49 protein-coding genes (2 of these 49 only partly in view) are annotated in these 56,016 nt (G+C 71.3%); 21 read left to right on the top strand and 28 right to left on the bottom strand.

What is annotated here, in order from left to right:
• From ACFQ6X_RS25175 to ACFQ6X_RS25155, 5 genes are all read left to right on the top strand, one after another.
• Window positions 1-949, top strand: the 3' portion of a protein-coding gene (locus ACFQ6X_RS25175) for a gluconate:H+ symporter (protein ID WP_383184621.1). Its footprint begins 476 nt before the window's first position; only the last 949 of its 1,425 coding nucleotides appear in the window; the start codon falls outside the window, past its left edge; it ends in the stop codon at window positions 947-949.
• A 113-nt stretch (window positions 950-1,062) separates the two neighbouring features.
• Complete coding sequence (locus ACFQ6X_RS25170; protein ID WP_383184620.1) at window positions 1,063-1,986, top strand: NAD(P)-dependent oxidoreductase; 924 nt, start codon at window positions 1,063-1,065, stop codon at window positions 1,984-1,986.
• A gap of 91 nt (window positions 1,987-2,077) precedes the next feature.
• Window positions 2,078-2,758 (top strand): GntR family transcriptional regulator, encoded by a 681-nt coding sequence (locus ACFQ6X_RS25165; protein WP_383184619.1) that lies wholly within the window; start codon window positions 2,078-2,080, stop codon window positions 2,756-2,758.
• A gap of 270 nt (window positions 2,759-3,028) precedes the next feature.
• Entirely contained in the window at window positions 3,029-5,347 is a 2,319-nt protein-coding gene (locus ACFQ6X_RS25160; RefSeq protein WP_383184618.1) for a glycoside hydrolase family 3 N-terminal domain-containing protein, read from the top strand.
• Between the two features lie 46 nt (window positions 5,348-5,393).
• A complete protein-coding gene (locus ACFQ6X_RS25155) occupies window positions 5,394-6,677 on the top strand; it encodes an MFS transporter (protein WP_383184617.1) in 1,284 nt (427 codons plus the stop codon).
• A gap of 76 nt (window positions 6,678-6,753) precedes the next feature.
• Here the strand turns inward: ACFQ6X_RS25155 and pssA are convergent, their stop codons facing one another.
• The 8 genes from pssA to ACFQ6X_RS25115 form a co-directional block, all read right to left on the bottom strand.
• Complete coding sequence (gene pssA / locus ACFQ6X_RS25150; RefSeq protein ID WP_383184616.1) at window positions 6,754-7,608, bottom strand: CDP-diacylglycerol--serine O-phosphatidyltransferase; 855 nt, start codon at window positions 7,606-7,608, stop codon at window positions 6,754-6,756.
• Window positions 7,595-8,242, bottom strand: coding sequence for a phosphatidylserine decarboxylase (locus ACFQ6X_RS25145; RefSeq protein WP_383184615.1), 648 nt, complete (start codon window positions 8,240-8,242; stop codon window positions 7,595-7,597). The genes pssA and ACFQ6X_RS25145 overlap by 14 nt, the downstream gene beginning before the upstream one ends.
• A 181-nt stretch (window positions 8,243-8,423) precedes the next feature.
• Window positions 8,424-9,629, bottom strand: coding sequence for an acyl-CoA dehydrogenase family protein (locus ACFQ6X_RS25140; RefSeq protein ID WP_329205845.1), 1,206 nt, complete (start codon window positions 9,627-9,629; stop codon window positions 8,424-8,426).
• Window positions 9,630-9,631: 2 nt separating this feature from the next.
• Window positions 9,632-10,159, bottom strand: coding sequence for a MaoC family dehydratase (locus tag ACFQ6X_RS25135; protein WP_329205844.1), 528 nt, complete (start codon window positions 10,157-10,159; stop codon window positions 9,632-9,634).
• Window positions 10,160-10,161: 2 nt separating this feature from the next.
• Window positions 10,162-11,127: a CoA ester lyase gene (locus ACFQ6X_RS25130; RefSeq protein ID WP_351171463.1), complete on the bottom strand. Its 966-nt coding sequence runs from the start codon at window positions 11,125-11,127 to the stop codon at window positions 10,162-10,164.
• On the bottom strand, window positions 11,124-13,136 hold the full coding sequence (locus ACFQ6X_RS25125; protein WP_383184614.1) for a protein meaA: 2,013 nt from the start codon (window positions 13,134-13,136) through the stop codon (window positions 11,124-11,126). The genes ACFQ6X_RS25130 and ACFQ6X_RS25125 overlap by 4 nt, the downstream gene beginning before the upstream one ends.
• Window positions 13,137-13,145: 9 nt before the next feature.
• Entirely contained in the window at window positions 13,146-14,483 is a 1,338-nt protein-coding gene (gene ccrA / locus ACFQ6X_RS25120; protein WP_383184613.1) for a crotonyl-CoA carboxylase/reductase, read from the bottom strand.
• A 365-nt stretch (window positions 14,484-14,848) separates the two neighbouring features.
• Window positions 14,849-15,640, bottom strand: coding sequence for a GNAT family N-acetyltransferase (locus ACFQ6X_RS25115; protein ID WP_383184612.1), 792 nt, complete (start codon window positions 15,638-15,640; stop codon window positions 14,849-14,851).
• Window positions 15,641-15,768: 128 nt separating this feature from the next.
• On the opposite strand from ACFQ6X_RS25115, the gene ACFQ6X_RS25110 reads away from it, so the two are divergent.
• Entirely contained in the window at window positions 15,769-16,518 is a 750-nt protein-coding gene (locus tag ACFQ6X_RS25110) for a restriction endonuclease (RefSeq protein ID WP_383184611.1), read from the top strand.
• 8 nt (window positions 16,519-16,526) lie between these two features.
• Here ACFQ6X_RS25110 and ACFQ6X_RS25105 read toward each other — a convergent pair whose 3' ends face one another.
• Entirely contained in the window at window positions 16,527-17,342 is an 816-nt protein-coding gene (locus ACFQ6X_RS25105; protein WP_329205835.1) for a TetR family transcriptional regulator, read from the bottom strand.
• 91 nt (window positions 17,343-17,433) lie between these two features.
• Window positions 17,434-19,215 carry a 3-hydroxyacyl-CoA dehydrogenase family protein gene (locus tag ACFQ6X_RS25100; RefSeq protein ID WP_383184610.1) on the bottom strand — a complete coding sequence of 594 codons (1,782 nt, stop codon included), beginning with the start codon at window positions 19,213-19,215 and terminating at the stop codon, window positions 17,434-17,436.
• Window positions 19,216-19,569: 354 nt separating this feature from the next.
• Between ACFQ6X_RS25100 and ACFQ6X_RS25095 the strand changes: the two genes are divergently transcribed.
• Window positions 19,570-20,142 carry an adenylosuccinate lyase gene (locus ACFQ6X_RS25095; RefSeq protein ID WP_383184609.1) on the top strand — a complete coding sequence of 191 codons (573 nt, stop codon included), beginning with the start codon at window positions 19,570-19,572 and terminating at the stop codon, window positions 20,140-20,142.
• Here the strand turns inward: ACFQ6X_RS25095 and ACFQ6X_RS25090 are convergent.
• From ACFQ6X_RS25090 to ACFQ6X_RS25080, 3 genes are all read right to left on the bottom strand, one after another.
• The gene (locus ACFQ6X_RS25090; protein WP_383184608.1) at window positions 20,120-20,683 is read right to left on the bottom strand and encodes a GNAT family N-acetyltransferase; all 564 of its coding nucleotides are present in this window, start codon (window positions 20,681-20,683) and stop codon (window positions 20,120-20,122) included. The genes ACFQ6X_RS25095 and ACFQ6X_RS25090 overlap by 23 nt on opposite strands.
• An 88-nt stretch (window positions 20,684-20,771) precedes the next feature.
• Complete coding sequence (locus tag ACFQ6X_RS25085; protein WP_383184607.1) at window positions 20,772-22,355, bottom strand: alpha/beta hydrolase; 1,584 nt, start codon at window positions 22,353-22,355, stop codon at window positions 20,772-20,774.
• A gap of 128 nt (window positions 22,356-22,483) precedes the next feature.
• Window positions 22,484-23,530, bottom strand: a complete 1,047-nt coding sequence (locus ACFQ6X_RS25080) for an Rv2578c family radical SAM protein (protein WP_383184606.1) — start codon at window positions 23,528-23,530, stop codon at window positions 22,484-22,486.
• A 148-nt stretch (window positions 23,531-23,678) separates the two neighbouring features.
• Here ACFQ6X_RS25080 and ACFQ6X_RS25075 point away from each other — a divergent pair, with 148 nt between their 5' ends.
• From ACFQ6X_RS25075 to ACFQ6X_RS25065, 3 genes are all read left to right on the top strand, one after another.
• Window positions 23,679-24,122, top strand: coding sequence for an SRPBCC family protein (locus tag ACFQ6X_RS25075; RefSeq protein ID WP_351171496.1), 444 nt, complete (start codon window positions 23,679-23,681; stop codon window positions 24,120-24,122).
• A gap of 200 nt (window positions 24,123-24,322) precedes the next feature.
• Window positions 24,323-26,740, top strand: a complete 2,418-nt coding sequence (locus ACFQ6X_RS25070) for an MFS transporter (RefSeq protein WP_383184605.1) — start codon at window positions 24,323-24,325, stop codon at window positions 26,738-26,740.
• A gap of 28 nt (window positions 26,741-26,768) precedes the next feature.
• The gene (locus tag ACFQ6X_RS25065) at window positions 26,769-27,500 is read left to right on the top strand and encodes a methyltransferase domain-containing protein (RefSeq protein ID WP_383184604.1); all 732 of its coding nucleotides are present in this window, start codon (window positions 26,769-26,771) and stop codon (window positions 27,498-27,500) included.
• A gap of 33 nt (window positions 27,501-27,533) precedes the next feature.
• Here the strand turns inward: ACFQ6X_RS25065 and ACFQ6X_RS25060 are convergent, their stop codons facing one another.
• The 3 genes from ACFQ6X_RS25060 to ACFQ6X_RS25050 are packed head-to-tail and all read right to left on the bottom strand — an operon-like array spanning window position 27,534 to window position 31,176.
• The gene (locus tag ACFQ6X_RS25060) at window positions 27,534-28,631 is read right to left on the bottom strand and encodes an acyltransferase (RefSeq protein WP_383184603.1); all 1,098 of its coding nucleotides are present in this window, start codon (window positions 28,629-28,631) and stop codon (window positions 27,534-27,536) included.
• Window positions 28,631-30,871: a bifunctional polysaccharide deacetylase/glycosyltransferase family 2 protein gene (locus tag ACFQ6X_RS25055; RefSeq protein ID WP_383184602.1), complete on the bottom strand. Its 2,241-nt coding sequence runs from the start codon at window positions 30,869-30,871 to the stop codon at window positions 28,631-28,633. Before ACFQ6X_RS25055 ends, ACFQ6X_RS25060 begins: the two co-directional genes overlap by 1 nt.
• Window positions 30,871-31,176, bottom strand: coding sequence for a hypothetical protein (locus ACFQ6X_RS25050; protein ID WP_383184601.1), 306 nt, complete (start codon window positions 31,174-31,176; stop codon window positions 30,871-30,873). The genes ACFQ6X_RS25055 and ACFQ6X_RS25050 overlap by 1 nt, the downstream gene beginning before the upstream one ends.
• 394 nt (window positions 31,177-31,570) lie before the next feature.
• Here ACFQ6X_RS25050 and ACFQ6X_RS25045 point away from each other — a divergent pair, with 394 nt between their 5' ends.
• Window positions 31,571-32,575: a chitinase gene (locus ACFQ6X_RS25045; RefSeq protein ID WP_383184600.1), complete on the top strand. Its 1,005-nt coding sequence runs from the start codon at window positions 31,571-31,573 to the stop codon at window positions 32,573-32,575.
• Window positions 32,576-32,597: 22 nt separating this feature from the next.
• Here the strand turns inward: ACFQ6X_RS25045 and ACFQ6X_RS25040 are convergent, their stop codons facing one another.
• Window positions 32,598-33,488, bottom strand: coding sequence for a LysR family transcriptional regulator (locus ACFQ6X_RS25040; protein WP_329205813.1), 891 nt, complete (start codon window positions 33,486-33,488; stop codon window positions 32,598-32,600).
• Window positions 33,489-33,617: 129 nt separating this feature from the next.
• Between ACFQ6X_RS25040 and ACFQ6X_RS25035 the strand changes: the two genes are divergently transcribed.
• Entirely contained in the window at window positions 33,618-34,619 is a 1,002-nt protein-coding gene (locus ACFQ6X_RS25035; RefSeq protein ID WP_383184599.1) for an aldo/keto reductase, read from the top strand.
• 43 nt (window positions 34,620-34,662) lie between these two features.
• Here the strand turns inward: ACFQ6X_RS25035 and ACFQ6X_RS25030 are convergent, their stop codons facing one another.
• Window positions 34,663-35,745: a magnesium and cobalt transport protein CorA gene (locus tag ACFQ6X_RS25030; protein ID WP_383184598.1), complete on the bottom strand. Its 1,083-nt coding sequence runs from the start codon at window positions 35,743-35,745 to the stop codon at window positions 34,663-34,665.
• Between the two features lie 272 nt (window positions 35,746-36,017).
• Between ACFQ6X_RS25030 and ACFQ6X_RS25025 the strand changes: the two genes are divergently transcribed.
• The 7 genes from ACFQ6X_RS25025 (at window position 36,018) to ACFQ6X_RS24995 (ending at window position 44,063) form a co-directional block, all read left to right on the top strand.
• On the top strand, window positions 36,018-36,851 hold the full coding sequence (locus tag ACFQ6X_RS25025) for a M55 family metallopeptidase (RefSeq protein WP_383184597.1): 834 nt from the start codon (window positions 36,018-36,020) through the stop codon (window positions 36,849-36,851).
• Window positions 36,844-38,187, top strand: a complete 1,344-nt coding sequence (locus ACFQ6X_RS25020; protein ID WP_383184596.1) for a M20/M25/M40 family metallo-hydrolase — start codon at window positions 36,844-36,846, stop codon at window positions 38,185-38,187. The genes ACFQ6X_RS25025 and ACFQ6X_RS25020 overlap by 8 nt, the downstream gene beginning before the upstream one ends.
• Before the next feature lie 19 nt (window positions 38,188-38,206).
• Window positions 38,207-40,216: a S9 family peptidase gene (locus tag ACFQ6X_RS25015; RefSeq protein WP_383184595.1), complete on the top strand. Its 2,010-nt coding sequence runs from the start codon at window positions 38,207-38,209 to the stop codon at window positions 40,214-40,216.
• Complete coding sequence (locus ACFQ6X_RS25010; protein WP_383184594.1) at window positions 40,213-41,157, top strand: LD-carboxypeptidase; 945 nt, start codon at window positions 40,213-40,215, stop codon at window positions 41,155-41,157. The genes ACFQ6X_RS25015 and ACFQ6X_RS25010 overlap by 4 nt, the downstream gene beginning before the upstream one ends.
• 128 nt (window positions 41,158-41,285) lie before the next feature.
• A complete protein-coding gene (locus ACFQ6X_RS25005) occupies window positions 41,286-43,073 on the top strand; it encodes a CocE/NonD family hydrolase (protein ID WP_383184593.1) in 1,788 nt (595 codons plus the stop codon).
• A gap of 114 nt (window positions 43,074-43,187) precedes the next feature.
• A complete protein-coding gene (locus ACFQ6X_RS25000; protein WP_383184592.1) occupies window positions 43,188-43,427 on the top strand; it encodes a DUF1049 domain-containing protein in 240 nt (79 codons plus the stop codon).
• Window positions 43,428-43,517: 90 nt separating this feature from the next.
• On the top strand, window positions 43,518-44,063 hold the full coding sequence (locus ACFQ6X_RS24995; RefSeq protein ID WP_383184591.1) for a GNAT family N-acetyltransferase: 546 nt from the start codon (window positions 43,518-43,520) through the stop codon (window positions 44,061-44,063).
• Window positions 44,064-44,071: 8 nt separating this feature from the next.
• Here ACFQ6X_RS24995 and ACFQ6X_RS24990 read toward each other — a convergent pair whose 3' ends face one another.
• Window positions 44,072-45,016 carry a MerR family transcriptional regulator gene (locus ACFQ6X_RS24990; protein ID WP_383184590.1) on the bottom strand — a complete coding sequence of 315 codons (945 nt, stop codon included), beginning with the start codon at window positions 45,014-45,016 and terminating at the stop codon, window positions 44,072-44,074.
• Window positions 45,017-45,110: 94 nt separating this feature from the next.
• Between ACFQ6X_RS24990 and ACFQ6X_RS24985 the strand changes: the two genes are divergently transcribed.
• Window positions 45,111-46,631 (top strand): alpha/beta fold hydrolase, encoded by a 1,521-nt coding sequence (locus ACFQ6X_RS24985; RefSeq protein ID WP_383184589.1) that lies wholly within the window; start codon window positions 45,111-45,113, stop codon window positions 46,629-46,631.
• 41 nt (window positions 46,632-46,672) lie between these two features.
• Here ACFQ6X_RS24985 and ACFQ6X_RS24980 read toward each other — a convergent pair whose 3' ends face one another.
• The 4 genes from ACFQ6X_RS24980 to ACFQ6X_RS24965 all read right to left on the bottom strand — a co-directional run bounded on the left by ACFQ6X_RS24980 (window position 46,673) and on the right by ACFQ6X_RS24965 (window position 50,345).
• Window positions 46,673-47,851, bottom strand: a complete 1,179-nt coding sequence (locus ACFQ6X_RS24980; protein WP_383184588.1) for a cytochrome P450 — start codon at window positions 47,849-47,851, stop codon at window positions 46,673-46,675.
• Between the two features lie 123 nt (window positions 47,852-47,974).
• A complete protein-coding gene (locus ACFQ6X_RS24975) occupies window positions 47,975-48,379 on the bottom strand; it encodes a RidA family protein (protein ID WP_383184587.1) in 405 nt (134 codons plus the stop codon).
• On the bottom strand, window positions 48,376-49,503 hold the full coding sequence (locus ACFQ6X_RS24970) for a mandelate racemase/muconate lactonizing enzyme family protein (protein WP_383184586.1): 1,128 nt from the start codon (window positions 49,501-49,503) through the stop codon (window positions 48,376-48,378). Before ACFQ6X_RS24970 ends, ACFQ6X_RS24975 begins: the two co-directional genes overlap by 4 nt.
• 32 nt (window positions 49,504-49,535) lie before the next feature.
• The gene (locus ACFQ6X_RS24965; protein WP_383184585.1) at window positions 49,536-50,345 is read right to left on the bottom strand and encodes a creatininase family protein; all 810 of its coding nucleotides are present in this window, start codon (window positions 50,343-50,345) and stop codon (window positions 49,536-49,538) included.
• Between the two features lie 41 nt (window positions 50,346-50,386).
• On the opposite strand from ACFQ6X_RS24965, the gene ACFQ6X_RS24960 reads away from it, so the two are divergent.
• The gene (locus ACFQ6X_RS24960; protein ID WP_383184584.1) at window positions 50,387-51,343 is read left to right on the top strand and encodes an ROK family protein; all 957 of its coding nucleotides are present in this window, start codon (window positions 50,387-50,389) and stop codon (window positions 51,341-51,343) included.
• Window positions 51,344-51,351: 8 nt separating this feature from the next.
• On the opposite strand, the gene ACFQ6X_RS24955 is transcribed toward ACFQ6X_RS24960, so the two are convergent.
• The 5 genes in view from ACFQ6X_RS24955 to ACFQ6X_RS24935 are tightly spaced (each overlapping or abutting the next) and all read right to left on the bottom strand, a layout consistent with a single transcriptional unit that may run on beyond the window.
• Window positions 51,352-52,170, bottom strand: coding sequence for an ATP-binding cassette domain-containing protein (locus ACFQ6X_RS24955; RefSeq protein WP_383184583.1), 819 nt, complete (start codon window positions 52,168-52,170; stop codon window positions 51,352-51,354).
• Entirely contained in the window at window positions 52,167-52,994 is an 828-nt protein-coding gene (locus ACFQ6X_RS24950; RefSeq protein WP_383184582.1) for an ATP-binding cassette domain-containing protein, read from the bottom strand. The genes ACFQ6X_RS24955 and ACFQ6X_RS24950 overlap by 4 nt, the downstream gene beginning before the upstream one ends.
• On the bottom strand, window positions 52,991-53,896 hold the full coding sequence (locus ACFQ6X_RS24945) for an ABC transporter permease (RefSeq protein ID WP_383184581.1): 906 nt from the start codon (window positions 53,894-53,896) through the stop codon (window positions 52,991-52,993). Before ACFQ6X_RS24945 ends, ACFQ6X_RS24950 begins: the two co-directional genes overlap by 4 nt.
• Window positions 53,893-54,891, bottom strand: coding sequence for an ABC transporter permease (locus ACFQ6X_RS24940; RefSeq protein ID WP_383184580.1), 999 nt, complete (start codon window positions 54,889-54,891; stop codon window positions 53,893-53,895). Before ACFQ6X_RS24940 ends, ACFQ6X_RS24945 begins: the two co-directional genes overlap by 4 nt.
• On the bottom strand, window positions 54,891-56,016 hold the 3' portion of the coding sequence (locus ACFQ6X_RS24935) for an ABC transporter substrate-binding protein (protein ID WP_383184579.1). 449 nt of this gene lie beyond the right edge of the window; only the last 1,126 of its 1,575 coding nucleotides appear in the window; the start codon falls outside the window, past its right edge; it ends in the stop codon at window positions 54,891-54,893. The genes ACFQ6X_RS24940 and ACFQ6X_RS24935 overlap by 1 nt, the downstream gene beginning before the upstream one ends.

Raw genomic sequence — 56,016 nt, 5'->3', positions numbered from 1 at the left:
GCTGGTCCTGCTCGCCGTGCCCGCCCTCGCGGGCCTCGGCACCATGCACGCCTTCGTGCCGCCTCACCCCGGGCCGCTCGTCGCCGTCAGCGCGCTCAGCGCCGACGTCGGCACCACGCTCGGCCTCGGCCTGCTCGCGGCCATCCCCACCGTGATCATCGCGGGCCCGCTGTACGGGCGGTTCATCGCGCGCCATGTGCACACCGAGGCTCCGGCGGAGCTGGTCGCCTCCCTCGTCAAGGAGGCCGACGAGGCGCGGGACGCGGGTCCGGCCCGTCGCCTGCCGGGCTTCGCCACATCCGTCGGCGCGGTTGCCCTGCCCGTCGTGCTGATGCTCGCCAAGTCGGTCGTCGACATCGCGTTCCCCGGCGACGCCTGGTACAACCACCTGCTGGACTTCCTCGGCACACCGCTCATCGCGATGTTCGTCGCCGTCCTCGTCGCCATGGTCGTCTTCGGCTTCCGGCTCGGCCGCACCCGGGCGGAGGTCCGCACCGTCGTGAGCGCCGGACTCCCGGCCGTCGCCGGCATCCTGCTCATCGTCGGCGCGGGCGGCGGCTTCAAGCAGATCATCGTGGACACCGGCGTGGCCGACGCCATCGGCAAGTTCGCCGCCGCGGCGGACATGCCGCTGCTCGTCCTCGGCTGGCTGCTCGCCGTGCTGATCCGGCTGGCCACCGGCTCGGCCACCGTTGCCACCACGGCGGCGGCAGGCATCATGGCTCCGATGGTGGTGGGCACCCCACCGGTGGAGGCCTCCCTGATCGCCCTCGCGGTGGGGGCGGGATCGCTCTTCTTCTCGCACGTCAACGACGCCGGCTTCTGGCTGGCGAAGGAGTACTTCGGGATGAGCGTCTCCCAGAACATCAAGACCTGGTCGGCCCTGTCGACGATCGTCGCCGTGACGGGCCTGGCCATGTCCCTGCTCATGTACGCGGTCTTCGTCTGACGGCGGACCGCGACGCCCGCGTACGGCGACGCCCGCGTCCCAGTACCCGGCCCCGACAAGAGAATCCGTCCACACGGCCCCTCACGGCCGTACCCGCAAGGAAGAAGCATCCGATGTCCGCTGAGACCTCCACCCCCACCACTGCCGTCCTCGGCCTCGGCGCCATGGGCCTGCCCATGGCCAACCGCCTCGCCGGCGCCTTCCCGGTCCAGGCCTTCGACGTCTTCGAGGAGCGGCGCGCCCTCGCCGCGCAGGGCGGAGCCACGCCCGCCGCCACTCCGGCCGACGCCGCGCGGGGCGCCGATGTCGTGGTCATCGCCGTTCGGGACCAGGAGCAGCTGGAGTCCTGTCTGTTCGGTGGCGGGATCGTCGAGCACGGCGCCGCCGAGTCGCTGCGCAGCGGTGCGGTCGTCGTGGTCACCTCGACCGTCGGCGTCGACGCCGTGCAGGACGTCGCGGCGCGCCTCGCCGAGCAGGGAGTGGGCCTGGTCGACGCTCCCGTCAGCGGTGGCGCCGTACGCGCCGGGACGGGTGACCTGCTCATCATGGTCGGCGCGGACGACGAGGCCCTGGAGGCAGCCCGGGCCGTCCTCTCCCGGCTCGGCTCCACGCTGCACATCGTCGGACCGCGCATCGGCGACGGCCAGATCATGAAGACGGTCAATCAGCTCCTGTGCGGCATCCACACCGCCGCCGCCGCCGAGTCCCTCGCGCTCGCCCGTGCCCTCGGGATCGACCTGGACCGAGCCGTCGACGTCCTCGGCCAGGGTGCGGCCGCGTCCTTCATGCTGGCCGACCGCGGCCCGCGCATGGCCCAGCAGTACGAGGTGAAGGAGGACGGCACCGGCGGGCCGGAGCTGCGCTCCCGTCTGGACATCATCCGCAAGGACATGAACATCGTGGTGTCCCTCGCCAAGAAGGCCGGTGTCGCCACGTCCGTGGCCGCCGCGGCGGACCAGCTCTACCAGCTCGCCATCAGCCAGGGCCTGGCCGCCGAGGACGACTCGGCGCTGGTCACCCTGCTGTCCCCGCGCTGAACGGCCCCGTCAGGGGCAGCCGCAGCCGTTCCGACTAGGCTGAGGACGCGGTCAGCCGGCAGCATCCGGCATGTCACAGGGAGAGTCAAGGATGGGACCAGCCGACAGGCAGGTACGTCAGCCCGGTCTCGGCAGGACCGTCCTCATGGACGAGGCGTACGACGCGTTGCTCGCCCTGATTCTCGACGAGGGCCTGGAACCGGGCACGCCCCTGCGCATCGACACCATCGCCAAGGACTGGGGCGTCTCACCGACGCCGCTGCGCGAGGCCCTCGCCAAGCTGGAGAACACCGGACTGGTCGTGCGTGTCCCGCACCGCGGCTACACGGTCGCCCCGCTTCTGGACGACGGCGGGTTCCGCGAACTGATGGGTGCCCGGCTGCTGATCGAGCCGTACAGCGCCCGCCAGGCCTGTGAGCGGGACGCGGCGGGGACGGCGCGCGCGCTGGCCGCGAGCCACCAGCTGATGGAGGCGGCGGCCGTGCAGCGCGTGGCGGACGACTTCCGCGCCTACCTGCAGGCGGACTCGGCCTTCCACGCCACGATCGCCCGCGCCGCGGGCAATCGCTTCCTCAGTGCCGCGATCGACCCGCTGGGCGCACACATCCAGCGCTTCCGCCGCTTCACCGGCGGCCGGGTGAGCGACACGGAGGAGGCGCTCGCCGAACACGCCGCGGTCCTGGGCGCGTTCGAGGCGGCGGATGCGGAAGCCTGCGAGGCCGCGATGCGCGCGCACCTGGAAGGTGTGGCGCACCGGGCGTTCGGCCACTGACGCCCGCCTTCCGGGCGGTTGTTCCTCCCCGGCGTTCCTGAGGCACCGAAGCGGCTGCACGCTGCCCCGAGCAGGGCTGCAGCCGCTGTTCGGCATGCCCGGAATTATTCATTCCGGATGAGTGAAAATGATATACGCAACCTCTTGACCTGGATCTTTTCTCCTGTGCATGCTGCACGCACCTTTTTGTCAATGGTGTGAACTTATCCGGCCTGCCTCCCCGACCCCCGACGCGGTGCAGGGCATCCACGGGCCGGGAGCAGGAGACCCATGAACCACTGGAACGACCGATCGCTGGGCGCCGACGAGCGCATCGAGGCCCTCATGGCCGCGATGACACAGGCCGAGAAGCTGGCCCAGCTGGGCAGCTACTGGGCCAAGGCCAACGTCGGCAGCGGCGACGCCCGGGTCGCCCCGATCGAGGAGGCCCTCGCCGCCCGGTCCGGCGAGTCCGACGCCCTCGCCCACGGCATCGGCCACCTCACCCGTCCCTACGGCACCCGCCCGCTCACCCCCGAGGAAGGCCGCGCGGAACTCGTACGCCTGCAGCGGCTGCTGACCGACACCACCCGTCTGGGCATCCCCGCCATCGCCCACGAGGAGTGCCTGACCGGATTCGCCGCCTTCGGTGCCACCGTCTACCCCACGCCCCTGGCCTGGGCCGCGACCTTCGACACCGCACTGATCGAGCGGATGGGCGCGGCGATCGGCCGTGACATGGGATCTGTCGGCGTCCACCAGGGGCTCGCCCCGGTCCTGGACGTCGTACGGGACTACCGCTGGGGCCGAGTCGAGGAGACTCTCGGCGAGGACCCGTACCTGACCGGGCTCATCGGCACCGCCTATGTCCGCGGGGTGCAGTCCCAGGGCGTCATCGCCACGCTCAAGCACTTCGCCGGGCACGCGGCCTCGCGGGGTGCCCGCAACCACGCGCCCGTCTCCATCGGCGCCCGAGAGATGGCCGACGTCATCCTGCCGCCCTTCGAGATGGCCGTGCGCGAGGGGGCTGTCGGCTCGGTGATGAACACCTACACCGACCAGGACGGTGTCCCCGCCTGCGCCGACGAGCACCTCCTGACGACCGTGCTGCGCGAGCAGTGGGGGTTCACCGGCACGGTGGTCTCCGACTACGGGTCGATCGCGTTCCTCCACACCATGCACCGGGTCGCCGCCGACGAGGCGGACGCGGCCCGCGTCGCCCTGAGCGCCGGCATGGACGTCGAACTGCCCAACACCCGCTGCTACGGCGACCCTCTCGCCCAGCAGCTCGACGCCGGGCAGGTCGCGCCCGAGCTCCTGGACCGGGCCGTCGAACGCGTCCTGCGCCACAAGCTCCGGCTCGGCCTCCTGGACGCCGACTACAGCCCGGAGGCGGACGCCGGGGTCGGTACTCCCGTCGACCTCGACTCCCCGGCCAACCGTGCGCTCGCCCGCACGGTCGCCGAGCGTTCCGTCGTCCTGCTGGCCAACGAGGGTGCCGCTCTGCCCCTGGACGCCGCCCGGACGCCCGGCATCGCTCTCATCGGCCCCGGCGCCGATGACTCCGGCACCTTCCTGGGCTGCTACTCCTTCCCCAACCACGTCCTGCCCAAGCACCCGGGCCACCCGGCGGGCCTCGCCCTGCCCAGCCTGCGCGAGGCGCTCACCGCCGAGCTGCCGGACATCACCTTCACCTACGAGCAGGGCTGCGCGGTCAGCGGCGACGACCGCTCCGGCCTGCCCGCCGCCGTCCGTGCCGCCGGCTCGGCGGACCTGGCGCTGGTCGTCGTCGGAGACCGCTCCGGGATGTTCGGGAACGGCACCTCGGGGGAGGGGTGCGACGCCCCCGACCTCGAACTTCCCGGCGTACAGGCACAGCTGGTCGAGGAGGTACTGGCCACCGGCGTCCCGGTCGTCCTGCTCGTCGTCTCCGGCCGCCCCTACGCTCTCGGAGGTCTTGCCGAGCGCTGTGCGGCCGTCGTCCAGTCGTTCATGCCCGGCGAGGAGGGCGGTCCCGCGCTGGCCCGCGTCCTGTCGGGCCGGGCCGTCCCGAGCGGCAAGCTGCCCGTCCAGATCCCGGCCACCCCGGGGAGCAGCCCGGGCACCTACCTCAACCCGCCCCTCGGCCGCCACAGCGACGGCATCAGCGTCCTCGACAACACGCCGCTCTACCCCTTCGGGCACGGCATCTCCTACACCACGTTCGGCTACGAGGACCTGCGGGTCGCCCATGGCGGGCTCGTCCCCACCGACGGGTTCATCGAGGTCTCATGCCTCGTGCGCAACACGGGCGCCTACGCGGGCCGGGAGACCGTCCAGCTCTACTACGACGACCCGGTCGCCCAGGTCGCCCGCCCCACGCAGCAGCTGGCCGCCTTCGCCACCGTCGACCTCGAGCCCGGCGCGCAGGCCCCGGTGTCCTTCCGGGTGCACGCGGACCAGACCTCCTACACGAAGGACTCCTCGGGCGACGGGCAGCGCATCGTCGAGCCCGGCGCCCTCCGGCTGATGCTCGGTTCCTCCAGTGGCGACATCCGGCTGAGTGCCGACATCGAACTGACTGGACCCCTGCGCACGGTCGGCGCGGACCGCCACCTCAGCCACTCGTGACCCCACCGCGCACACCCTCCCCCCTCGACAGGAAGCAGTCCTCACCGTGACCACGGACACCCTCGGCAGCACCAAGGACGCGCCCCCACCCGGCGAGCACACCGCCCCCGCGCAGACCCCCCGGCCCCGGCTCGTCGTCGGCATGGCGGCAGGCCAGCTCGGCCTGTTCCTGGCCCTTCTGACACCCATCCTGGTCAGCCTGCAGCTCAAGGTGCAGTCGATCGTCCCCGAGGACGACCAGGTGACCTCGCTCGGCATCGTCACCACGACGGGCGCGGTGGCCGCGATGCTGGCGAACCCGTTCTTCGGGCGCCTCAGCGACCGCACCACCAGCCGCTTCGGCCGCCGCAGGCCGTGGCTGGTCCTCGGAATGCTCGGCCTGCTCATCGGGCTGATGATCATCGCGACGGCGAGCAGCATCGCCGTCGTCACGGTCGGTTTCGTCATCGCCTCCGCGTCCGCCAACGGGGCGCTGGCCGCCTTTGTCGCGACCGTCGCCGACAACGTCCCGGAGCACAAGCGAGGCAAGATCAGCGGGCTGCTCGGCATCATGCAGAATCTGGCGCCCACCGCGGGTACCTGGATCGCCAGGTCCTTCACCGATCAGATGCTGCTGCTCTTCCTGGTCCCCAGCGTCATAGGCGTCCTCCTGGTGATCGGCTACGTCCTGGTCCTGCCGGACAAGCCGCTGGAGGAGAAGCCCGCGCGGGAGGGCTTCAAAGCCGTCCTGAACACCTACTGGGTCAACCCCAAGCAGCACCCGGACTTCGCCTGGGCCTGGCTCTCGCGCTTCCTGCTGACCCTTGCCAACTGGATGTTCACCACCTTCCGTCTCATCTACCTCCAGCACGAGATGCGGCTCACCGCCGCCGAGGCGACGGAGACCCTGGCCACCGGAGTCCTCATCTACGGACTGTGCGTGATGGGCTCCGCACAGGCCGCAGGATGGCTCTCGGACCGCTTCGGCCGCCGTAAGCCGTTCATCGCCGTCGCCGCGGTGCTCTTCGGCGCCGGCATGCTGATCCTCAGCCGCTCCGACACCATCGCCCTGTTCTACTGCGCGGAGATCGTCCTGGGCCTCGGCTTCGGCACGTACCTCGGTGTCGACCTGGCCCTGGTCATCGATGTGCTGCCGGACCCGGAGAACCCCTCCAAGGACCTCGGGATCTTCAACATCGCGATGTCCGCTCCGCAGATCTTCGCTCCCGCGCTCGGGGCGCTGCTCATCTCCGTGGGAGGCGGGCACAACTACTCGATACTGCTGGTCACGGCCTCACTGGTGTGCCTCGGCGGCGCGCTGGCGATCCTGCCGGTGCGCAAGGTGCGCTGAGCCCGACGGTCACCGCACGCACGAGGGCCCGGATGCTGGGGAGCATCCGGGCCCTCGTGACTGTCTGTGCCGTGCGTTACGGGAGCTGCGCCGCCCGTGCCTCGCGCCGGTTGTCGCGGAAGGTGTTCACCCGCCGCGCCGTGGCGAAGAGCGGGATCACCGCACCCAGCACGACCTGCAGCGCGCAGCCGGTCTGCAGGAGCAGCTGGCCGCCGGGGGCGTCGAACGCCCATGCGGCGAGCAGCCCCATCGCGGCCACGATCCAGCCGAGCATCGCCACCGCGAGGACACCCCGCGGTTTGGGGTACTCGACCCGGCTCACCATCAGCCACGCCACTCCGACGATCGCGAGCAGCGTCGGCACGAAGGGCAGCTCCAGGAGCACGATCGAGACGACCGTGAGCGCCCCGAAGGGGCTCGGCATGCCCTGGAACATGCCGTCCTTCAGCGTCACGCAGGAGAATCTCGCAAGCCGGAGCACCACCGCCAGCAGCACCACGATCGCCGCGAGCGCCGACACCCGCTGGTGCGCGTCGTCCGCGACCATCCCGTACACGAGCACGAAGTAGGCCGGGGCGAGCCCGAAGCTGATCAGGTCGGAGAGGTTGTCCAGCTCCGCGCCCATCGGCGAGGACCGCAGCTTGCGTGCCACGAGCCCGTCGAAGAGGTCGAACACCGCGGCCATGAGCATCAGGATCACCGCGGTGGCGGCGGAGTGACGGGCCATGCCCGACTCGTCGCTGCCGGTGAGGTGCGGGATGAGGATCCCCGTGGTGGTGAAGTACACCGCCATGAATCCGCACGTGGCGTTACCGAGAGTGAGGGTGTCCGCTATCGACAGCCGCATCGAGAGCGGCATGTCCTCGGAGTCGGCATCCTCCTCGGCCTCCGGTACCCAGCCGGCCTGTGTATCAGGATCAATCACGGTCAATTCGAGTCACCCCCGCGGTGGTGGCCTGTCCGACCTCGACCGCGACATCGATACCTTCCGGAAGGTAGATGTCGACGCGCGAGCCGAACCGGATCAGACCGATGCGTTCGCCCTGCTCCACCTTCGTACCCTGCGGGATGTAGGGGACGATGCGACGGGCGACCGCTCCCGCGATCTGCACCATCTCGATGTCGCCGAGCTCGGTGTCGAAGTGCCAGACAACGCGCTCGTTGTTCTCGCTCTCCTTGTTGAACGCCGGGACGAACCCACCCGGGATGTGCTCGACCGATGTCACGGTGCCGGCCAGGGGGGCCCGGTTGACGTGGACGTTCAGCGGGCTCATGAAGATCGCGACGCGGGTGCGCCCGTCCTTCCACGGCATGATGCTCTGCACCACACCGTCGGCCGGCGAGATGACGCGGCCCTGGGTGATCTCGCGCTCGGGGTCACGGAAGAACCACAGCATGCCCGCCGCGAGCGCGGTGGTGGGCACGGCCACAGCGGCCCAGCGCCCGGACCTGCGGGCCCGGGTGAGGCTGAGTGCCGCGGTGGCGACGGTCGGGAGGAGCCACGGCGATGCTCCGCGCGCAAGGCGGACCCCGCCGCGTGGTGCAGTGGTTTGGCTGTCGGGCATGGATGACCTTCGTAGCGGATGATGCCGCGCTGGCAACGGGGGGACGGCGGCTTTCCGGCGATGCTATCGGGTGCGAGCGGCAACTGGGCAAGCCAGCAGCCGAGTCGGACAGCTGAAAGGCTCCGGACGAGGGTGACTCGGTGTGATGTTCTTCGCCACCAAATCACCCTGAAGGGGACATTCAGCCCTGGAACCGGTACTCCTCGAGCAGCCGGCGACCGATGATCATTTTCTGGATCTCGGCGGTACCTTCACCGATCAGCAGCATCGGTGCCTCACGGTAGAGGCGCTCGATCTCGTACTCCTTGGAGAAGCCGTAGCCGCCGTGGATACGGAAGGCGTCCTCGACGACTTCCTTGCAGTACTCGGATGCGAGGTACTTCGCCATCCCTGCCTCCAGGTCGTTTCGCTCCCCGGAGTCCTTTTTGCGCGCTGCATTCACCATCATCGCATGAGCTGCTTCGACCTTGGTGGCCATTTCAGCCAGTTTGAACTGGATCGCCTGGTGCTGGGCGATCGGCTTTCCGAACGTATGGCGCTGCTGGGCGTACGAAACACCCAGTTCGAATGCACGCTGTGCGACACCGCAGCCACGTGCGGCGACATTGACCCGGCCGACTTCGACACCGTCCATCATTTGGTAAAAACCTCGGCCGGTGGTGCCGCCCAGCACGCGATTGGCCGGAATGCGCAGTCCGTCCATGATGAGCTCGGTCGTGTCGACGCCCTTGTAGCCCATCTTGTCGATCTTCCCCGGGATGGTGAGACCGGGGCGGACCTCACCGAAGCCCGCCTCCTTCTCCACAAGGAAGGTCGTCATCGACTTGTGCGGGGCGGTGCCCTCGGGGTGTCCTTCGTCACTCTTGCACAGGACGGCCACCAAAGTGGACGTTCCGCCGTTCGTCAGCCACATCTTCTGGCCGTTCAGAACGTACTCGTCGCCGTCCCTGACGCCCTTGGACGTGATCGCGGAGACATCGGAGCCCAGTGCCGGCTCGGACATGGAGAAGGCGCCCCGCACCTCGCCCAGTGCCATCCGCGGCAGGAAGGTGTCCTTCTGCTCCTGCGTGCCGTGCTGCTTGAGCATGTACGCCACGATGAAGTGCGTGTTGATGATGCCCGACACGCTCATCCAGCCGCGGGCGATCTCCTCGACACACAGCGCATAGGTGAGCAGGGACTCGCCCAGACCGCCGTACTCCTCGGGAATCATCAGCCCGAACAGGCCGAGTTCCTTGAGTCCTTCGACGATTTCCGTCGGGTACTCGTCGCGGTGCTCCAGCTGGGTCGCGACAGGAATGATCTCCTTGTCGACGAAATCCCGGACCGTGGAGAGGATTTCCTGCTGGATATCGGTCAGACCGGCGGTCTGCGCGAGTCGGCTCATGGCTACTTCTCCACGTTCTTCTGCGGCGGCTGGACCAGCTCCGGGCGGCCGGGCTGCTCGCCGCCCCGCTCCTTGATGTACGTCTCGGTGGGGACCATCACCTTGCGGCGGAACACGCAGACCAGCGTTCCGTCCTGCTTGTAGCCCTTCGTCTCGACGTAGACGATGCCGCGGTCGCTCTTGGACCTCGACGGCGTCTTGTCGAGCACGGTCGTCTCGCCGTAGATCGTGTCGCCGTGGAAGGTCGGCGCGACGTGCTTCAGCGACTCGACCTCCAGATTGGCGATCGCCTTGCCGGACACGTCCGGCACCGACATGCCAAGCAGCAGCGAGTAGATGTAGTTGCCGACGACGACGTTCTTTCCGAAATCCGTCGTCTTCTCGGCGTAGTTGCTGTCCATGTGCAGCGGGTGGTGATTCATGGTCAGCAGGCAGAAGAGGTGGTCGTCGTATTCCGTGACCGTCTTTCCGGGCCAGTGCTTGTAGACAGCACCGACCTCGAACTCCTCGTATGTGCGTCCGAACTGCATGATCAGGCCTCCGGGGCTTCGAACTTGGAGGTGCGCTGCATGCCGGCCGCGCGTCCCTTGCCCGCGATCACCAGCGCCATCTTGCGGCTGGCCTCGTCGATCATCTCGTCGCCGAGCATCGCCGAGCCCTTCTTGCCGCCCTCCTCCGAGGTGCACCAGTCGTACGCGTCGAGGATGAGCTCGGCGTGGTCGTAGTCCTCCTGCGAGGGCGAGAACACCTCGTTGGCCGCGTCGACCTGGCCGGGGTGCAGCACCCACTTGCCGTCGAAGCCCAGCGCCGCGGCACGGCCCGCGACCTCGCGGTACGCGTCCACGTCGCGGATCTGCAGGAACGGGCCGTCGATCGCCTGGAGGTCGTGCGTACGGGCCGCCATCAGGATGCGCATCAGGATGTAGTGGTACGCGTCCGCCGGGTAGCCGGGCGGCTGCTGGCCGACGACCAGGGTCTTCATGTTGATCGAGGCCATGAAGTCGGCCGGGCCGAAGATCAGCGTCTCCAGGCGGGGCGAGGCGGCGGCGATGTCGTCGATGTTCACCAGGCCCTTGGCGTTCTCGATCTGCGCCTCGATGCCGATCTTCCCGACCTCGAAGCCCATCGTCTTCTCGATCTGGGTCAGCAGCAGGTCCAGCGCGACGACCTGCTGGGCGTCCTGGACCTTCGGCAGCATGATGCAGTCGAGGTTCGGGCCCGCGCCCTCGACGACCGTGATGACATCGCGGTACGTCCAGTGCGTCGTCCAGTCGTTGACGCGCACGACCCGGGTCTTGCCCGTCCAGTCGCCGTTGTTGAGCGCGTCGACGATGTGGTGACGGGCGCCTTCCTTGGCGAGCGGAGCGCAGGCGTCCTCCAGGTCCAGGAAGACCTGGTCGGCGGGAAGGCCCTGGGCCTTCTCCAGGAACCGCGGGTTCGAGCCCGGCACGGCCAGACAGGAGCGGCGCGGACGCAGACGGTTCACGGGCGTGGTCATGCGGGGACCTCCAGAGGGTCGAGCTTGTTGGCTTTCCGGATCTCGTCGACGATACGGCCGATGATCTCCGTGATACCGAAGTCCTTCGGGGTGAAGACGGCGGCGACGCCGGCCCCGATCAGTGCGGCGGCGTCCGCGGGCGGAATGATGCCGCCCGCGATCACCGGGATGTCGGTCGCGCCCGCCTCGCGCAGCCGGGTCAGTACGTCCGGCACCAGTTCGGCGTGCGAGCCGGACAGGATCGACAGGCCGACGCAGTGCACGTCCTCCGCGACGGCGGCCGAGACGATCTGCTCCGGCGTGAGCCGGATTCCCTGGTAGACCACCTCGAAGCCCGCGTCACGGGCCCGTACGGCGATCTGCTCGGCGCCGTTGGAGTGTCCGTCCAGGCCCGGCTTGCCCACCAGCAGGCGCAGCCGGCCCACGCCCAGGTCGTCGGCGGTGCGCGCGACCTTCTCACGGACCAGGGCGAGCGGGGTGCCGGCCTCGGCCGTCACGGCGACCGGCGCCGACGAGACGCCCGTCGGGGCCCGGAACTCGCCGAAGACGTCCCGCAGCGCCCAGGACCACTCGCCGGTGGTGACACCCGCGCGGGCGCACTCCACGGTCGCTTCCATCATGTTCTCGGTGCCGGCCGCGGCCTTCTTGAGCGCGGCGAGCGCCTCGGAGGCCCGTGCCTCGTCACGGTTGTCGCGCCACTCGTGCAGGGCCGCGACCACCCGGGCCTCGTTGGCGGGGTCCACCGTCATGATCGCCGCGTCCAGGTCGGCGGTCAGCGGGTTCGGCTCCGTCGTCTCGTAGATGTTGACGCCGACGATCTTCTCGTCGCCGCCCTCGATCCGTGCGCGCCGCGCGGCGTGCGAGGAGACGAGCTCCGACTTGAGGTAGCCGGACTCGACGGCGGCCATCGCGCCGCCCATCTGCTGGATCCGGTCGATCTCGGCGAGCGACTCGGTGACCAGCTCCTCCACCTTGGCCTCGATGACGTGCGACCCGGCGAAGATGTCCTCGTACTCCAGCAGGTCGCTCTCATGGGCGAGCACCTGCTGGATGCGGAGCGACCACTGCTGGTCCCAGGGACGCGGCAGCCCCAGTGCCTCGTTCCAGGCGGGCAGCTGCACGGCGCGGGCGCGGGCGTCCTTGGAGAGCGTGACAGCCAGCATCTCCAGGACGATGCGCTGCACGTTGTTCTCCGGCTGCGCCTCGGTCAGCCCGAGGGAGTTGACCTGCACGCCGTAGCGGAAGCGCCGCTGCTTGGCGTTCACGATGCCGTACCGCTCGCGGGTGACCCGGTCCCAGATGCGGCCGAAGGCGCGCATCTTGCACATCTCCTCGATGAAGCGGACGCCCGCGTTCACGAAGAAGGAGATACGGGCGACGACTTCGCCGAACTTCTCCTCGGGCACCTGTCCGGAGTCGCGCACCGCGTCGAGGACCGCGATGGCCGTCGACATGGCGTACGCGATCTCCTGGACCGGAGTGGCTCCCGCCTCCTGCAGGTGGTAGCTGCAGATGTTGATCGGGTTCCACTTCGGGATGCGGTTGACCGTGTACGTGATCATGTCGGTGGTCAGCCGCAGCGAGGGGACCGGCGGGAAGACGTGCGTCCCGCGCGAGAGGTACTCCTTGACGATGTCGTTCTGCGTCGTGCCCTGGAGCTTGTCGGGGTCGGCGCCCTGCTCCTCCGCGACCACCTGGTAGAGCGCCAGCAGCCACATCGCGGTGGCGTTGATCGTCATCGAGGTGTTCATCTGTTCCAGGGGGATGTCCTGGAACAGACGCCGCATGTCACCGAGGTGCGAGACGGGCACGCCCACCCGGCCCACCTCGCCGCGGGCGAGGATGTGGTCGGGGTCGTACCCGGTCTGCGTCGGCAGATCGAAGGCGACCGACAGACCCGTCTGGCCCTTGGCGAGGTTGCGCCGGTAGAGCTCGTTGGACGCCTCGGCGGTCGAGTGACCGGCGTACGTCCGCATGAGCCACGGGCGGTCCTTCTGACGTTCGGTCATCGATGAACCTCAGACGTTGCGGAAGCGGTTGATGGCGTCGATGTGCTGTGCGCGGAGCTCCTCGTTGCGCACGCCCAGGCCCTCGCGGGGCGCCAGCGCGAGGACGCCGACCTTCCCCTGGTGGAGGTTGCGGTGCACGTCGTACGCGGCCTGACCGGTGTCCTCGAGGGAGTAGACCTTGGAGAGCGTCGGGTGGATCTTGCCCTTGGCCACCAGCCGGTTGGCCTCCCAGGCCTCGCGGTAGTTGGCGAAGTGCGAGCCCACGATCCTCTTGAGGGACATCCACAGGTAGCGGTTGTCGTACTCGTGGTTGTAGCCCGAGGTCGAGGCACAGGTGACGATCGTGCCGCCCTTGCGGGTCACGTACACGCTCGCGCCGAAGGTCTCGCGGCCCGGGTGCTCGAAGACGATGTCCACGTCCTCGCCGCCGGTCAGCTCACGGATGCGCTTGCCGAAGCGCTTCCACTCGCGCGGGTCCTGGTTGTGCTCGTCCTTCCAGAACTTGTAGCCCTCGGCGTTGCGGTCGATGATCGCGGTCGCGCCCATCTTCCGGCAGATCTCCGCCTTCTGGTCGCTGGAGACGACGCAGATCGGGTTGGCGCCGCCGGCCAGCGCGAACTGCGTGGCGTACGAGCCGAGTCCACCGCTCGCGCCCCAGATCAGCACGTTGTCGCCCTGCTTCATGCCGGCGCCGTTGCGCGAGACGAGCTGGCGGTACGCCGTCGAGTTGACGAGACCGGGGGACGCCGCCTCCTCCCAGCTGAGGTGGTCCGGCTTGGGCATCAGCTGGTTGGACTTCACGAGCGCGATCTCGGCGAGTCCGCCGAAGTTCGTCTCGAAGCCCCAGATGCGCTGCTCGGGGTCGAGCATCGTGTCGTTGTGGCCGTCGGAGGACTCCAGCTCGACGGACAGGCAGTGCGCGACGACCTCGTCGCCGGGCTTCCAGGCGTTGACGCCGGGACCGGTGCGCAGCACGACGCCCGCGAGGTCGGAGCCGATGACGTGGTACGGGAGGTCGTGGCGCTTGCTGAGGTCGCTGAGCTTGCCGTACCTCTCCAGGAAGCCGAAGGTCGAGACCGGCTCGAAGATCGAGGTCCAGACGGAGTTGTAGTTCACGGAGCTGGCCATGACCGCGACGAGGGCCTCGCCCGGGCCGAGCTCGGGCACCGGCACGTCCTCGACGTGGAGGGACTTGCGCGGGTCCTTGTCGCGGCTGGCGACCCCGGCGAACATCTCCGCCTCGTCCTTGTGCACGGTCACCGCGCGGTACGACTCGGGGATGGACAGGGCCGCGAAGTCCGCGGCAGTGCTGTCCTGCGATTGGATCGCGTCCAGGATTTCCTTCACGGTGATGCCTCCGGCAGATCGGGTCTCCAACGCCGAGGGAACGCTGGAGGGACCCCTGTGGACAGGGGGGCGGTGCGGTGTGGAGGTGTGCCGTCGGTTCGGCGGGGTGGTGCTTCGGCCTGCTCGGTGGAGCAGAAGGGTTGCCTGTGACGCAGGCGTCCGGGCGCGCAGACACGGTGGATTGCGGGGACAGCCGACGTACGAGAGGTCTCTGCACGCCGGCCGCCCGGACACCTTCAACGTATGGCACTCCGTGACAGGTGGCAAGGCACCGAGTGCCAACAATTTCTCTCACTTGTCATCTGTACGGCACGCATGAGCAATATGATGGGCGCTATGTCTGATTGCTCCCGTAGGTGGAGCGGTTACGGCGTGGTGCGGTAGACGTACGGGGTCGTCGTGCTCAGGGCCGTGAAGCCGAGCCGGCGCAGGATCGGGGCCGAATCGTCGGTCGCGTCGACCTGCAGGTAGCGGTAGCCGCGCTCGGCGGCGATACGGGCCCGGTGGGCGATCAGCGCCCGGTAGATGCCCCTGCCCCGCCAGGGCGCCGCCGTCCCGCCGCCCCAGAGTCCGGCGAAGCCGGTTCCCGGATACAGCTCCATCCGGGCCGAGCTCACCGGCTCGCCGCCCGCCACGGCCAGGACGGCCACGAAGGTGTCGGGGGCCTCGGAGAGCCTGGTCAGGCTCTGGTGGCGCAGTCGGGAGCCGTCGGTGCCGAAGGCCAGTTCGTGGGCCCGGACCATCAGCTCCACCCCGGCCGCGTCGGTCACGGTCCGCAGCTCGACGCCTGCGGGGAGCTCCACGGACAGGGACAGCTCCGCCACCTCGGCGACCAGCAGCGTCTCCGTCGGCTCGGCCTCGAAACCGGCCGCGGCCAGCCGCCCGCCCAGATCGGCGGGGCTGTCGTGTGCGTACAGCTTCCATTCGAACACGTCGTGCCCGAGTGAGGTGTAGTGCTCCACCTGCGCCGCGATCGCCGCGTCCGCCTGTGCGGGACCGAGATCCGGAGCGGTCCAGACGACACCGTTCCAGTCGTCGGCGCCGCCGGTCTGCCGTACGAGGTCTCCCGTGCGTTCGACCCGTACACCGGGGCCGTCGGGGCGGGCGTGTTCACGCATCTCGTGGTCGAAGAGGGCCAGTGTGCTCCGGGGTTCCATCCGCGCATCCGACCATGCGCTGCGCCGCCGGGCCATCGGGTTTCCCCGGACGGGTGCGTCAACGGGGCGGGCGGGGGCAGACGGAAGTGATCTTGATCCGGACACGATGAACAGGGGTGGGGCACCCGATGCCGATACAGGTGGGCGGACACGTCCGAAGAGACCGCAGGTCCGAATTCAGCGTCCGCCGGACGGCGTTCGGCTTCGCTCTCGTCGCCGTACTGGTCTGCGGTGCCGGGCTGACCCTCCGCACGGCCCTGGACAGCGCCGAACGGCATCCGGTGGTCGCGGGCTTCTCGGTGGTCGCGGTGGTCTCCGGGGCGGTGGCGCTCCTGCGTCGCCGCCGCAACCGCAGGGTGGCCGCCAGGGCGGCGTCGGCGGCTCTGGACGCCGCGTACGAGGTGGTGGACACCGCGCTGGAGGACCGGCCCGTAGCCGGCCCCGAGCCTGTACAACGCCCCGAGCAGGTCGACTGGGAGGGCATGGACCCGTACGACTTCGAGGAGGCTGTCGCCGCCCTCTGCCGCCGGGACGGCTGCGCGGACGCCGAAGTCGTCGGCGGTGCCGGAGATCTGGGGGCCGATGTCGTGGGTACCACGCCCGACGGTCGCCGCCTGGTCGTCCAGTGCAAGAGGTACACGTCGGAGAACAAGGTCGGCTCGCAGGATCTCCAGCGTTTCGGCGGTACGTGCTACGCCGTCCACGAGGCCGGGACGGCCGTCGTCGTCACCACCGGCGCCTTCACCGAACCGGCTCTCGAGTACGCGGAGCAGTGCGGCATCGTCTGCGTCGACCTGGCCGGACTCGACGCATGGAGCGAGCACGGCGCCCCCCTGCCCTGGCATGCCGGGGAGCCCGCGCAGCCCGCCGAGAGCTGAACGCCCGCTCAGCGGTCCTTGAGGGCCTGCTGGATGGTGCGCATCACCTCGTCGAGCGGTGCATCGGTCCGCGCCACCGCGACCAGCACCTCGCCCTCCGTCGCCACGGAGGCGACCGGGGCCTTCGCGGGCTCGCTCCCCGCGGTCCGTCCGGCGCCGATCCCCGTCCCGAAGGTGTCCCGCACGATGGCGAAGGCGTGGTCGAGCTGGGCCTCCACATCGCCCTGGCCGCCCGCCCGCAGCCAGCGCCGCAGCACATGGTTGTGCGCGGTCACCACGGCGGACGCGGCCACCTCGGCCAGCAACGGGTCGTCATTGCCCACATGATGGTCGCGCTCGTCGAAATGGCCCAGCAGATAACGGGTGAACAGCCGCTCGTAGCGGGCCACCGAGGCGATCTCCGCCTCCCGGAGCGTGGGGACCTCACGGGTCAGCTTGTAGCGCGCCACCGAGACCGCCGGCTTCGCCGCGTACATCCGCATGACTTCCTTGATGCCGCGGCACACGGTGTCCAGCGGATGCTCATGCGCCGGGGCGGCATTGAGGACGGCCTCGGCCCTGACGAGGGTGTCGTCGTGGTCCGGGAAGATGGCCTCTTCCTTGGAGCGGAAGTGGCGGAAGAACGTACGCCGGGCGACCCCGGCAGCGCCCGCGATCTCGTCGACCGTCGTCGCCTCGTACCCCTTCGTGGCGAAGAGCTCCATTGCCGCGGCGGCCAGTTCGCGGCGCATTTTGAGCCGTTGGGCAGCGGCACGGGTACCTGCGGCACTCTCCGTGGCGTCGGGCGCGGCGGCGGAACGGGTGGACCTGGCAGGCTGCGACATGGTGTGAACGTAACTCATCCGTGCAGGAGAGTGCGCCTGTGGGGGCGGGTCGCCCGAGGGCCCGAGCAGCCCGCCCCACCCGGCTCCCGCCTCAGCGGCGGGCATATTCGCGGAAGCCGCGCCCCGTCTTGCGGCCGAGGCAGCCCGCGGCCACCAGATGCTCGAGCAGCGGCGCCGGGGCCAGGCCCGGATCGCGGAACTCGCTGTGCAGAACCTTCTCGATGGCGAGCGAGACATCGAGCCCGACGACGTCCAGGAGCTCGAACGGACCCATCGGGTAGCCGCCGCCCAGCTTCATCGCCGCGTCGATGTCGTCGAGCGTCGCGTAGTGCTCCTCGACCATCTTGATCGCGTTGTTGAGGTACGGGAAGAGCAGCGCGTTCACGATGAAGCCCGCACGGTCCCCGCAGTCGACGGGGTGCTTGCGCACCTTCACGCAGACCTCGCGCACCGTGGCGTGCACGTCGTCGGCGGTCAGCACGGTGCGGACCACCTCGACGAGCTTCATCGCGGGCGCCGGGTTGAAGAAGTGCATCCCGACGACGTCCTGGGGACGCGAGGTGACCTTCGCGATCGCCACGACCGGCAGCGAGGAGGTCGTGGTGGCCAGCACCGCACCCGGCCTGCAGACCTTGTCGAGCGTCGCGAACAGCTGCTGCTTGATGTCCAGGTCCTCGGCGACCGCCTCGACGGCGAGGTCGACCTCGGCGAACGCGTCCAGGGACCCGGCCGGTGTGACCCGTGCGAGTGTCTCCTCGCGCGCCTCGGCCGTCAGCCGCCCCTTGGAGACGGAGCGGTCCAGCGACTTGGCGATCCGGGCCTTGGCCGTGTCCGCCTTCTCCTGGCTGCGCGCGGCGAGCACCACGGTGTACCCGGCCTTCGCGAAGACCTCGGCGATGCCGGAAGCCATCGTCCCGGAGCCGGCGACACCGACCGAGGACACCTCGCGCCCGGCCACCGAACCCGCGTCGGCCAGGGGGGTCCGGGCGTCCGGCACCACGGTCTGGCCGCCGGGGGCGTCGTACGTGTAGAAGCCGCGGCCCGCCTTGCGGCCGGTCAGACCCGCCTCGCTGAGCTGCCCGAGCACCGGGGCGGGTGCGTGCAGCCGGTCGTGGGACGCCGAGTACATGGCCTCCAGGACCGTACGGGCCGTGTCGATGCCGATCAGGTCGAGCAGGGCGAGGGGGCCCATCGGCAGCCCGCAGCCCAGCTTCATCGCCGCGTCGATGTCCTCACGGGAGGCGTAGTTCGCCTCGTACATGGAGGCGGCCTGGTTCAGGTAGCCGAACAGCAGCCCGTCCGCGACGAATCCGGGGCGGTCGCCGACCGCGACCGGCTCCTTGCCCAGCTCACGTGCCAGCCGGGTGACGGTCTCCACGGCCGTCGGCGCGGTCAGCACGGAGGAGACCACCTCGACGAGCTTCATCGCGGGAGCCGGGTTGAAGAAGTGCAGGCCGAGGACGCGCTCGGGGTGCTGCGACTCGGCGGCCAGCCGCGTCACCGACAGGGCGTTCGTGCCGGTCGCGAGGATCGCGGTGGGGGAGACGACGGCGTCGAGCTCCCGGAAGACCTGCTGCTTGATCTCGTAGGACTCGGGCACGACCTCGATGACCAGCTCCGCGTCCGCGGCGGCCTGGAGATCGGAGAACGTGCGGAAGCGGGCGAGGATGTCGCGCCGCTCCTGCTCAGTGATCCGCTCGCGCTGCACGGCGCGTGCGGTGGAGGCCTCCAGGGACGCGACGGCCTGACGGGCGACGGCTTCGCTGATGTCGATGCCGATGACCTCGCGGCCCGCACGGGCCAGGACCTCGGCGATGCCGGTTCCCATGGTGCCGAGGCCGACGACGGCAATGGTGCTGAGCGGGGTGTCCATCACGGGACTCCAGGGTGAGTGACGACTGAGAGGAGCACGGGCGGCGCGTGCGGTCGAAGAGAACCGGCGCTCGGCGTGCGGGAGTTGTGTCGTGGTGCTCAGGGCCCGGGGCGTGCTGGGCACGCACAGGACCGGGGAAAGGGTGACGGACTCTGTCCCGAGTCGCGTCTCTCAAAGCTGCCGAACCGACAAGCACTCCGGGTGGCTGCGTCACCAGGCCACCCGAGTCGGCGGGTGTGTGTCCCGCTCACATGAGGTTAACCGGCAAGTAATGAGCGCGCCAGCCCTGGACGGATGTGCGCTGGCACACAGTTGGGACCGACACGGTGCGTGTGCGCCGATAAGCTGACTGTCATGGATGAGGAGTTGCGCTCGCTGACAGCCAGACTGCGGGACGAGGCCGAGGAACCGGCGGTCTACCAGCGACTCCTGGCCACGGACGACGACGAGGAGCTGGCACGCGTCCTCATCGAACCGGGGCGCCCGCTGTGGGCGCGCGAGATCGCGGCGTTCCGGCTCGGCTGCCGGGGCGACCGACGTGCCTTCGAGGCGCTGGTCCTCCTCCTCAACCACCGCGACCCCGAGCGCTGTGTGTCGGCCGCCCATGCCCTGCTGCTCCTCGACGACCCCCGAACACCCAGAGCCGCCGCGGCACTTGCCACGAACACACTGCGCACCGCCTACGCGGTGCACCCGGTGCGCCTGCTGACCGCCCTGCGCGCGCCGGAATCGGTGCCCGTGCTGGTCAGCACCCTGCGGCGACTGCTGACGCCGGAGGAACCGCACTGGCGCGTCGCACTCGCCTGCGTGGAGGGACTCGGGAGCCTGGGGGACCGCGAGGCCAGGCCGGTCCTTGAGGCCGCGCTGCCGCACCCCCGCCTCGGCCGGGCCGCGGCGGAGGCGCTCAGTCGGCTGCCGGCCCCCTGAGGGTCCGCACGTACCGGACCTCGGGCACCACGGCGCCGCCCACCTCGAAGGGCTCCTCGGCGCCGTCCGGCAGGAATCCCGCCCGCTCGTAGAAGCGCCGGGCGCGCCAGTTCTCCTTCAGCACCCACAGGGACATCTCGTGGAAACCCGCCGCCACGGCACGTGCGGTCAGCTCGGCCAGGAGTGCGCGGCCCGCCCCCGCGCCGGTCCGTTCCGGGTGCACGTAGATCGCGTACAGCTCGCAGCGCCCGGCACTGCCGGTGCCGTCGCGGTCGGGACCGTAACAGGCCCAGCCGGTGACGGCGGGGTCCGGTGCCGTCCTGGAGACGACGTCGACGGCCGGGCCCCCGGTGAGGAAGCCGCGCCGGCGCTCGGCATCCGACGCGATGTCCATCGCGTCCAGATACGGCTGCGGGATCATTCCGGCGTACGCGGTCTGCCAGCCGCGCACCCGGATCTCCGCCACGGCGGCGCAGTCGTCGAGAGTCATGTCCTCCACCCGCACGCCGGGGGCGTACGCGGGAGTGGGCCGTGTCGTCATACGGTCCATCCTGGCGTACGCCCCCGGCGGTGCGGCTGCGCGGTGAGGTTGCCCGGCGGGGCTGCCGGGCTGGGTTGCCGGGCGGGCTTCAGCCGCGGAAGCCGAGCAGCCCGTGCAGCGTGCTGCCCTTCGTGCTCGTCCCCGCCTTCGTGGCCTTCGGCGGCTTCGGCTCGGGCAGTGCCTCGCAGACCGCGTCCGCCCCGTTGCCGTCGGCGCGCGGGAGGGTGCCGTCGGTGAGGTAGTCCACCAGGTACGCGTCCAGACAGGCGCTGCCGCTCAGGGTGATGCCGTGGTTGCCGCCGCCCTCCTCGACGACCAGGCTGGAGCCCTTGAGCCTGCGGTGCATGGTGACACCGCCCTCGTACGGCGTGGCGGCGTCGTCGGTGGCCTGGAAGAGCAGCGCGGGCGGGATGCTCCGGTTGGTGACCCGCACCGGCTCCAGCGGTTCCACCGGCCAGGTGGCACACGGGGCGTTGTACCAGGTGTTGTTCCACGACATCAGGGGGGCCTTGCGGTGGGCCTGCCAGGTGTCGTTGCGCCAGGTGCTCCAGGTCCGGGGCCAGGCGGCGTCGCGGCACTGCACGGCCGCGTAGACGGAGTAGCCGTTGTCGCCGCTCGCGTCCATGGCCGCGAAGTTCTCGTACGCGGAGACCAGCGCCTCCTGGTCCTCGTCCTTCACGTACGCCGCGAACGCCTGGGCCAGGGAGGGCCAGTAGCCGTCGTAGTACCCGCCGGGCAGGAAGGTGTCCTCCAGCTCGCTGGGGCCGACCCTGCCGCCCGCGGGGTGTTCCTTCACCGCGGCGCGCATGTCGTACCAGGCGGCTTCGACGCCCGCCGGGTCGGTGCCGAGCCCGTAGGTGGCGTCGTTCTTCGCGACCCAGGCCGCGAACGCCTTGTGGCGGGAGTCGAACGCGTGGTCCTGGGCGAGGTTGTCCTCGTACCAGACGCCGTCCGGGTCGACGATCGAGTCGAGGACCAGGCGGCGCACGCGCTCCGGGAACAGCTTCGCGTACACCGCGCCGAGGTAGGTGCCGTAGGAGTAGCCGAAGTAGTTGATCTGCTGCGCGCCGAGGGCCCCGCGGATCACGTCGAGGTCCTTCGCGGCGCTGACCGTGTCCATGAAGGGCAGCAGGTCGCCGTGCTTCTCGCCGCAGGCCGCGGCGAAGGACGCGGCCCGGTCTCTGTTGGCCTTCTCGGCCTCGTAGGAGTCCGGCACGGCGTCGGGGCGCACCGGGTCGAAGTACTTCGGCACACAGTTCAGCGCGGGGGTGCTCTTCCCGACCCCGCGCGGGTCGAACCCGATCACGTCGTACTGGGCGGCGAGCTTCTTGGGGAGCGAGCCCGCCACGAAGCCCGCCATCGAGAGCCCGCTGCCGCCGGGGCCGCCCGGGTTGACCAGCAGCGGACCCTGCGAGGTCTTCGCCGTGTGCGGGATCCGGGAGAGCGCGAGGGTGACCCTTCTGCCCGACGGACGGTCATGGTCCAGCGGGGTGCGGACCGTTGAGCACTGCAGGGTCGGATACGACGCCGTCCCGCACGCGGTCCACTTGAGCGGTGCGACGGCGCGCGGTGCCGCCGTGGCCGCTTTGGCGGTCGCGGTGGACGGCGCGGCGGTCACCAGACCCGCGACCGTGGCGCCGACTGCGACCAGAATTCCTGCACGTTTCGTCATATGGCCTCCCGAGGTGGAGGGAACGCGCCTGTGAGCGGCACAGCCCCCGCCGGATGCTCCCCGAATTCGGGCACGGCAGGACAGATTCCATCGAGAGTTGACCCGTTCGGGCAGGGGTGCGGGCGCGGTCAGAGCAGGGTGAGCTGGGTGGGGCCGCTCGCGGGGGCGTCGGGCAGGGGCACCGGCACCTCGGGTGCGGAGATCCGGCGGGTCTCGCCCCGGTGTGCGGGACCGATGCCGAACTCGGCCGCCAGTTCGTGCACCCTGCGGGTGATGCGGCGCTGGTACCAGGTCGGCGCGTACGCCCCGTCCGCGTACATCCGCTCGTACCGCCGCACCAGGTGCGGATGGTGCTCGCCCAGCCACTGCATGAACCACTCGCGCGCGCCGGGGCGCAGATGCAGCACGAGCGGGGTCACCGACGTGGCCCCGGCGGCGGCGATGGCGCGGACGGTGGTGCGCAGCTGATCGGGGCCGTCGCTCAGGAAGGGGATGACCGGCGCCATCAGCACACCGCAGCCGATGCCGTTGTCGGTCAGGGTGCGCACGACGTCCAGGCGGCGCTCGGGGGAGGGGGTGCCCGGCTCGACCGTGCGCCACAGAGAGGGGTCGGTGAAGCCGACCGATACGGAGATGCCGACCTCGGTGACCTCGGCCGCCTGCCGCAGCAGCTCCAGGTCTCGAAGGATCAGGGTGCCCTTCGTCAGGATCGAGAAGGGGTTCGCGTGATCACGCAGGGCAGTGATGATGCCCGGCATCAGCCGGTAGCGGCCCTCCGCCCGCTGGTAGCAGTCGACGTTGGTGCCCATCGCGATGTGCGCACCGTGCCACTGCCGTGAGGCGAGGTGACGGTTCAGCAGTTCGCCGGCGTTGATCTTGACGACGATCTGGGAGTCGAAACCGAGGCCGGTGTCCAGGTCCAGATAGCTGTGGGACTTGCGGGCGAAGCAGTACACGCAGGCGTGGGAGCAGCCCCGATAGGGGTTCACGGTCCATTCGAACGGCATGCGGGACGCCCCGGGCACCCGGTTCACGATCGAGCGGGCCCGGATCTCGTGGAAGGTGATCCCTCGGAATTCGGGGGTGTCGAAAGTGCGCGTGGTCACCGCGTCCGCGGCGAAGAGCGCGCCGTTCCCCGCCTTTGCGGTGTTCTCGGCCAGATTGTCCCAGCGCATGGACGCCTCCTTGGTAGCACTGCGCAGAGAATAGAACACTTGTTCCCTTGATCGTGCGCGGTGGGATCACGAGGCCCGATTTTGAGGGGCAGTACCGGAGGTGGTTGGCTCAGCTACACCCCGAACAACCGAGTGCTGAGGAGCAGGCATGGCGCAGGTCGAGGCCACGACGGAGCGGATCATCGCGGCGGACGCAGAGACTGTGTTCGATGCGCTGGCCGACTACAAGGAGGTCCGGGGCAAGGTGCTGACGGGCCACTTCAGCGAGTACGAGGTGCGTGAGGGCGGAGACGGCGAAGGCACCCTCGTGCACTGGAAGCTCCAGGCCACCAGCAAGCGGGTCCGCGACTGCCTGCTCGAGGTCACCGAGCCGACCGACGGGCAGCTGGTCGAGAAGGACCGCAACTCCTCCATGGTCACCACCTGGACCGTCACTCCGGCCGGTGAGGGCAGGTCCAGGGCCGTCGTCTCGACCGTCTGGGACGGTGCCGGCGGCATCGGCGGCTTCTTCGAGAGGACCTTCGCGCCGAAGGGCCTCGGCCGGATCTACGACGAGCTCCTGCAGAACCTCGCCACCGAGGTCGAGAAGTAGTCCGTCCGCCGACCCCGTCGGTTCCACAGCCGGCCTCACCGGAACGGGTGGTTTTCCGGGACGGCCGGTTGTGCGCCGTAGCGCCTCCCACCGGCGCATAAGCCCTCTGTGTGCGCCTCCCGTGCGCCCGGTCGCGTTTGCCCTGCCTTGCCGCCTGATGCGAGAAATGGGCGGCGCAGCAGCGACGAGGGGAGCGTCACGTGGTGGGTGGGATCACTCTGGTGAAGGACGAGCCGAGTGGCGCAGGAGGCGCCGCGGCCGCGCCACCCCCACCGCCCTCCGCAGTGCCCGAGGACATCAGCCCCCGCCGGGTCCGCCTCGTCTTTCTCGGGCTGATGCTCACCCTGCTGCTCGCGGCGCTCGACCAGATGATCGTGGCCACCGCCCTGCCGAAGATCGTCGGCGAGCTCCACGGCTTGGACAAGATGTCCTGGGCCGTCACGGCCTATCTGCTCGCCTCCACCATCGGCCTGCCGGTCTACGGAAAGCTCGGCGACCTCTTCGGCCGCAAGGGCGTCTTCCAGTTCGCGATCGTCGTCTTCGTCATCGGGTCCGCGCTCGCCGGCTGGTCGCGCACGATGGACGAACTCATCGCCTTCCGGGCCGTCCAGGGCATCGGCGGCGGCGGACTCATGATCGGCGTCCAGGCGATCATCGCCGACATCGTCCCGCCCAGGGAACGCGGCCGCTACATGGGCCTCATCGGGGCCGTCTTCGGCCTCGCGTCCGTCGCCGGACCCCTGCTCGGCGGCTTCTTCACCGACCACACCTCCTGGCGCTGGTGCTTCTACATCAACGTGCCGTTCGGCCTGGTCACCCTCGCCGTCATCGCCGTCGTACTGAAGCTGCCCAAGCCTGCCGTCCGCCCCCGCCTCGATGTGCTCGGGGCGCTGCTGCTCGCCGCCGCCTCGACCTGCCTGGTGCTGCTGACCAGTTGGGGCGGTACGGAGTACGCCTGGGGCTCGCGCACCGTCCTCGGGCTCGCCGCCGGTGCTGCCGGAACGGCTCTGCTCTTCCTCGCCGTCGAACACCGCGCGGCCGAACCCGTCATCCCCCTGCGGCTGTTCCGCGACTCGGTCTTCAACGTCACCGCGCTCGTGGGGGCCGTCATCGGGGTCGCGCTCTTCGGAGCCGCCAGCTACCTGCCGACGTACCTCCAGATGGTCGAGGGCGCGACCGCGACCGAGTCGGGCCTGCTGATGCTGCCCATGATGGGCGGCATCGTCGGCGCGTCCATCGTCTCCGGCCAGCTGATCTCCCGGACCGGTCGCTACCGGATCTACCCCCTCGTCGGCAGTGCGGTCTCGGCCGTCGGCATGTGGCTGCTCTCCCGGCTGGAGACCGGCACCTCGGCGGTCGAGTACGGCTTCGGGCAGGCCGTGCTGGGCATCGGGATCGGCCTGGTCATGCCGGTGCTCGTCCTCGCCGTGCAGAACTCCGTACGCCCCGCCGACCTCGGCAGCGCAACCAGCGCCAACAACTACTTCCGCCAGATCGGCGGCAGCGTCGGCGCGGCGATCTTCGGAACCCTGTTCGCGGGGCGGCTCGGGGACGCCCTCGGGGTGCGGCTCCCGGCCGGAGCAGACCTGCCCGACCCCGAGTCGATCACCCCGCAGCTGGTCCACGCCATGGAGCCCGCCCTGCGCGACGCCTACATCCAGGCGTACGCCGACGCGATGCCGCGGATCTTCCTCTACCTCGTGCCGGTGCTCCTGCTCGGCCTGTTCCTCGCCTTCTTCCTCAAGGAGAAACCCCTGGTGTCCCACCACAGCCCCGGCACGGCCGCCGACCCGTCCGCGACGCACTCCACGATCCCCGCCGCCCGCACCGATCCCGGCCCGCCCCCGGCCGGACGGCTGTCGGGCGTCCCGGTCTGCGGCAGCGTCCAGCACCCCGACGGTACGAAGGTGGGGCGCGCCGCCCTCACCCTCATCGACGTCCAGGGGCAGCAGATCGGGCGAGGCGCGAGCGGCGACGACGGGCGCTACGCGCTGAGCGCGCCCGGTGCCGGCTCCTACGTGCTGATCGCCGCGGCGGGCGGGCACCAGCCGCAGGCCGTCAGCGTCACCGTCGGCGAGCGGCCCGTGGAGCTCGATGTGGTGCTCGGCGGTGCGGGACGGCTCGCGGGCGCGGTCGTCACCCCGGACGGCGCCCCGGTCCGCGACGCGGCGGTGACGCTGACCGATGTGCGCGGCGAGGTCGTCGCGACCACCCGCACGGGGCGCGAAGGCAGCTACGTGATCGGCGAGCTGGTGGCCGGCGAGTACACCCTGGCGGCCAGCGCCCCCGCCTTCCGCCCCGCCGCCCTGCCGGTCAGCGTGCAGGCCGCGAGGGAGACCAGGCAGGACATCGAACTGGCAGGCGGAGCCGTGCTGCGCGGTGTCGTGCGGGCTCCCGGCGGGCGGGTCGTCGAGGACGCCAGAGTCACCCTGCTGGACGCGGCCGGCAATGTCGTCGACACGCTCGCCACCGGACCTGACGGAGCGTTCCGCTTCGTGGACCTGTCGACCGGTGAGTACACCGTGATCGCCGCCGGCTACCCGCCGGTCGCCACCGTGCTCCAGGTCCCCGGAGGCGGACGGACCGAACGCGATCTCCAGCTGGGGCACGAGGACTGAACAGCCCGCGACGGGGGAGTCAGTAGGCATGAACGTGTCGGAGGGGCATCGCGAGGCGTGGGAAGGCTTCTGGGCGGCCACGTCGGGCGCACCGGGTGAGGCGCTCTGGGACGCCGAGCCCTCCCTGGCCGCCCTGCCGCACAGCAGGCTGCTCCTGCCGTACGCCGACGCCTCGTTGCCCGTCGTCGACCTGGGCTGCGGCAACGGCACCCAGACCCGCGCTCTCGCCACCCTCTTCCCACGGGCGATCGGTGTGGACCTGTCGCATGCGGCGATCGGGCACGCACGCCGGGCGGACCCCGAAGGCGTTGCCGAGTTCGCCCGGCTCGACCTGGTCGACGGGGAGGCGGTGCGGGCGCTCCACGAAAGGATCGGCGATGCCAACGTCTACATGCGTGCGGTCATCCACCAGAGCGAGCCGGAGGCCAGGCCCGCCGTCGCCGCGGCCGTCGCGGAACTGGCGGGGGAGAAGGGGCGGGCGTTCGTGACCGAACCGACCCCGGCGGCCAAGGACGTGATCCGGCGGGCGGCGGCGGGCCCTGACGGGCCACCCCCGAAGCTGCGCCGCTCCCTCGACCCGCGGCTGAAGCCCGCGAGCGCCACGGCGGAGGAGGTGCCCGAACTCCTGCGGGCCGCGGGCCTGACCGTACTGGCAGACGGAGACACCATGCTCGCCCAGACCGAGTACCTGGCGGACGGCACCCGCATCGAACTGCCCGCCCGCTGGCTCGTCCTGGCCGGCGCGCCCCGGGCCGTCTGACACCGCGAGCGGCCGGGCCCGCACCCGGTGCGTTCACGGCAGCAGGCGCGGCCTCCTCTTCGCCGCGACGTCCTCGACCCAGCCGAAACACACCGCAGCGGCGGCTATGAGCACCCAGGCGACACCGAACTGCACCCACAGGCTGTCCAGCGGAAGATGCCGCTCCAGGGCCGGCACCTCCCACATCAGGTCGATCAGCGGCACGGCGGCCATCAGCGCCACCTCGTGCCAGAGGTAAACGGTCACGGCGCGCGCGTTGAACACGGTGACGAGCCGGTCCGCCACCGGATGGCGCGCGAGGGCGTCGAACCGGGGCCGGAAGCGCAGCAGAAGCAGCACGAACCCCGCCGACCACAGCGCCTGGGCGAGCGGAATGCCGTCCAGGTCGAACGAGCCGTCCACCCGGTGCCGCACCGCCCACCAGGCACCGGCCGCCATCAGCGGCAGCGCGGCGGCAGCCGCCCCCGCCCCGCGCAGCCGGTCCAGGACGCCCTCCCGGTGCGCGAAGCCCAGCAGCCAGCAGAACAGGAACACCGACAGGTCGCTGACCGCGCTGCCGAGCCGCCCCTCCGGCACGCCCGTCACCGTCTCCAGGACCACGACGGGCACGAGCGACAGCGCGAGCACGGGGAGCGGAGCCTTCCTGAAGACGCGCAGCAGAGCCGGCGACAGCAGCACGAACCACAGATAGGCGCGCAGGTACCAGAGCACCGCCCAGGCCTGCTCGCCCCACGCGTTGCCCGGCGGATCACCGAGCGGAAGCACCCAGTACAGGACATCCGGTCCGGGCACCCAGCCGTGGAGCAGCATCGCCACCCCGAGCACGAGGCCGAAGAACCACACCGGAATCAGCAGCCTGCGCAGCCGGCCGCGGATCACCCCCGCGGCGGGCCGCTCCAGCGAGCGGGCCATGAGCGAACCGGCCAGCGCGAACATCACGCCCATGGAAGGGAAGAGGAACCCCAGCCACGGCCACGCGAAGGTGTGGTACGCCACGACGCGTACGAGCGCCAAGGCCCGCAGCACGTCGAAGGAGCGGTCGCGGCCGGTTCCCGGCCCGGCCGCCGGTGGTGGTGGTGGTGGTGGTGGTGGTGGTGGTGCGAGCGTCGTCCTGCGGTGCGCACCCGCCATCACCCGGCCTCCGCACCCGGCCGGTGCGCGCCCACTTCACCGGTGCGCTTCAGCTTCTGCCAGCGCAGCCGGCCGCCCGTCGCGGCGGTCACGCACGAGTGGATCAGTACGAGGTACATCAACTGCCGGTACGCGAGCTGCTGGAGCGGCAGCATCAGCAGGTACCGGTACTTCTCCCGGTCGAGACGGAAGGCGTAGGCCGCACAGAACACCTGCACGCCCAGCACCACGAGCCATGCGAGCAGCGAGGCCCTGAAGTCCACGAAGACCATCGCGTAGAGCGTGAACACATCGATGAGCGGGGCGAAGACCGGCGTGACGATCTGGAAGAGGACGACCAGCGGCATGCCGACCCGGCCGAAGCGCCCGGACGGCCCCCGGTCGGTCACGGACCCGCGGTGCTTCCAGAGCGCCTGCATCGTGCCGTAGCTCCAGCGGTAGCGCTGACGCCACAACTGGCCCAGTGTCGCGGGTGCTTCGGTCCAGGCACGGGCGTGCTCGGCGTACACGACCCGCCAGCCCGCCCGGTGCAGGGCGATCGTGATGTCGGTGTCCTCGGCGAGCGTGTCCTCGCTCATCCCGCCGACCTCGAGGACGGCCGAGCGGCGGAACGCCCCGATCGCGCCGGGGATGGTGGGCATGCAGCGCAGCAGGTCGTACATCCTGCGGTCCAGGTTGAATCCCATCACGTACTCGATGTGCTGCCAGGCGCCGATCATCGTGGAGCGGTTGCCGACCTTCGCGTTGCCTGCGACGGCGCCGATCTCCGCGTCGGCGAAGGGCTGCACGAGCCGGTGCACCGTGTCCGGTTCGAAGACGGTGTCCCCGTCCATCATCACGACGATGTCGTAACGCGCCTGCCGCACACCGTTGTTCAGCGCCGCGGACTTGCCCGCGTTCTCCTGCCGTACGACCCGGACGTTCGGCAGGCCGAGCGACTCGACGATCTCGGCCGTGCCGTCGGTCGAACCGTCGTCGACGACCACGATCTCGATCGGATGCGTGCTCGCCGTGAGGGAGCCGATGGTGCTCGCGATGCACTCCTTCTCGTTGTACGCGGGAACGATCACGCTCACCGGCCCGGTCACCTCCGGACCCCAGGAGAACCGGCGCCGGTTGCGCCGGCGGTGGTGGCGCCGCGCGAGCAGGAGCATCAGGCCGAACCGGCCAAGGACGGCGAACCCGACGACCGCCAGCACCGCCGCCAGCCCGGGAACGGTCCATTCGGCGACCGCGACAGCCGCGAGCAGCGCACGGCCCTCCCAGCGCGTGGCCGTGTCCGCGGTGCGATGGGCGGCCTGTGCCAAGGAGGTGCCCTCGGGGCCCTGTGCTCCGGGGCCGGCAGGCACGTCATCCTGGGCCCGCTCCGCCTCGGCGGCCTGCTGCTGCGCGCCGCTGACGGTGGTGAAGGTGTAGCCCTTCGCCTTCATCTTCTTGATGTACTCCGGCAGCGCGGCCAGCGTCTCGGAGCGGTCGCCGCCGGAGTCGTGGAAGAGCACCGAAGCGCCCTTCCCGGCCTTCGGAGTCGCCCACTTGATGATCTTGGAGACCCCGGGCCGCTGCCAGTCCTCGCTGTCGGTGTCGATGAACACGCTGGTGTAGCCCATCGCGCCGAGCCGCTGGTAGACCGGCCAGCTGTAGTCGTCGATCGCCTCGTTCGTCGAGGAGTACGGCGCACGGAACAGCGTGGTCGTGATGCCCGCGGCGCCCGCCAGCGCGAGCTGCGTCTGGGCGATCTCCCGCTTGACCCGTGCCTCGCTCTGGTAGGAGAGGTCGACGTGGGTGAAGGTGTGGACGCCCACTTCGCTGCCGTCGTCGACCATCCTGCGCACCACGTCCGGATAGCGCGAGATCATCGAGCCGACGAGGAAGAAGGTGCCCGGGACGTCGTTGTCGTCCAGGACGTCGAGCACCTTGCCGGTCCACTCCGGGTCGGGGCCGTCGTCGAAGGTGAGCACGATGGTCTTGTCCGGTACGGACTGGGCTCGGGCGCTTCCGCCGGCGAAGCTCAGCAGCGGCCCGCCGTCCAGGACGCTGTCGGGCACGGTGTCCGCGGAGGCCCCGGAGCGCACCCGCTGGTCGTCGCCGACCTCGGCGCGGAGGTAGCCGTCGAGGAGCATGACGCAGACGAGCCCCAGGAGAAGCAGCAGAGCCATGATGACGCGCGGTTTCGGGACCGCCTGGCGCCGGACCCGGTCGATCGTGCCGGGGGTGGCATGGCGCCGTCGGGAGGCCGCCATCAGCCCGCCCCGCCGGACGGGGACGGGGTGCCGGACGGGGACGTCGTGCCGAACGGGTTCGGCGCGCCGCTCGGGGGCGCCCCGGAGCCGCCCGGTGCCGAACCGTACCCGGGCCGCATCCCGCCGCCCGGGCCCGCCTCCGCGGCCGGGCCGCCGTCGAAGGGCAGCAGCTGGGACGGGGTCAGCGAGATGCCCCCCACGAAGGCGAGCCCCAGCACGGCGGCGTAGCCGGCGCAGGTGATGCCCAGCAGCATGCCGGCGCGGCGCAGCAGCCGGGCCCGGCGGCCGGAACTGTCCACGAACACGGGTCCCTCCTGGGACCGTGCCGCCGAGCGGGGCCGCCCTGCGTGTGCCCGGCGCCGGCCACGCGGTGCCGGGTCTTTCTCGATGACGGGGTCGGATTGCATGTGCGCATGGTGGCGAACCCCGTTGTGCGAAACCTGGAGCTTTGCTGGCCGTCCGCTGTGAAAGGGGGCCGAACCTGTCGGGCCACTGAGAGTGCGGCCGACGCCCTCGGCGCTCCTGGCCCGGCACCGACCGCCGCTGAACGGCGAGTTGACGGAAATCGGGTCCACCGTCCGGCCCCGCCCATGAGTTGGCTGTGTCTTCGCACGGACCCGCGATGTGAGAGGTTCGTGGTGTCCCGGCACCATCGGCTGCCGTTTCCGGACGCGACTTCCGAGAACAGGTGCACACATGATGCAAAGGCGCACACGCGTTTCCTCCGCCCTCGCCGGGCTGGTCGCACTGGGCCTCGCCTGTTCGGCCTGCGCGACCGGAACCGCGGCCGACCAGACCAAGGGGTCGGCCCCCTCCCCGCGCAGCGCACCGCAGACCGCCTACACCCCGTACGTGAGCGCCACGACCCCCGCCGACACCGATACCGCCGTCATCGCCGACACGTACAACCTGGCCTTCGTCACCGCCGACGGCTCCGGCTGCACACCCGTCTGGGGCGGAACCGAACCCGCCGCCAGTGAGGCGGTCGTGGCGCGGGTGGCCGCCCTGACCGCCACCGGGGCGGAAATCCGGGTCTCCTTCGGCGGTGCCGCGGGCACCGAGACGGCACTGGCCTGCGACAGTGCGGAGGAACTGGCCGACGCCTACGCCGAGGCGCTCGACGCGGTCGGTGCCACCGAGGCCGACTTCGACATCGAGGGCGACGCGCTGACCGACCGCGCCTCGGTCACCCGCCGCAACGAGGCCCTGGCCCTCCTCCAGAAGGAGCGCGACCTCGACATCACGTACACGCTCCCCGTGATGCCCGACGGACTCGAGGACAGCGGGCTCGCCCTCGTCGAGGACGCGGCCGACCGGGGCGTCCGGCTCTCCGCGGTCAACATCATGGCCATGAACTACAGCTCGTCCCACCGCGGCGACATGGGCGACTACGCGGAGCAGGCCGCGGCGGCGGCCCACGACCAGCTCGTGGACGTACTCGGGCTGTCGCAGGACGCGGCGTGGCAGGCACTCCACCTCACCGTGATGATCGGCGTCAACGACGTGGCGGGGGAGACCTTCACCCTCGCCGACGCCGCTTCCCTGCGCGGCTTCGCCACCCGGAAGGGGGTCGGCGCGCTCTCCATGTGGGCGGCCTTCCGCGACCGGCCGTGCGCCGACGGCGAGGACACGACGGTGGCCGACGACACCTGCAGCGGGGTCGATCAGGAGCCGGGAGCGTTCGCCGAAGCCCTGAGCGGCTGAGCGGCCCGGTCGAACGCCGGGCTCAGCGCAGCGGGTCCTCCCGGACCAGCGACATCAGCGCCTTGGCCCCCGGGCTCATGGCCCGGGCCGGCGGGAGCAGCACGACGCTCTCGTAGACCGGCCGGTGCGCACCGTCGAGCTCCACCACCACGAGCCCCCGCGCCTCCTGCTTGCGGGAGAAGTGGTGCGGCACCACCGCGATGCCGAGACCCTCATGGACCAGCTCCAGCAGGCTGTGCACGTCGTTGACCTCGAGCGCCACCGTGCGGCGCACCCCCGCCGCGGCGAACGCCTCGTCCGCCGCGCGGCGCGGGCCCCAGTCCGGATGGAAGTCGATGAACGACTCGCCGTGCAGCCCGGTCCAGGCCACCCGGGGCTCCTCCGCGAGACGGTGACCGGGGGCGCACAGGACGACCATGGGCTCCCGCGCCAGCGGCATCAGCTCGCCCGGCCACTCCAGCGGGCTGACGGTGGCGGCGAACGCGAGGTCCAGGCGCCCGCCGGCCACCCCCTCCAGCAGGCTGGAGGTACCTTCCTGCCGCAGCCGGATCTCCATGTGCGGATGGTCCCGGTGGAAGGCCGCGAGCAGCCGGGCCGGGCTGACCCCGGCCACGCACTGCTCGACCCCCAGCGTCAGTGTGCCGCGCAGCAGCCCACGCACGGCGTCGACGGCGTCTCGCGCCGCCCGCGCCCCCGCCAGCGTGCGCTCCGCCTCCACGAGCAGCGCCTGACCGGCCTCGGTGAGCCGCACCGTGCGCGTCGTACGGCTGAACAGAGGGGTCTTCAGCTCGTGCTCCAGCGCCCGGACGGACGCGGACAGCCCGGACTGGGACACGGCGAGGCGTTCGGCCGCGCGGGTGAAGTGCTGCTCCTCCGCGACGGCCACGAAGTGCTCCAGCTGACGCAGTTCCATGATTGAGCAATCTAGTCGATGAATCCCAGCGGAATCTCCTGTTGGACCGCTGGATCGTTCTCCGCCAGTCTGGACGCTGCGCACCAGACCTGGCGCGCTCCCCCCGGACCTCTCCCGTGGAGTGCTCGCATGTACCTTCCGTCCGCCGACCGCTACACCGCCATGCCCTACCGGCGCACCGGACGCAGCGGCCTGCTGCTTCCCGCGCTGTCGCTCGGGCTCTGGCACAACTTCGGAGGCGACCGGACCCCGGAGAGTCAGGGCGAGATCCTCCGCAGGGCGTTCGACCTGGGCATCACCCACTTCGACCTCGCCAACAACTACGGCCCGCCCCCCGGCTCCGCCGAGATCGCGATGGGCCGCGCCCTGAAGACGGACTTCGCCCGTCTCCGGGACGAGATCGTCATCTCCACCAAGGCCGGCTACCACATGTGGGACGGCCCGTACGGCGAGTGGGGGTCCGCCAAGTACCTGCGCTCCTCGCTGGACCAGAGCCTGACCCGGCTCGGCATCGAGTACGTCGACATCTTCTACTCGCACCGCTTCGACCCCGACACCCCGCTCGAGGAGACGATGCGGGCGCTCGACACCGCGGTCCGCCAGGGCAAGGCGCTGTACGCCGGCATCTCCAACTACTCCGCCGAGCAGACCCGCGAGGCCGCCCGGATCCTGAACGACCTGGGTACCCCGCTCCTCATCCACCAGCCCCGCTACTCGATGCTGGACCGCTGGGTGGAGGACGGGCTGCTGGACGCCCTGGACGAGCTCGGCACCGGCTCCATCGCCTACTCGCCGCTGGAGCAGGGCATCCTCTCCGACCGCTATCTGCGGGGCATTCCGGAGGGCTCGCGCGCGGCGGGTACCAGCCCCTTCCTGTCGGCCGACTCCGTCACCCCCGAGCTGGTGAGCCGGCTGGGCGCGCTGAACGAGCTGGCGCGGGAGCGCGGGCAGTCCCTGGCCCAGCTGGCGCTGGCCTGGGTGCTGCGCGGCGGCCGGGTCACCTCCGCCGTCGTCGGCGCGAGCAGCGTCGCCCAGCTGGAGAACAGCGTGGCGACGGTCCGCAACCTGGAGTTCGGCGAGGACGAGCTCGCCCGCATCGACGAGCTCGTCAAGGGCACGGTCCGGCCCTGACGGCCCGCCGCCCCGACGGCCGGCGCACCGGCGGCCCGACGGGTCAGAGCCAGCCGTTGCGCCGGAAGCCGCGGTGGATGACGAAACAGGCGACGGCCATCACACCTACGACGAACGGGTAGCCGTAGGTCCAGTGCAGTTCCGGCATGTGGTCGAAGTTCATGCCGTACACCCCGCACACCATGGTGGGAACGGCGATGACGGCCGCCCATGCGGTGATCTTGCGCATGTCCTCGTTCTGGGCGACGGTCACCTGCGCGAGATGGGCCTGCAGCACGGAGTCGAGCAGAGCGTCGAACGCGGCGATCTGCTCGGCCGTGCGGGCCAGGTGCCCTGCGACATCGCGGAAGTAGGGCTGGAAGTCCGGCCCCACCGGCTCCATCGTGCGGCTCGCCAGGGCCTGCAGGGGCCGGTCCAGCGGGGACACCGCCCGCTTGAACTCCAGCAGCTCACGCTTCAGCTGGTAGATGCGGCCCGCGTCGCCCCGGCCGGCGTGCTCGCTGAAGACGGCGGTCTCCACGGCGTCGATGTCGTTCTGCATGGACTCGGCCACGCCGAGGTAGGCGTCGACCACATGGTCGGCTATCGCGTGCAGCACGGCTGCGGGGCCCTTCGCCAGCTGCTCCGGCGCGGACTCCAGGCCCTCGCGCAGCGGTCCGAGCGAGCCGTGGCTGCCGTGCCGGACGGTGATCACGAAGTCGGTACCGGTGAAGACCATGATCTCCCCGGTGTCCACCACCTCGCTGGTCGCGGTGAGTTCCTCGTGCTCGACGTAACGGCACGTCTTGAACACGGCGAACAGCGTCTCGTCGTACCGCTCGACCTTGGGCTGCTGATGGGCGTGCACCGCGTCCTCGACGGCCAGCGGATGCAGCGCGAACAGTTCGGCGACACCGGCGAACTCTGCCGCGGTCGGCTCGTGGAGCCCGAGCCAGACGAAGCCCCGGCCGGAGGCGCGGACCCGTCGCAGGGCCTCGTCCGCCGGGCAGTCGAACGGATGCCGCACCCCGTCCTCGTACAGCACGCAGTTGACCACCGCGCTGCCGAGCGGCGAGCGCGCGGGGTGGCTCAGGTCCACCTTGCTGCGGTAGGCACGGCGTACCACGCGGCGGAGGCTGCGGATCATCGTCACGGGGGCTCCTTCGCACGATCGGCGGCCAGTGTGCCACCGACGCGGGACCGTCCGGCCGCCGCCCCCGGCATCACCGGACTGGACCAGTGACAGATGCTGACGGCTCTGGTCCGGTGCCCTTGCGGCGCGTACCGTAATGCGGCACGAAGATCTTCTTCCCGGGGGCGGGCAGGGGATATCCGTCAGCCCTGCGGGTACCGATGTCGCACGACCGATGCGGTAGCCGTTCGACCGCACCCGACCGACCAGCGACAGGACCGTGCACCGTGAAGATCCTCGTCAGCGCCGACATGGAGGGCGCCACCGGCGTGACCTGGCCGGCCGACGTGCTGCCAGGCACCCCGCAGTGGGAGAGGTGCCGTTCCCTGTTCACCTCCGATGTGAACGCGGCGGCTCTCGGCTTCTACGACGGGGGCGCCGACGAGGTGCTCGTCAACGAGGCCCACTGGTCGATGCGCAACCTCCTCCTGGAGCGGCTCGACGACCGCGTCCAGATGCTCACCGGCAGGCACAAGTCCCTCTCCATGGTCGAGGGCATCCAGCACGGGGACGTCGACGCCATCGCGTTCGTCGGCTACCACACCGGTGCGGGCACGGAGGGCGTGCTCGCGCACACCTACCTCGCCAACTCCATCACCGGGGTCTGGCTGAACGGTGTCCGCGCCAGCGAGGGCCTGCTCAACGCCCATGTGGCGGCGGAGTACGGTGTCCCCGTCATCCTGGTCACCGGCGACGACCTGACCTGCAAGGACGCAGAGCTGTACGCCCCCGACGCCCGCAAGGTCGCGGTGAAGGACCATGTCTCGCGGTACGCCGCCGTGTGCCGCACCCCTGCCCGTACCGCCGCCGACATCAGGGCGGCGGCCAAGGACGCGACCGCCCTCGCGGTGCGCCACGCCCCGGTGACCGGGGGCTCCTACACGGTGGAGCTCGAATTCGACGCCGCGCATCTGGCGGCGGCAGCGACCGTGGTCCCCGGCGTGGCGCCCAGTGGCGAGCGGCGCGTCGCCTATACCAGCGGGACGATGTACGAAGGTATTCGCACGTTCAAGGCGGTGACGACGATCGTGTCGTCCGCCGTGGAGGAACAGTATGGCTGAGACGACCGACCCGCCCGGAGCTGTCGACGACCTGGCGCTCGACGAATCCGTGACGTTCACCTCCGAACTGATCCGGATCGACACCACCAACCGCGGCGACGGCAGCTGCCGGGAGCGCCCGGCCGCCGAGTACGTCGCCGAACGGCTGGCCGCCGCCGGACTGGAACCGACGCTGCTCGAGCGCACGCCCGGACGGACGAACGTGGTCGCCCGGATCGAGGGCACCGACCCGTCCGCCGACGCACTCCTCGTGCACGGGCACCTCGACGTGGTGCCCGCCGAGGCCGCCGACTGGACCGTGCACCCGTTCTCGGGCGAGGTGCGCGACGGGGTCGTATGGGGACGCGGCGCCGTCGACATGAAGAACATGGACGCGATGGTCCTCGCCGTCGTCCGGGCCTGGGCGCGCGCGGGTGTCCGCCCGCGCAGGGACATCGTCATCGCCTACACGGCCGACGAGGAGGCCAGCGCCGACGACGGTTCCGGTTTCCTCGCCGACCGGCACCCGGAGCTCTTCGAGGGCTGCACGGAAGGCATCAGCGAATCCGGGGCATTCACCTTCCACGCCGGACCCGGCATGTCGCTCTACCCGATCGCGGCGGGCGAGCGGGGTACGGGCTGGCTGAAGCTGACCGCCGAGGGCAAGGCGGGACACGGCTCCAAGGTCAACAGGGCCAACGCCGTCAGCGCGCTCGCCGCCGCCGTCGCCCGGATCGGAGAGCACGAGTGGCCGGTGCGGCTGACCCCGACCGTGCGGGCCGCCCTCACCGAGATCGCCGCGCTCCACCACATCCCTGTCGACCTCGACGCGCCCGGATTCGATGTGGACGAGCTGCTGGGCAAGCTCGGCCCGGCCGCCGCGCTGGTCGAGGCGACCGTCCGCAACAGCACCAACCCGACGATGCTGGAAGCCGGTTACAAGGTCAACGTGATCCCGGGCCGGGCCACCGCCCTGGTCGACGGCCGCATGGTGCCGGGCGGCGAGGACGAGTTCGTCGAGACCCTCGACCGGCTGACCGGACCCGGTGTCGACTGGGAGTTCCACCACCGTGAGGTGGCGCTTCAAGCACCGGTCGACTCACCGACGTACGCGAAGATGCGTGCCGCCGTCGAACTGTTCGACCCGGGCGCCCATGCCGTCCCGTACTGCATGTCGGGCGGAACGGACGCCAAGCAGTTCTCCCGGCTCGGCATCACCGGCTACGGGTTCTCCCCGCTGAAGCTGCCCGTCGGCTTCGACTACCAGGCCCTGTTCCACGGTGTCGACGAGCGGGTCCCCGTCGACGCCCTGCACTTCGGCGTACGGGTCCTGGACCACTTCCTGCGCACCGCCTGACGACTACGGGGGAACGACCATGGTGTCCACAGCGGCGTACGGCACATGGCCGTCACCGATCGACGCGGCACTGGCCGCCTCGCACGACGGCCGGCCCGAGTTCGTCGGCGACGTCGGCGACGAGGTGTGGTGGACGGAACCGCGCCCGTCGGAAGGGGGCCGGCGCGCCCTCGTACGCCGCCGGGCCGACGGCACCACCGCCTCCGTCCTGCCCGCCCCGTGGAACGCCCGCAGCCGCGTCATCGAGTACGGCGGCCGGCCGTGGGCCGGGGCGCCGCGCGAGGAGGGCGGCCCCCTGGTCGTCTTCGTCCACCACCCCGACCAGCGGCTGTACGCCTACGCCCCCGACGGGCCCGACGGGCCCTGGCCGCTCAGCCCCGTGTCGGACATCGGCGGCGGGCTGCGCTGGGTCGACCCCCAGCTGCACCTCGACCGCGGCACGCACGGCGAAGTCTGGTGCGTGCTGGAGGAGTTCACCGGCGAGTCGCCCACCGACGTCCGCAGGGTGATCGCCGCCGTGCCCCTGGACGGCTCGGCGGCCGGTGACCGGAGCGCCGTACGGGAACTCAGCGGCGACCGGCACCGGTTCGTCACCGGGCCGAAGCTCTCCTTCGACGGCCGCAGGGCTGCCTGGATCGCCTGGGACCACCCGCAGATGCCGTGGGACGGCACGGTCGTGATGGTCGCCGAGGTCACCGAGGACGGCTCCTTCACCGGCGAACGGCCGATGGTCGGCGACATCGACGAATCGGTCGTGCAGGTGGAGTGGGACCGGGACGGCTCGCTGCTCTTCGTGTCGGACGTCGGCGGCTGGTGGGAGCTCCAGCGGATCCGGCCGGACGCCGTGGCGGGTGCCGTCGTGCCCAGCAGCCGGCTCTGCTCCGGCCGGGGCGAGGAGTTCGGCGGGCCGCTGTGGAAGATCGGCCTGCACTGGTTCCGGCTGCTGGACAGCGGGCTGATCGCCGTCATCCACGGCCGGGGCACCACCCGGCTCGGAGTGCTCGACCCGGAGACCGGTGAGCTCGTCGACGTCGCGGGGCCCTGGACCGCGTGGGCCGAGACGCTCGCCGTGCAGGACACCCGGGTCATCGGCATCGCCGCGAGCCCCCACAGCTCCTACGAGGTGGTGGAGCTGGACACCGCGACGGGCCACACCCGGACCATCGGCCCGCCCCACCAGGACGCCGTCGACCCCGCGTACTACCCCGAGCCGCAGATCCGCACCTTCACCGGACCGGGCGGCCGCGAGATCCACGCCCACGTCCACCCACCGCGCCACCCCGCAGTCACCGGCCCCCGTGACGAGCTGCCGCCCTACGTGATCTGGGCGCACGGCGGTCCCACCGGACGTGACCCGGTCGCACTCGACCTGGAGATCGCCTACTTCACCTCACGCGGCATCGGCGTCGCCGAGGTCAACTACGGCGGCTCCACCGGCTACGGCCGGCTCTACCGCGAACGCCTCCGCGAACAGTGGGGTGTGGTCGACGTGGAGGACTGCGCCGCCGTCGCCCTGGGGCTGGCCGAGGAGGGCTCGGCCGACCGCGAACGGCTGGCCATCAGGGGCGGCAGCGCCGGTGGCTGGACCGCCGCCGCGTCCCTCACCGGCACCGACGTGTACGCCTGCGGGGCGATCATCTACCCCATCCTCGATCTGGAGGGCTGGGCGACCGGTGAGACGCACGACTTCGAGTCGCGGTACCTCGAGTCGCTCGTGGGCCCGTTGGCCGAGGTGCCCGAGCGCTACCGCGAGCGCTCACCCATCAACCGCACGGACCGGCTCACCGTTCCCTTCGTGCTGCTCCAGGGACTCGACGACCCGATCTGCCCACCGGTCCAGTGCGAACGGTTCCTCGCGGCCCTCGAGGGCCGTGGCGTTCCCCACGCGTACATCACGTTCGAGGGGGAGAGCCACGGATTCCGCCGAGCGGACACCGTGCGCCGGGCCCTGGAGGCCGAACTCTCCCTCTATGCGCAGACGTTCGGCATCGACCGCACCGACATCCCCCGTCTGGAGCTGAAGAAGTGACCCTGCAGCCCCTCACCCGGCCGGCCCGGCTGCGCCCCGGCGCCCGGGTCGCGATCGTGGCACCCAGCGGTTCCGTGCCGGCCGAGCGCCTCGAGACGGGTCTCGACCTGCTGCGCGGCTGGGACCTGGACCCCGTGGTCGCACCCCATGTCCTGGATGTGCACCCGGAGTTGGACTACCTCGCCGGTACGGACGAGGACCGCGCCCGGGATCTGCAGGAGGCGTGGTGCGACCCGTCCGTGGACGCGGTGCTGTGCGCCCGCGGCGGATACGGCGTCCACCGCATGGTCGATCTCCTCGACTGGCCCGCGTTGCGGGAGGCCGGGCCCAAGGCGTTCGTCGGCTACAGCGACGTCACCGTGCTGCACGAGGCATTCGCCCTGCGGGCGGGATTCTCGACCCTGCACGGACCGATGATCGCCACCGAGGTCTTCCTCAAGGACGCCGCCACCCAGGAGTCGCTGCGCTCCACCCTGTTCGAGCCCGAGTCGGTGCGCACGCTCGGACTGGGCACGGCGGCCGCGCTGGTTCCGGGGCGGGCCCGGGGGGTCACGTACGGCGGCTGTTCGAGCCTGCTCGCGGCCGACGTGGGGACCCCGCAGGCCCGGACCTCCGCCCGGGGCGGCCTGCTCATGCTCGAGGACATCACGGAGGACCCGTACCGGCTCGACGGCATCCTCACCCGGCTGCTGCGCATGGGAGCACTCGACGGCATATCCGGGGTGGCGTGCGGCTCCTGGGAGAGTTGCGGACCGTACGAGCAGGTCCGGGCCGTGCTCGACGACCGGCTGGGCGGACTCGGGATACCCGTCGTCGAGGAGCTGGGCTTCGGTCACTGCGCCGCGGCGCTGACGATCCCGCTCGGTGTGCCCGCGGTGCTGGAGGCGCCGGCCGACGGCGGTCGCTGCACGCTCACCACCGAGGTGCCGGCCCTGGTGTGAAGGGCCGTACCACGCAGATTTCCTGAATATCTGTCATGAATCCGCGGTCCGGTGCGTTGACAGCGGTATGACGGGTGTCACAGCATGGGCCCGGCTCGGTACTTACCGGTCGGTAAGGTGTCCTCGGTGTGGAGGTCCATGTGTCGCGCGCTGTCCCCAGGTTCCGCAGTCCACTCACCTTCCTCGCCGGGGCGGCGCTCATCGCCCCCCTCGCCCTGCTCGGCGCCGGTCCGGCATCGGCCGCATCCGAATTCACCGTGACCCCACTGGAGTTCACCGTGCGCGCGGGCGACCGCTCCTGCACCGTGGACGCCGACCTCTACCGGCCCGCCGGTGTCGACGCGGAGCATCCCGCCCCCGCGGTTCTCGCGACCAACGGCTTCGGCGGCAGCAAGTCCGACGGCTCCACCGACGCCATCGGCAAGGCCTTCGCCTCCCGCGGCTACGTCGGACTCGTCTACTCAGGACTGGGCTTCGGCGAGTCCGGCTGCCTCATCACGCTCGACGACCCGGCCGTCGACGGAAAGGCTGCGTCCGGGCTCATCGACTTCCTCGCCGGGACACGGGCCGCCGACGACGGCACCAGGGCCGACTACGTCACGGGCGACGGCCCGGGCGACCCGCGGGTCGGCATGATCGGCGGCTCGTACGGCGGGGCCGTCCAGCTGGCCACCGCGTCCGCCGACCACCGGGTCGACGCACTCGTTCCGCTGATCACCTGGAACGACCTGGCGTACGCACTCGCCCCCAACGCCACCGGAGCCGGCCGGGGCGTCTCCTCCGACACCCCCGGTGTCTTCAAGTGGCAGTGGACCAACGGCTTCTACCTGATGGGCGAGGCCCAGCCGCTCCTGGTCCCGAGCCTCGACCCGTCGCGCTTCGGCAACCTCACCTGCCTCCACTTCGCCCCGCAGGCCTGCGACACCATCCGCCTCCTGAACTCCGGCCGCTACCCGGCAGCCGAGGCCGACGCCATGCTGGACTACGCCCGCAGCGTCTCACCGGCCTCCTACCTGCCGGGCGTCACCGCACCCACCCTGCTCGTCCAGGGCCAGGCCGACAGCCTGTTCAACCTCAACGAGGCGACCGCCACCTACCGGACGCTCGCGGCGCAGGGCACGACGACGAAGATGATCTGGCAGGCCTGGGGCCACAGCGGAGGTGAGGTGCCCGGCGAACTCGACCTCGCGGAAGGCAATCTGGAGACCAGCTACGTCGGACAGCGGATCCTCGCCTGGTTCGACCGCTACCTCCAGCACGAGGAGGACTCCGACACCGGGCCCGCGTTCGCCTACTACCGCGACTGGACGAGCGGCTACGGAACCGCGGCCGCCGTCCCCGCCCTCTCGCGGAACATGTACCTCTCCGGCGACGGCACCCTGGCCGGCAGCCGTGCGCAGGTCACCCGGGGCAGCCGCCAGTACACGAACTGGCTCCTGCCCACCAGCCACTCCGAGAGCTCGCTGGCGGGCCTGATCGGGATCGGCGACCCGGCACCGTACGACACCAAGGGCACCTACCTCGGCTGGACCAGCGCCCCGCTCACCTCCGCGGTGGATGTCGTCGGAGCGCCGAAGGCCACCCTGAAGGTCGTCTCACCGAAGACGGAGCGGGTCCAGAACAGCGGGGACGCCGCGGACAAGCTGGTCCTCTTCGCGAAGGTGTACGACGTGGCGCCCGACGGCAGCAAGAAGCTGGTCAACCGTCTGGTCGCGCCGGTACGCGTCCCGGACGTCACACGCCCCTTCACCGTGGAGCTGCCGGGCATCGTCCACCGGTTCGAGCCGGGGCACCGGCTGCGGTTCGTCATCGCGGCGAGCGACACGGCGTACTTCGGCAACCGGGGCATCAAGCCGGTCACCGTCGTCAGCACCCCGCAGGACACCGGGGTCCTGGAGCTCCCCGTGGTCGGCTGACCGTCACCCGAACGGCCGCGCTCCACTGCCCCCGGGCCCCCGCACGGAGAGATCCTGGGGTCCGGGGACCGCCGTTCCTGGTACCGGAGCCAGGACCCAGCGAAAGGGCCGCCCATGAGCCCCAAGGACGTCACCACAGGCAGCTCGGGCGCGTTCAGCCCCGCCCGGATCGCCGTCACCGTCCTGGCGGTCCTCGCGATCATCTTCATCTGCGTCAACACCGCCGAGGTCACCATCCGCGTGATCATCCCGAAGGTCACCATGCCGCTCTGGGCCGCGCTGCTGGGAGTGTTCGTGGCGGGACTGCTCTGCGGGGGCTATGTGATGTACCGGCGCGGGCGGGTGGCCAAGTAGGCCCTGCCGACCCGGCTTGCGGCGGCAGCCGCGAATCCGGTTGCGTCCCGTCGGACCGGCCTGGATGCTGGCCTGCCGGAGGCGGTACGGATGCTCGATGTGGTGGTGAAGGTGTCGGTGCGCGATCTCGTGCGCGCCGACCTGGCGTCGTGCGGGTGGGCAGGGTCCGCACACCACCTGGCCGGTGTCGCGGAGCAACTGGAGCGCGTCCGGCTCGGAGAGGCCGACTACCTCGCGGTGTGCACCGCGACCGGTGTTCCCGTCGCGAAGGGCGGGATCGACTACCGCGTCACGGAGGGGGCCGGCACCCTGTGGCAGCTCGCGGTCCATCCCGCAGTGCAGTCGTGCGGGATCGGCACGCTGCTGGTCGGAGCCGCGGAGCAACGCATCAGGAACCGCGGTTTGCGCCACGCAGAGCTCGGCGTGGAGGAGAGCAACCCCCGGGCGCGCGCGCTGTACGAACGACTGGGCTACGTCGCGTTCGGCCGCCGGCCGGACGCATGGGACGAGCAGGCCCCGGACGGGTCGTTGCGCCGCTACGAAACGATGTGCACCTTGATGCGCAAGGACCTCTTCGCCGGACAGCTTCCGGATGCCGACGGAATGCGCATCGACCGGAACTTCCGCGACCTCTGAACCGCTCGTCAGGCCGCCACGGTGGTCTGCGCGTCCAGTGCCGCGAACAGCCAGTCGTGTGCGGACCCGGGGGTCGGCTCCGGCGGACCGCCCGGAGTGCTGATCACCTCGGTCACCAGCTCCCAGTAGCGGTCGATCCGGGGGTCGGCCGCGAGCTGCCGGGCCAGCCGGCTGCGGAAGGCAGGGGTGTCCCGGGCGCCGTACACACTCGTGTACGCACCCACGAAACTGTCCAGCTCCTCGCCGGCGTACGGTTCCCGGCCGCGGCGCAGCTGTCTGCCCGCAAGCTCGTACGCCTGGGCCAGACCGGCGTACAGCACGGCCGGTCCGTGGGCCCCCGCCGTCCTGTGCGCCTCGGGCCGGGGCTGTTCGGCGCCCGTGCACGGGCGGGTCACGAAGGCGTTCAGCCGGGCGAAGGCCAGGGCCTGGGCCGGTTCCGGGTCGTCGGGCGGCTCAGGGACCGCCGCCTCCAGGAACGCGGCCGTCGCCCGGGCCGGCATCCGCGGCGGCAGCCAGGACCGCCAGAACCGGGCCAGCGGATCCGTGCTCGGCGGGGCGGCCAGGGCGCCGATCAGGGCCAGCCGGTCGGCCCGCTCCCCGGGCGGGCACTCCTGCACCAGCTGCAGCCCCGCCTCCCGCCAGCGCAGGGCCTTGAGCTGGGAGCCGAGTTCGCGAAGCTGCCCGGCGACGGCGTCCTCCAGCACGCTCCCCGCCTCGTCCTCCTCGTCGAGGATGCGGTGCACCTCGCGCACCGGCAGGCCGAGGGCACGCAGGGAGCGGACCAGGCGCAGTCGGCCGAGCGCTTCGGGGCCGTACCGGCGATGCCCGCCGGCACTGCGGGAGGCTTCCGGCAGCAGGCCGCGGTCGGAGTAGAAGCGGACGGCCTTGACGGTGACGCCCGCGCGCTTGGCGAGTTCGCCGATGCTGCACAGGCCGTCGTGCGACGTGAACACTTGAACCTCCCTCAGGGGGAGCTTCTACCGTACCGGCGAGCGCGGCCCGCCGATCGTGGCGGTCCGCCGACAACGGCGCACGGAGGAGAGGCCCATGACTGCATTCATCCTGGTTTCCGGGATGTTCACCGGCCCGCACGTATGGGAGGACACGGCTGGGCACTTGGCTTCGGAGGGCGCCAAGGCGCACGCCGTGACCCTGACGGGACTCGGCGGGCCCCGCGCTGCCGATGCGGCCGGCACCGACCTGGAGACCCACATCGCGGACGTCCTCGCGGTGATCGACTCGGTCGACGCCGCGGGTGGCAGGGAGATCGTGCTGGTCGGCCACGACTACGGCATCCACCCGGCGCTGGGCGCCGCCGACCGGCGGGCGGAGCTGATCGACCGGATCGTCTACCTCGACTCGGGGATGCCGCAGGACGGGGTTCCCGCCCTGGCCGCGGTCCCGGACCAGTCCCTGCGCGAGGAGTTGACGGGGCACGCCGGTACCGACGGGTCCCAGCAGGAGCTGCCCTCCCCGGCCCGCGACGAGTGGCGGCGCTGGGGCAGCACCGCGGGCATTCCCGACGCGGCGCTCGACCGGCTCACCGCCCTGGCAGCGCCGCAGCCGCTGCGCACCCTCCTCCAGCCGCTGCGGCTGACCGGCGCGGCCGCCTCGCTGCCCCTCACCGGGGTGCTGTGCAACGGAAACGGTGCGAGCATCGAACTGATCCAGATGCGGGTGGGCTTCGGTGACCCCGCACTCCAGGCCCTGACCGATCCCCGGGTGACGTTCTTCGAACTCCCCACCGGACACTGGCCGATGCTCTCGCTCCCGGCCGAGCTCGCGGACGTCCTGCTGCGGGCCGCCGTCGGCGGGGGGCACCGGCTGGTGCCTCCCGGCTCCGCGGAGCCGCCCGCGCACCTGCGGCCGTTCCTGCTGGACGTGCCGGACGTCCCCCGTGAGCGGACCGGGAACGTCGACCTGTACCTGCCCGACACCGAAGGCCCCTGGCCGGCCGTGGTGTTCGTGCACGGCGGACCGGTGCCCGCGGAGGCCAGGCCGACGCCACGGGACTGGCCGGGCCTGAGGGGGTACGCCCGGTACGCGGCCGGGCAGGGGGTGATGGGCGTGACCCTCGACCACCGCCTGCACGACCTGGCCGACTACAAGCGCGCCGCCGCGGACGTGGCCGCCGCGGTGGAGCTGGTCCGGGCCGATCCGCGGGTGGACGCGGACCGGGTCGCCCTGTGGTTCCTCTCGGGCGGCGGCCTGATCGCCGCGGACTGGCTGCGCCGGCCTCCGGCGTGGCTGCGCTGCCTGGCGGCCAGTTACCCGATCCTGGCGCCGCTGCCGAACTGGGGGCTGCTGGACAGCCGGTTCCACCCGGTGGACGCGGTGGCCGGCGCGGGCACCCTTCCCGTCGTGGTCACGAGAGTGGGGCGTGAGCTGCCCGAGATCGCCGCCACCGTCGAGGAGTTCCTGACCGCCTCCGCGGAGTGCGGGGCGAACGTCGAGGTCGTCGACGTACCGAACGGCCGCCACTCCTTCGATACCGTCGACCCGACGGAGGAGTCGCGCGAGGCCGTACGCCGCGCGATGCGCTCGGTGCTGGCCCATCTGGGGGCCTGAACCGGACCCGTGCGCCCCGGCGGTGGTCCGAGCGGGAGTGACTAGGTCGAGACCGGAAGCGAGACCAGCCCGCGAACGAGCCGTGTCCGACGCCAACTCAGTTCTGCCGGCGCTACAGCCAGTTGCAGCTGGGGAAAGCGCGTCAGGACAGCGCGCAGGACGATCTCCGCCTCGGCCTTCGCCAGCGGAGCTCCGACACAGCGGTGGATTCCGTGGCCGAACGCGAGGTGGCCGGCGGCATCCCGGTCGGGGTCGAGCCGGTCCGGTACCGGAAACCTCGCCGGGTCGCGGTTGGCTGCCCCGAGGGCGATCAGCACCGGGACGCCGGCGGGGACAGCGGTGTCTCCGAGCACGACGGGTTCCGTGGTGAAACGGAACGTGGACGTGCTGACGGGGGAGTCGAAGCGAAGGAGCTCCTCCAGTGCCTGCGGAATGCGACTCGGGTCCCGGCGCAGCCGTTCCCACTCGGCCGGGTGCTGGAGGAGGGCAAGGGCCGTGTTGCCGAGGAAGTGGGTGGTCGTCTCGTGCCCTGCGACGAGCAGCAGCACGGCCAGGGAGACCAGCTCCTCCTCGCCGAGGCGATCGTCGCCGTCGCGGGCCGCGACGAGGCGGTCCAGGAGCGAACTGCCCGGGCGGAGGCGCTTGGACGCGATGAGGCCGCTCATGTAGTCGGCCATGGCGTGCGAAGCGTCGTCGACACGGTCCGGCCGGCCGGCCGCGAACAGCTCGGCGGACCACCGCTGGATCGCGGGCCGGTCGCCCTCCGGCACACCCAGCAGCTCGCAGATCACGATGACCGGCAGGGGCACGGCGAGTTCGCTGACGAAGTCGACCTGGCCGCCCACCGGCCACCGGTCCAGGAGCTCATCGGTCAGACCGGCGATGAAGGGACGCAGACCGGACACGGCGCCGGTCGTGAACGCACCGGTCACCAGCTTCCGCAGCCGGGTGTGCTGGGGCGGATCAGTGGCCAGCATGCTCTGTGCGACCGCAGGGTGCAGGCGGCGCTGCGACCCCTTGCCCGTGAAGAAGGCCGCCGTGTCCTTCGAGAGGCGGGAGTCACCGAGGGCCTGCCGGGCTTCCGCGTACCCCGTGACCAGGTAACTGCTGCGCCCGCTCGAGCCGACGGGCATCGCCTGCACCGGGCACGTGGAGCGCATGGCCGCGAACGCGGGGTACGGGTCGCGGTGGAAGCCGGGGTCTCCGGTCGGGTCGTTCATGGTGTCAGGCTCCCACCGTGCCCCTCCTCCCCGCTCACGGGTGCGGACGGCCGCCTCCGTCCACTGCGCAGTGGACGGAGGCGTGCGGTGCCGCGCGTATCTGTTCGTGCGCGGGAGCGCGGGTCAGGTGTTCCTGCGCAGCGCCACCACGTCGATCTCCACGAGGATGCCCATCAGCTCGGAGCCGACCGTGGTGCGCACCGGCCGGGGATCGCCGAAGTGCTGCCGGTAGACCTCGTCGAACCCGGCGAAGTCGCGGTGCACGTCCTGGAGATGGACCGTCGCCTTCACCACGTCGTCGAACGTGAGCCCGTCCGCGGCAAGGAGCGCGCTCAGGTTCGCGAGCACCTGGCGGGTCTGCTCCTCGATCGTCCCGCCCAGCTCGCCCGTGACCGGGTCCTGCGGGCCGAAGCCGGAGGTGAACAGGTACGGGCCCGCCGCGATGCCCTGGCTGTATCCGCCGATCGGCGCGGGCGCCGTGGCGGTCGTGACGGCGTGGCGCCCGGGGCGGGAGCTGTCGGTGGTCACTTGGTGAGGTCTCCTTCGCGCGCGTTCACCTCGGCGTAGTGGCGGAGCTTGTCCTCGTCGACGGTGACGCCGAGACCCGGACCGTCCGGCACCCGCAGGCTGCCGTCGGTCAGCGTGAGCGGCTCGATGATGTCGTCCGCGTGGAGGTAGTACATGGAGTCGATGGCGCGCGACAGCACCGGGGTGCTGGCGACCACCGCGAGGTGGGCGGCCGTCGCGATCCCCAGCTCACCACCGCTGTGCAGGTTCATGCCGAGGCCGAACGTCTCGCAGTGTGCGGCCAGCGCCTTCGTCGCGGCGATGCCGCCCCACTTGTAGACGTCGCCGTGGATCACGTCGACCGCGTTGAGGCGCATCGCGGGAGCGAAGTCCTCGAAGCGGACCACGCACATGTTGGTGCACAGCGGGATGCGCACCTTCTGGCGGACCTGGCTCATCCCCTCGATCCCGACGCACGGGTCCTCCAGGTACTCGAGGTCCAGCTCCTCCAGCGCGATCCCGGCGCGTATCGAGTCGGGCACCGACCAGGCGGCGTTCGGGTCCACGCGCAGGCTCACCTCGGGCAGCGCGCCGCGCAGCGCCCGCAGGATCGCCACGTCGCCCCGCACGTCCTTGGTGCCCTTCAGCTTCACGGCCGTGAACCCGCCCTCGGTCACCACCCGTTCGGTGTGCTCGGCCAGCGCACGCGGCAGGTCACCGGCGGGGACACCGGGTGCGTCGGCGCGGGTGATCAGCGCGGTCAGGGGCACCTCGTCGCGCACCGGGCCGCCCAGCAGATCGGTCACCGACTGCCCGGTGGCCTTGCCCATGGCGTCCCAGCAGGCGACGTCGATCGCGGCCAGGGCCGCGTAGCCCAGGTAGCCGTAGAAGAACGGCACCATGTGGTGGCGGCGGTGGAAGGCCTCCAGGGCGAACGGGCTCGTTCCGATCAGGTCCTCGGCGAGGTCGCGGACGATCGCGGCGACCGGGCGGCCCCACATCGTCTCGCCCCAGCCCTCCACGCCGGAGTCCGTCCTGATGCGCACCACGGTGCGCGTCTCCCCGGTCTTGGTCTCGAACGAGCTGGTGAACGGGTTGACCAGCGGCAGATTGACGACGTGGACGTCGACCTCGGTGATCTTCATGAGCGGTTCCTTACGTGTGAAGTGGTGGAGGGTCACGCGAGGGGGCGTGAGGCGGCGTCGAAGGCGAGCACCGCGCGGGCCAGGCCACGGGCCCGCCGGTCGAGCAGGCGCTCGCCGTGTGCGGCGTCGGCGCCGGCCGCGTCGTCGGTGGCGCCGCCCACCCGCTCCCACTCGCCGTGCCGCTCCACGGTCAGACCGGGGTAGGGCGGCTTGTCGAACAGCGGCGGCGGCTCGACCGGCGCGTGGCGGGCGCGCTCAGTACGTACGAGCTCCGGCTGCGCGGCGAGCATCAGCGACGTCTCGAACCAGCCGGCGTGCCCGGGCACCAGCTCGGCCTGCTTCTCGTCCTGCGCGTCGGCGTCCGCCTCGGGCTCGCCGGTGTCGGTGAGCGTCCAGTACGAGCAGGCAGCCGCTGTCACGTCGGCGCGCAGCGCGAACCGCTTGACCGCGAGCCGCATGATCTCGTCGTTGCCGCCGTGTCCGTTGACGACGAGCACCCGCCGGTAGCCGCAGGCGGCCAGCGAGTCGAGGAGCTCGTCGAGGACCAGGCCGAGCACCGGCGCGGACAGGGTCAGCGCCGCCGCGAACAGATGGTGCGGGCTGTGGCCGTACGGCAGCGTCGGCAGCCTCACGAGATCCGGCACATCCACGCCGGTGGCGGCCCGCTCGTCGAGCAGGGCCAGGGCGCGGGAGACCACGGCGTCGGCGAGCATCGTGTCCGTGCCCATCGGCAGGTGCTCGGCGTGCTGCTCCTGCGAACCGATCGGCAGGACGGCGATGGCGCCGGGAGCCGCCGCTCGCGTCTCGCGCCAGGTGGCCTCGGTCAGATTCCGGTGGGTCATGCCGCTGTCTCCCCGGTCGGGGGGCATGACAGAGTCGGCGCATGGCGCATGAACGTATTCCTTTGCGGTTGGTCCCCGATCCGCAGCCGGACGGGCCGGCCGGGCGGGACGTCGGTGTGCTGGGCGCCGTCGAGGTGCTGCCAGGACTGGTGCGTGCCGCGCTGCTCACCCGTGGCGGAGCCGTACGCGAGCGGGTGCAGGCCCGCTTCGACGCGCGCAGCGCCGACCCGGCCGTCGTCGACGCGGCGCTGCGGGAGGCGGCGGCGGTCTTCGCGGGGCAGCCCCTGCTCGGCGTCGGCGTGGCCGCCGCCGGTGTGGTGGACCCCGCGGCGGGCCGGATCATCGAGGCGAACGACGCCCCGGCGCTGCGCGGCTACCCGCTGGCCGACCGGCTCGCGGGGCTGGTGGGCGCGCCGGTGCGGATCGAGCACCGGGCACGCGTGCAGGTGCTCGGCGACCGCTGGTTCGGTGCCGGGCGGGGCCGCCGCTCGTTCGCCTCCGTCGCGACCGGTGAGGTCCTCGGCGTCGGCATCCTCTACGCGGGGGAGGTGCTCGCACCGGCCGGCGGACGCAGCGGCGCCCATATGACGGTCACCGCGAGCGGCGAGGTGTGCACATGCGGACGGCGCGGCTGCTGGAAGACCGTGGCGACGACCCGCTGGCTGCGCGAGCGCGCCGCCGAGCACGGTCTCGCTCCCGGGGCGGCCACGCTGGCGGCCCTGACGGCGTCCGACGCCCCGGCCGCCGGTGATCTCGTCGCGCGGTACGCGGAGAACCTGGTGCTCGGCCTCGCCACCGTCCAGCAGCTCTTCGCGTGCGGCTTGTTCGTGCTGCACGGCGAGGCCCTCGACGGTGGTGAACCCTTCCGGGCGATGATCGAGTCCCGGTTGCGCGCCGATGTCCTCGGTGGTGGCGAGGCTCCCACCGTGGTCCTCGGCGAGGCCGCGGACACCGGCGCACTGCTCGGGGCGGCCGGCCTGGTCCTGTCGGGGGTCTAGCCCGGGATTCATGCCGGGACGCCCCGCAGGATCCGGCGGCCGGGGTCGGGGACCGGCACGGCGTCCAGGAGCTGCCGGGTGTAGGCGTCCTCGGGGGCGGTGAACACCTGGTCGGCGGTGCCGGACTCGACGATGCGGCCCTGCCGCATCACAGCCACCCGGTCGGCGATCTGACGGACGACGGCCAGGTTGTGCGAGATGAAGAAGTAGGTCAGGCCGAGGCGACCCTGGAGTTCGGCGAGCAGGTCGAGGACGCGGGCCTGCACGGACACGTCGAGCGCGCTCGTCGGCTCGTCGAGCACGACCAGGCGCGGCTCCAGGGCCAGTGCCCGCGCGATGGAGATGCGCTGGCGCTGCCCGCCGGAGAACTCGTGCGGATACCGGTCCAGGATGCTCGCGTCCAGACCGACGGAGTCGAGGAGTTCGCCGGCCCGGTCACGCACCTTGGCCCTGCCGCGCCGCCCGCGCGCCCATTCCTCGTGGGTGACGAGCGGCTCCCCGACGATGTCGGCGATCCGCAGCCGCGGATTCATGCTGGAGTAGGGGTCCTGGAGCACGACCTGCATCTGCCGGCGCAGCGGCCGCAGCGTGGAGCCCTTCAGCGCCAGCAGGTCCGTGCCGTCGAACCGCACGCTGCCCGCGGTGGGTTCGAGCAGCCGGAGCAGCAGCCGGGTCAGCGTCGTCTTGCCGCAGCCCGACTCGCCGACCAGGGCGAAGGTCTCGCCCTCCCGGACGGTGAGGGAGACGTCGTCGACGGCGACGCTCGGCGGGCGGCCGGGGAACTCCTTGCGCAGGCCGTCGATCTCCAGCAGCGGGTTCGTGGTCATGCGACGGGCTCCAGTCGGGGAGTGGCGGCCAGCAGATCGCGTGTGTACGAGGCGGTGGGGCGCGTGAAGACCTGGTCCACATCGCCGGTCTCGACGACCTCGCCGTGCCGCATGACGACGACACGGTCGGCGGTCTCGGCGACGACGCCCAGGTCGTGGGTGATCAGCAGGACGGCCATGCCGTGGCGTTGCTGGAGCCGAACGAGGAGCTCCAGGATCTGCCGCTGCACGGTCACGTCGAGCGCGGTGGTGGGCTCGTCGGCGATGAGGACGCGGGGCCGTGCCACGAGCGCGGAGGCGATCATGACGCGCTGGCGCAGGCCCCCGGACAGTTCGTGCGGGTACTGGCGGTAGCGCCGTTCGGGGTCGGGGATGCCGACCTCGTCCAGAGCGGTCAGCGCCGCCCGGCGGGCTTCGGCGCGGGTGTGGTCCCCGTGCAGCCGCAGCACCTCGGCGACCTGGTCGCCCACCCGCTGCAACGGGTCGAGGCTGGTCATCGGGTCCTGGAAGACCATGGATATCTGGGCGCCGCGAACCTTGCGCAACTCCTTCTCGCGCAGGGCGAGTACGTCCTTCCCGTCGAGCAGCACGTGGCCGCCCGCGTACACGCACGGGGGTTCGGGGTTGAGGCGCAGCGCGGACAGGGCGGTGGCCGACTTGCCGCTGCCGGACTCGCCCACGACGGCGAGGGTCTCGCCGGCGGTGACCGAGAGGTTCACCCCGCGTACCGCGTGCACGGTCGAGGAGGCGAGCTCGAAGTCGACACGCAGGTCCCGGAATTCGAGGACGGGCGCGGACGGTGTGGTCTGTGCGGAGTCGGTCATCGGCGGTACGCCTTCGGGTCCGCGACGTCGCGCAGCGCGTCGCCCAGGATGTTGATGGACAGCGAGGTGAGCATGAGCGCGATGCCGGGGAAGACGGCGATCCACCAGGACGTGCCGAGGTAGAGCTGTCCGTCGGCGAGCATGCCGCCCCAGGTCACTGTCTCCTTCGGAACTCCGAGGCCCAGGTAGCTCAGCGACGCCTCGGCGACGACGGCCGACGCGATGTGCAGGGTGCCGATGGTGGCCAGCGGTGCCATGACGTTGGGCAGCAGGTGCCGCCGCATGATCGCCAGGTCGCCGACGCCGATCGCGCGGGCCTCGGTGATGAAGTCGCGGGTGCGCAGCGACAGCACCTCGGAACGCACCACTCGGGCGTACGACACCCAGCCCGTGAGGCCGATCACGAGAATCACGTAACCGAGGCCCGAGCCGACGAAGCCGACCACGGCGAGCGCCAGCAGGATCGCCGGGAAGGCGAGTTGGACGTCGGCGACCCGCATCACGACACGGTCGGTCCAGCCGCCGAGGTAGCCGGAGGCGAGGCCCGCGACGGTGCCGATGACGCCGGCGAGAAGGGCGGCGCCGGCGCCGACGAGCAGGGAGACCCGGGTGCCGTACACGACGCGTGAGAGCAGGTCGCGGCCGAGCTGGTCGGTGCCGAGGAGATGGTCCGTGCTGCCGCCGGGCTGCCAGGCGGGGGGCCGGAGCCGGGCGAGGAGGTTCTGGGCGCCCGGGTCGGCGGGAGCGATCAGGGGTGCGCACAGCGCGCACACGACGATCAGCAGGAGGAAGACGAGCGCGATCGCGGCGATGCGGTTACGCAGCAGTGAGCGCAGGACGGAGGGCCGGGTCGAGGCGGGGGCGGTGGCGGCAAGGGTGGCCGCGGGGGCGGTGGTGGTCATCGGGAGTTCCTCACCCTCGGGTCGAGGAGGCCGTAGGACAGGTCCACGAGCAGGTTCACCACGACGAACGTGGCGGCGAACAGCAGCACGGCGCCCTGTACCAGGGGGAAGTCGCGGTTGGCGATGGCCTGCACGGTCAGCTGGCCGACACCCGGCCAGGAGAAGACCTGCTCGGTGAGGATCGCGCCGCCGAGCAGGCTGCCGACCTCCAGGCCGACGACCGTCACCACGGGCAGCGACGCGTTGCGCATGCCGTGCCGCAGCACGGTGCGCACCGGGCCGAGGCCCCGGGCGCGGGCCGTGCGGATGTGGTCGGAGCCGAGCACGTCGATCAGCGAGGAGCGCAGCAGCCGCGCGACGACGGCGACCGAGTAGACGGCCAGGGTGATCGACGGCAGGACGAGATGGGCGAAGGTGCCGTACCCGGAGGCGGGCAGGGCGTGCAGACCGACCGCGAACACGAGGATGAGCAGGATGCCCACCCAGAAGGCGGGTGTCGACTGGCCGATCAGGACCACCGTGATGACACCGCGGTCGGCGGCCTTCCCGCGTCGCATCGCCGCGATCGTGCCGGCGGGCAGCGCGATCACGAGCGTCACCACGAGGGCGCCCGCCGCGAGCAGCAGGGTCGCCGGGATGCGGTCGGCGAGGACCGCGCGGACCGGCTGGTCGTAGAAGAGGGAGTTGCCGAAGTCGAAGCGCGGCAGGCCCCACAGGTAGTCGAGATACTGCGTGAGGAGCGGCCGGTCCAGGCCCAGGCTGTGCCGCAGCACGTTCTCCTGCTGGGCGGTGGCGTCCGGCGGCAGCATCACCTTCACCGGGTCGCCGGACAGCCGCACCAGGAAGAACGCGACGGTGGCGGTGCACAACAGGACCAGCAGCGCGGTGCCCAGGCGGGCGGCGGCAGGCCGCAGCACGTCCCAGGCCCGGCTGTGTCCGGCGACGGGGGCGGCCGGTCCGGTGGGGGCGGTGGGCGCGGTCAGGGTCGGGCTCATCACGCGGCCACCTTCGCGCTCGCCATGTCCAGCACTCCGGCGGCGCCGGGTGTCCAGCTCGGCCGGGTGTTGTGCACGTAGATGTTGTCGATCTGGTAGAGGGGCACGAACGGCGCCTCGTCCTTGATCAGTTGCTGCAGGTCGGAGAAGGCGCGGCGGCGCACGGCCGGATCCACGGACAACTCCTCGCGGTCCACGAGCAGGTCGGCGCGCTTGTGGTGCCAGCGGCTCTGCCGGCGGTCGCTGCGCACGTTCGACTGGAGCATGCTCTCGCCGTCCATGGTCCAGACGGTGGACGCGGCCAGGTAGATCGGGCCGAGCGCGCCGTGGTTGGTGGAGGTCAGGCGCTGGGAGTAGGTGCCCGGGTCGAGCAGGTTCACCCTGGCGCGGATGCCGGCGCGGGCCAGCAGGCCCGAGATCGCCTCGGCGACGTTCGCGTCCAGATTGGATGCGGTGATCGCGGTGCTGATGCCGTCGGGATGCCCGGCCTCGGCCAGCAGTGCGCGGGCCTTGGCCAGGGAACGCTCGAAGGGCTTCACGGACTCGTCGAAACCGAACGCGCCGCGCGGGATCATCGCCGGGACCTCGGTGGCGTTGCCACCGAGCACCGCCTTGATGAGCAGGGGTACGTCGACGGCGTGGTTGAGCGCCTGGCGCACGCGCCGGTCGCGCAGCGGTCCTTCGGTGAGGGTGTCGAGCGACAGGTACGAGGTGCGGATGCCGGTGTGGTGGTCGATACGCACGCCCGGGTATCCGGCCAGCTGCTCGGCGGCGTCCGGGGTCATGCCCGCCACGATGTCGACGCCGCCGCTCTGCAGGGCGGCCAGCGCGGACGACGAGTTGGGGGCGGGCACGAAGACCAGTTCGTCGACGTGCGGGCGGCCCTGCCAGTGCTTGTCGTAGGCGGCGAGGCGCAGTTCGTGGTCGCGCTGCCACCGCCGGAACGTGAACGGCCCGGTGCCCACCGGGTGCGCGGCGAAGCCCTCGTCGCCGACCTCGGCCAGGTAGCGCGGGGGCACCACGACGCCGCCGAACAGGGACAGCTTCGCGGGCAGGATCGGGTCGTGCACCGAGGTGTGCACGTCCACCGTGTACCGGTCGACCACGCTGACGTCCACGACGTAA

The sequence above is a fragment of the Streptomyces sp. NPDC056452 genome (assembly GCF_042796085.1).
GTDB lineage: Bacteria > Actinomycetota > Actinomycetes > Streptomycetales > Streptomycetaceae > Streptomyces.
This window is presented reverse-complemented; position numbering and strand designations above follow the sequence as displayed.

Excerpts from the sequence above, each read along its gene's own strand:
- ACFQ6X_RS25160 (WP_383184618.1), top strand. The coding sequence starts at position 3,029 with ATGAACCACTGGAACGACCGATCGCTGGGCGCCGACGAGCGCATCGAG.
- ACFQ6X_RS24985 (WP_383184589.1), top strand. The coding sequence starts at position 45,111 with ATGACTGCATTCATCCTGGTTTCCGGGATGTTCACCGGCCCGCACGTA.
- ACFQ6X_RS25030 (WP_383184598.1), bottom strand. The coding sequence starts at position 35,745 with ATGATCCGCAGCCTCCGCCGCGTGGTACGCCGTGCCTACCGCAGCAAG.
- ACFQ6X_RS25130 (WP_351171463.1), bottom strand. The coding sequence starts at position 11,127 with ATGACCACGCCCGTGAACCGTCTGCGTCCGCGCCGCTCCTGTCTGGCC.
- ACFQ6X_RS25165 (WP_383184619.1), top strand. The coding sequence starts at position 2,078 with ATGGGACCAGCCGACAGGCAGGTACGTCAGCCCGGTCTCGGCAGGACC.
- ACFQ6X_RS25060 (WP_383184603.1), bottom strand. The coding sequence starts at position 28,631 with ATGGCGGGTGCGCACCGCAGGACGACGCTCGCACCACCACCACCACCA.
- ACFQ6X_RS25145 (WP_383184615.1), bottom strand. The coding sequence starts at position 8,242 with ATGCCCGACAGCCAAACCACTGCACCACGCGGCGGGGTCCGCCTTGCG.
- ACFQ6X_RS24940 (WP_383184580.1), bottom strand. The coding sequence starts at position 54,891 with ATGAGCCCGACCCTGACCGCGCCCACCGCCCCCACCGGACCGGCCGCC.
- ACFQ6X_RS25135 (WP_329205844.1), bottom strand. The coding sequence starts at position 10,159 with ATGCAGTTCGGACGCACATACGAGGAGTTCGAGGTCGGTGCTGTCTAC.
- ACFQ6X_RS24950 (WP_383184582.1), bottom strand. The coding sequence starts at position 52,994 with ATGACCGACTCCGCACAGACCACACCGTCCGCGCCCGTCCTCGAATTC.
- ACFQ6X_RS25065 (WP_383184604.1), top strand. The coding sequence starts at position 26,769 with ATGAACGTGTCGGAGGGGCATCGCGAGGCGTGGGAAGGCTTCTGGGCG.
- ACFQ6X_RS24980 (WP_383184588.1), bottom strand. The coding sequence starts at position 47,851 with ATGAACGACCCGACCGGAGACCCCGGCTTCCACCGCGACCCGTACCCC.
- ACFQ6X_RS25040 (WP_329205813.1), bottom strand. The coding sequence starts at position 33,488 with ATGGAACTGCGTCAGCTGGAGCACTTCGTGGCCGTCGCGGAGGAGCAG.
- ACFQ6X_RS24995 (WP_383184591.1), top strand. The coding sequence starts at position 43,518 with ATGCTCGATGTGGTGGTGAAGGTGTCGGTGCGCGATCTCGTGCGCGCC.
- ACFQ6X_RS24945 (WP_383184581.1), bottom strand. The coding sequence starts at position 53,896 with ATGACCACCACCGCCCCCGCGGCCACCCTTGCCGCCACCGCCCCCGCC.
- ACFQ6X_RS25110 (WP_383184611.1), top strand. The coding sequence starts at position 15,769 with ATGCCGATACAGGTGGGCGGACACGTCCGAAGAGACCGCAGGTCCGAA.
- ACFQ6X_RS25085 (WP_383184607.1), bottom strand. The coding sequence starts at position 22,355 with ATGACGAAACGTGCAGGAATTCTGGTCGCAGTCGGCGCCACGGTCGCG.
- ACFQ6X_RS25095 (WP_383184609.1), top strand. The coding sequence starts at position 19,570 with ATGGATGAGGAGTTGCGCTCGCTGACAGCCAGACTGCGGGACGAGGCC.
- ACFQ6X_RS25170 (WP_383184620.1), top strand. The coding sequence starts at position 1,063 with ATGTCCGCTGAGACCTCCACCCCCACCACTGCCGTCCTCGGCCTCGGC.
- ACFQ6X_RS25125 (WP_383184614.1), bottom strand. The coding sequence starts at position 13,136 with ATGACCGAACGTCAGAAGGACCGCCCGTGGCTCATGCGGACGTACGCC.
- ACFQ6X_RS24955 (WP_383184583.1), bottom strand. The coding sequence starts at position 52,170 with ATGACCACGAACCCGCTGCTGGAGATCGACGGCCTGCGCAAGGAGTTC.
- ACFQ6X_RS25080 (WP_383184606.1), bottom strand. The coding sequence starts at position 23,530 with ATGCGCTGGGACAATCTGGCCGAGAACACCGCAAAGGCGGGGAACGGC.
- ACFQ6X_RS25045 (WP_383184600.1), top strand. The coding sequence starts at position 31,571 with ATGCAAAGGCGCACACGCGTTTCCTCCGCCCTCGCCGGGCTGGTCGCA.
- ACFQ6X_RS25115 (WP_383184612.1), bottom strand. The coding sequence starts at position 15,640 with ATGGAACCCCGGAGCACACTGGCCCTCTTCGACCACGAGATGCGTGAA.
- ACFQ6X_RS24970 (WP_383184586.1), bottom strand. The coding sequence starts at position 49,503 with ATGAAGATCACCGAGGTCGACGTCCACGTCGTCAATCTGCCGCTGGTC.
- ACFQ6X_RS24960 (WP_383184584.1), top strand. The coding sequence starts at position 50,387 with ATGGCGCATGAACGTATTCCTTTGCGGTTGGTCCCCGATCCGCAGCCG.
- ACFQ6X_RS25055 (WP_383184602.1), bottom strand. The coding sequence starts at position 30,871 with ATGGCGGCCTCCCGACGGCGCCATGCCACCCCCGGCACGATCGACCGG.
- ACFQ6X_RS25105 (WP_329205835.1), bottom strand. The coding sequence starts at position 17,342 with ATGTCGCAGCCTGCCAGGTCCACCCGTTCCGCCGCCGCGCCCGACGCC.
- ACFQ6X_RS25100 (WP_383184610.1), bottom strand. The coding sequence starts at position 19,215 with ATGGACACCCCGCTCAGCACCATTGCCGTCGTCGGCCTCGGCACCATG.
- ACFQ6X_RS25090 (WP_383184608.1), bottom strand. The coding sequence starts at position 20,683 with ATGACGACACGGCCCACTCCCGCGTACGCCCCCGGCGTGCGGGTGGAG.
- ACFQ6X_RS25020 (WP_383184596.1), top strand. The coding sequence starts at position 36,844 with ATGGCTGAGACGACCGACCCGCCCGGAGCTGTCGACGACCTGGCGCTC.
- ACFQ6X_RS25000 (WP_383184592.1), top strand. The coding sequence starts at position 43,188 with ATGAGCCCCAAGGACGTCACCACAGGCAGCTCGGGCGCGTTCAGCCCC.
- ACFQ6X_RS24965 (WP_383184585.1), bottom strand. The coding sequence starts at position 50,345 with ATGACCCACCGGAATCTGACCGAGGCCACCTGGCGCGAGACGCGAGCG.
- ACFQ6X_RS25035 (WP_383184599.1), top strand. The coding sequence starts at position 33,618 with ATGTACCTTCCGTCCGCCGACCGCTACACCGCCATGCCCTACCGGCGC.
- ACFQ6X_RS25015 (WP_383184595.1), top strand. The coding sequence starts at position 38,207 with ATGGTGTCCACAGCGGCGTACGGCACATGGCCGTCACCGATCGACGCG.
- ACFQ6X_RS25140 (WP_329205845.1), bottom strand. The coding sequence starts at position 9,629 with ATGAGCCGACTCGCGCAGACCGCCGGTCTGACCGATATCCAGCAGGAA.
- ACFQ6X_RS25075 (WP_351171496.1), top strand. The coding sequence starts at position 23,679 with ATGGCGCAGGTCGAGGCCACGACGGAGCGGATCATCGCGGCGGACGCA.